The following is a 55,551-nucleotide window of genomic DNA, read 5'->3' on the forward strand; positions in this document are numbered from 1 at the left end:
TACCATGTGCCCCAGGCAACGCTGGCTGCCATCGTGATCACCGCCGTGCTCAACCTGGTCAAGCCCAGCGCGATTCTCAAGCTTTTCAGGATCTCCAAGGTCGAAGCCAGCATCAGCGTCGCCACGCTGGTGCTGACCATCGTCACCGCCCCGCGCATGTACTGGGGTGTGTTCGCAGGCATCATGCTCAGCCAAGCTTACTACCTCTATCACCATCTGCACCCGCGCATCATCGAGGTCGGCGAGCATCCCGACGGCAGCCTGCGCAGCCGTCTGCTTTGGCAATTGCCACCCCTGGCACCTGAAGTCGTGGCTCTGCGCATGGATGCAGACCTGGACTTTGCCACGGCCACGGCACTTGAGCGCTACGCGGCCGATGCACTGCAGCAAACGCCCCAGGCCAAAGACCTGGCACTGCTGATGCAGTCCATCAACAGCATAGACATCACCGGAGTCGAAACCTTTGCCCGACTGGAACGCCTGGTCGCATTGCGCGGCGGTCTGCTGCACGTGGTGGGATTGAAGTTGCCGGCCGAGCAAAGGCTGGAACGCGCCGGACTGCTGCACAAGGAAGGCAGCCCCATCAGGCTATATCGCACGGATGCCGACTTTCTGCGAACACTTGGCAATTTCCCCACAGAACTGAGTCGGATCAACGCTGACGAAAAGCCTACATCCACAAAAAGCTAGGGGTCGCTGCTACACTGACGGTCATCATTGATAGTTTGTCGTGACTTCATCCGCCCCCCACCAATCCGTGTTTTTGCGCGATCTGCGCCTTGCCACCGCACACAATCTGGTGACTCGCGCGGGCGGTAGCGATAACCGTCTGCCCACTGACACTCCCACCCATTACCTGCAAGCACTCATTGATGGCTTGTGCGCACTGTCTTTGCGCGACCCCCTCACGGGGCTGGCCAACCGACGCCATTTCCGCTCCGTGATCGAGCGCGAAATCGACCGCGTGGCCCGCTCCGGAGAAACCGCACTGCTGCTGATGCTGGACATCGACCATTTCAAGCAGATCAACGACGAGCACGGTCATATTGCTGGCGATATGGTGCTGCAATCCGTGGCACAGACCCTGTCCGAAATCATTCGCCCCATGGACACCCTGGCGCGCTTCGGTGGTGAAGAATTCGCCATAGTGCTTCCGGTGTGCCCTGCGCATCAGGGCCGCGCGGTCGCCGAGCGCTTGCGCCAGGCCATCGAAAGCAACTCCATCGCTTTGTCCTCGGGCCAGTCGCTGAAGATCACTGTGAGTATCGGTGGGGTCTACGCCCAGCAATGGATTCGCAGCACGGCGCAACTGTGGACCGAGCGTGCCGATCGCCAGCTCTACCTGGCCAAATCGGCGGGACGCAACTGCGTCTGCGTGGAGGATCCGCCCGACAGTACGGTGAGTGCCGAGGAAAAAAGCCTGCTTTTCAGCCCTTTGCCTGCCGCTTCGTTAGAGGAAAATGTCTCTGACAATACAGCACCAGACGTAAACACCGACGCCGCAAGCCAGGTCATAACGCCTTGAGACGATGGACACCTTGGCCCCTCACCCTACTTTGCCCGCTCATATATCCATGGAAGATGCCCTGCGGGCGCCTGGCCGCAACAAGCAGGCCCACATCATTGCCGTCACCAGCGGCAAAGGCGGTGTCGGCAAGACTTTCGTCTCGGCCAATCTGGCTGCTGCGCTGACGCGTCATGGCTTCAGCGTGCTGGTATTGGACGCGGACCTGGGCCTGGCCAATCTGGATGTGGTGCTCAACCTCTACCCCAAGGTCACGCTGCACGATGTGTTCACCGGTCGCTCCACGCTGGAAGATGCCATTCTGACCACGCCGGGCGGCTATTCCGTGCTGCTGGCCGGCTCGGGCATGATCGAGTACTCGCGCCTGACCCCCGAGATTCGTTCCCAGTTCATGCGCACGGTGGAGTTGCTGCGCCCGCGCTACGACATCATCTTGCTCGACACCGGTGCCGGCATCTCGGATGTGGTGCTGTTCTCCGTCTCTCTGGCAACCGAAGTGCTGGTCGTGGCCACGCCCGAGCCCACTTCGCTGACCGATGCCTACGCTGCCATCAAGGTGCTGGCCCTGCAGCAAAAGCGCCAGCAGATCCGTCTGGTCATCAACCAGGCGCAACGCCCCGGCGATGGCCGCGCCATCACGGGCCAGTTGCAGCAGGTGCTCAACCGCTTCGTGACCACCGAGTCCGGCCAGCCGCTGCAGCTGACCCACTGGGGCGATATTCCGGTCGACTCCGCCGTGCGCGAGGCCGTGATGCGCCGACAGCTGCTGCTGCAGGCCATGCCCGGAGCACCCGCATCCCTCGCAGTGGCACAGCTGTCCAATAAAATCAAGGCAGAGCTGACGGCCCCGGTCTGAGCTGCATCACCGTCGATGCAGCAGCCGCGCGGCCGCCCCCCCGGATATCGACGTGGCCGACATACTCAACATCTCCTGCTACAAATTCACGCCCCTGCCCGACGCCGACCAGCTGCGCCAGACGCTGCTGGAGCGCGCAAATGACCTGAGCCTCAAGGGCACGGTGCTGCTGGCCGAAGAAGGCATCAACTTTTTCCTGGCCGGCCCTGCCGAGGCCGTTCGCGGCTTTGTGGACCAGCTCAAGCAAGACCCGCGTTTTGCCGACCTGGCTCCCAAGGAAAGCTGGTCCGAGACCGTGCCCTTTCGCAAAATGCTGGTCAAGGTCAAGAACGAGATCATCCGCATGGATCATCCCGCCATTCGACCCGCCCATGGCCGTGCGCCATCGGTCAGCCCGGCCACGCTGCGCCGCTGGCTGGAGCAAGGCCATGACGACGAGGGCCGCGAGGTGGTGACGCTGGACACGCGCAACGACTACGAAGTGGACGAAGGCGCGTTTGCCGGCACGATCGACTGGCGCCTGAGCAAGTTCACCGAATTCCCGCCCGCACTGCGCCAGCACAAGGACGAATTCGCCGGCAAGACCGTCGTCAGCTATTGCACTGGCGGCATCCGCTGCGAAAAGGCCGCCATCCTCATGCAGGACGAAGGCATCGAAAACGTCTACCAGCTCGAAGGCGGCATCCTCAAATATTTCGAGGAGACCGATGGCAAGTTCTACGACGGCGGCTGCTTCGTCTTTGACGGTCGCGACTCGCTGGGCACCGATCTGTCGCGCACCGAGCTGGTTCACCCCCGCCCCATCAAAAAGCATCTGATGGAACAGGACGCGGAGTAAGCAGCGCCAAGATGGCGCTCAATGCCACTATCAAAAACTAAGCGGCTAGCGCTTTCTCAGACTAAGTTTCAGAAACATTCATCTCTGAAACCCCTGCAGGACCGGCGCTAGCCGCTTTGAATTGGATAGCACCCAACTTAGCCGAACGCTTATCTGGCCCAGCGTGCTGCAGCCTTGGCCACGCGCTCGCCAAACTGGCGTGCGGTTTCCAGATCACCGCCGGCCATCTCGCCGGCCGATGAATCAGAGGGTGACTGCGCCATGGCACCACAGAAACTGCCCATCCAGTTCACATCGTTGCGCTGGGCGGCCTTGGTATTCGAAGGCAGCAGGCCCAGTCCCACCCACACGCCGCCATGCTGCATGGCCAGGTGGTAGAAATAATCGAGCGTGACCTGCTTGTCGCCCTGCACGCTCGCGCTGTTGGTAAAGCCGGCAAACAGCTTGTCCTTCCAGGCCTGGGCAAACCAGGCCTTGGACGAGGCATCGGCAAATTTCTTGAATTGCCAGCTCGGAGCGGCCATATAGGTCGGCGCGCCGAAGACGATGGCATCGGCCGCGGCCAGCTGCTCCCAGCCGCCCTCGGGCAGATTGCCATCGGCGTCGATGGCCAGCAACTGTGCGCCCGCGCCCTGGGCCACGGATTGCGCCATGCGCTGGGTATGGCCGTAGCCGGAGTGGTAGACCACAACGATATTGCTCATGATTTCTTCTTTCCTGCTTGCATCGGCGCGGCCATCCGCCGCGCCATCCTGTATCTGTACCAAATAAAGGCCCGCCGGATTGACACCCGGCGGGCCTTGTCTTGCGAGAGCGCGCTAGCTTATCAAAGCTATGACCGCTTGCGCACTTTCAGCTTGTGCTCTTCATGCTTCAGCCTTTGCGGCCGTCCACGCTCCAGGCGCCTGCCCCATGGGCGGCGTAGCCAAGCAGGCCCCCGACCACGGCGATGTTCTTCCAGAACAGCAACTGCTGCATCATGGCGGCCTCTGCGGGCACGCCCCAGAAGTTATGGAAGAAGAAGCTGGCGATCAGCGTGAAAAACCCCAGGATCAAGGCCGCGCAGCGCGTGTGCCAACCCAGCAATATGGCCAGACCGCCCACGATCTCGATCACCAGGCCCACCGCCACCGCTACCTGAGGCATGGGCATGCCCGCCGATGCGGCATAACCCACGGTGCCTGCAAAGCCACTGATTTTCTGAATGCCTGCAGGCAGAAACAGCAGGGCAATCAGCACACGGCCCACCAGGTCCAGAGGATTTCGCAATTGATTCAACATTTCAACTCCAGTCATTGCGACCCAGGGCCGCGTTGGTTCATATCAGTACAAGCCTTGAAATCGTCAGACTCAAGGTTCCAGGTCAAACACCAGAACTTCCGCAGCCCGGCCATTGGCAAGGCGCAGGCGCTCCTCATTTTCAATAAGTGCAGCGTCGCCGCTTGTCAGCTTTTGTCCATTCACGTCCAGCTCGCCACGCACCAGGTGCACATAGGTCTTGCGACCGGCTGGCAGGGCCACATCGGCAGCCTCTTCTGCATCGAACAGACCGGCATACAAGCGTGCATCGGCATTCATGGGAACCGAGCCCTCGGCACCGTCAGGTGAAGCCACCAGACACAGACGTCCACGCTTTTGCGCCTCGCTGAATGTCTTCTGGGCATAGCCTGGCTCGATACCCGTCCGTGCGGGCAGCAGCCAGATCTGCAGAAAGTGCGTGGTCTGCTCCTTGGCATAGTTCTGCTCGCTGTGCACCACCCCCGAGCCCGCGCTCATGCGCTGCACCTCTCCAGGCAGGATGGGAGTTTCATTGCCCATGCTGTCCTTGTGCGAGAGCGCACCTTCGAGCACATAGCTGATGATTTCCATATCGCGGTGGCCGTGCGAGCCAAAGCCTGTGCCGGGGGCAATCCGGTCTTCGTTGATCACGCGCAGATTGCCGAACCCCATATGGCGCGGGTCGTAGTAACCGGCAAACGAAAAGCTGTGATAGGACTTGAGCCAGCCGTGGTCGGCGTAGCCGCGTTCCTGGGATTTGCGCAGAGTCATCATGGTGTGCTTCCTTTCGTTCAAGTGACTGTCTCTATGGGCTCTACTGTAGAAGTCACCTGCCAGGCTGTGGCTGAACGGCGTTGATGGCATCATTCAAACTGTTTGAATCATCAATCTCACCATGCCCAGCTCACGCGATGTGCTCACCCCCGACAGCCTTGCCATGCTGCAGGCCATTGCCGAAACCGGCAGCTTTGCCGCCGCTGCGCGCTCCCTGGGCCTGGTGCCCAGTGCGCTGACCTACCGCGTGCGCCAGATCGAAGATGCGCTCGATGTGCTGCTGTTTGACCGCAGCTCGCGCCATGCCCAGGCCACGGAGGCCGGCCAGGCCCTGCTGCGCGAAGGCGCCCGCCTGCTGCAGGAGATCGATGCCGTGGCGCACCGCGTCAAGCGCGTGGCCACGGGCTGGGAGCCGCAGCTGACCATCGTCATCGACGGGGCCGTGGCCCGCACGCCCATCTTCGAGCTGGTCGAAGCCTTTTATGCGCTGACTCCGCCCACCACACTCAAGCTGCGTGACGGCATTCTCAATGGCACGCTGGAAGTGCTGACCAGCGGCCATGCCGATCTGGCCATTGGCGTGGCGGTCAACACCAGCAATGTCTCCGAGCTGCAGACGCGCGAAATCGGGGAGATTGATTTCGTCTTCGCCGTCGCGCCACACCACCCTCTGGCCAGACTCGACGAGCCGCTGTCCGACGAGTTGCTGCTGCGCCATCGCATGGTGGCCGTGGCCGACTCCGGCGTGCGCAGCAACACCAGCTTTGGCCTGGTCAACGGCCAGGACGTGCTCACCGTGGACAGCATGCAGGCCAAGCTGGAGGCCCAGATACGCGGCATTGGCGCCGGCTTTCTGCCACGCGGCATGGTGCAGGCTTATCTCGATGCCGGCCTGCTGGTCACAAGACAGGTGCAGCGCGCCAGTCGCAATCTGCGCCTGCACTATGCATGGCCCGGCCCCGCCCACCGTACGCCTGGACGTGCCCTCCAGTGGTGGCTGACGCAACTGGAAAGCCCCGCCACGCGCAAGGCGCTTATGGAAAACCATCACCGTCAATAAGCTGCTGCGCGTCGCAGCCATCACGCGGGAGGTGTAGAGTGAGTTGCGCTGCAACAATTCAGCACAAGCAGCACTTGCTATCTTTTGGATAGCTGCTACGCTAGAACTCAAACGGTGTCGAAAAGGCTTTTTCATGAATGCTTCCCGCACTCGCGCGTCCGCAACTGCCTCCGCTTCCTCCCCTTCCCCGCATACCGGTGCCAAGCGCATTGCCGTCATCGGCGCGGGCATTGCAGGTCTGGCCTGTGCCCGCACGCTGATGCAGGCCGGGCACGACGTCCATGTCTATGAGCGCCTGACCCAGGCCGGCGGACGCATGCGCTCGGTCAGCGGCCCCTACGGCAGCTTTGACATCGGGGCCCAGTTCTTCACCGTACGCGACCCGCGCTTTCAGCAAGTGCTGGACACCACGCCCGGCAATCTGCGCGCCTGGAGCCTGAACAGCGTGCAGACCCGCAACGCCCAGGGCCGCAGAGTCGACAAGCACACGCCGGTGCGCGAGACCCACTGGGTCGGCATGCCCGATATGCAATCGCTGCCACTGGCCTGGGCAGCGCCGCTATGGGATGCCGGACGCCTGCATCTGGGCCAGTCCCTGCGCGCCATGAGCCACCACATTGCCAGTGGCAGCAACCACAGCCGCCACCAATGGTCCCTGATGCTGGATACCGAAGAGCACGGCCCACAGATTGCTGCCGACTTCGATGCCGTGGTGCTGGCCGTGCCGGCGCCCGTGGCCGCGCAGCTGCTGCAGACCGCACCGCAGGGGGCGGCCCTGGCCAGGACCCTGGCCCCTGTGGAAATGGCCCCCTGCTGGGCCATGACGCTGTCCTACCCCATGGCCGCGCAGGCCGGACTGACCACACTGGGCCCGCAGTGGAATGCCGCACGCAGCACGCATGAGCGCGTTGCCTGGGTAGCCCGCGAGTCCTCCAAACCCGGCCGCGCCCAGACCGAGCGCTGGACGATTCATGCCAACCCGCTGTGGTCCAACGAGCACCGCCACGACGACGCCACGCGCGTGCTTGCCAAGCTGCAAAAGGCCTTCGGCGAGATCACGGGCATCCGCGTTGCGCCGCGCCATGCCAGCGTCTACCTCTGGCAGCATGCCCAGACGCTGGCGCCCCTGGGCAGGCCGTTCAGCCACGACCCCTCGGTCGGCCTGAGCCTGTGCGGGGACTGGTGCATAGGCATGCGGGTGGAAGACGCTTTTGTCTCGGGTCTGGAAATGGGGCTGGCCCTGGCCTGAGCCAACTGCGCGCAGTCAAGGGGCGTAAGATGGCGTCCCTCATGACTGCGGCCCTCTCCCGTTCCTCCTCCAGCGCTCCCTGCACGGGGCCATATATCGGGCGCTTTGCGCCCTCTCCCACCGGGCCGCTGCATGCCGGCTCTCTGGTCGCGGCACTGGCCAGCTGGCTGGATGCACGCGCCCACCACGGACGCTGGCTGATTCGCATCGAAGACATCGATCCGCCACGCTGCCAGGTTGGTGCCGACCAGGAAATCCTGCGCCAACTGGCCGCCTGCGGCCTGCACTCCGATGCCCCCGTGGTCTGGCAGTCGCAGCGCCATGCACTCTATGAAAAAGCGCTGCAACAGCTGCAGGCGCAAAAAATGGCCTACCCCTGCGGCTGCACGCGCAAGGACATCGAAGCCGCCTGGCTGGCACAGGGACTGACTCACGAGCGCCATGTGGAGCGGCCCTACCCCGGCACCTGCCGTCATGGCTTGCAAGGCAAGCCTGCCAGAGCCTGGCGCTTTGCGCTGGAGCAGCAGGTACATGACTTACAAGAGAATCAACCCGAAACACTCTATCAACAAGCGCAAGCAGCTACGCAAAGCATAGCAATCGGGCACTCTTGCCTGGAAAGCAAGCGCCCCGTGCTGCACTGGCAGGACCAGCGTCTGGGCGCGCAGCAGCAAAACCTGCTCGCCAGCGTGGGCGACTTTGTGCTGCGCCGAGCGGACGGGCTCTGGGCCTACCAGTTGGCCGTGGTCGTCGACGACGCCGAGCAAGGCATCACCGATGTGGTGCGCGGCGAAGACCTGGCCGACAACACCCCTCGCCAGATCGCGCTGCAACACGCCCTGGGTCTGACCCAGCCGCGCTATCTGCACACGCCGCTGGTCTGCATGGAAAACGGAGAAAAGCTCTCCAAACAGCATGGCGCACCCGCCGTGGATGTCAGCCAGCCGCTGACCGTGCTTTCTGGCGCGGCGCAGCAGCTCGGCCTGCCACAAGCGCCCGCAGCCGCATCCTCCAGCAGCGAAAGCCCCGCAAGCGCCTTGCCTTTGGCGCTGGACTTCTGGGTCCGGTGCTGGCGCCAAACCTACAATATCGCCCCGTGACTTCTTCAAATCCAACACCTACCACCGATATGGCCGAAAACGTGCCAGCCGCTGACGCATCCGCAGCATCCCAAGGCCAGGCGCCCGAAGGCGTGGCCTATCCCAAGACCATCAAAAGCTATGTACGCCGCGCCGGCCGCACCACCACGGGCCAGGCCAAGGCTTTTGAAGAACTCGGTCCGCGCTTCCTGCTGCAATACCAGAAGGCTCCTCTGGACGCCGCTGCCGCCTATGGCCGCGACGGCAAGCTGATTCTGGAGATCGGCTTCGGCATGGGTGAAGCCACCGCCCATATCGCCCGCGTGCGCCCCGACGATAATTTCCTGTGCTGCGAAGTGCACGAGCCCGGCGTGGGCGCGCTGCTCAAGCGAATTGGCGAGCAGGAGATCGAGAACATCCGCATCCTCCAGCACGATGCCGTGGAAGTCATCGACAACATGCTGCCCGAAGCCTCGATCGATGGCGTGCACATCTTCTTCCCCGACCCCTGGCACAAGAAAAAGCACAACAAGCGCCGCCTGATCCAGAGCCCGCTGATCGCCAAGCTGGCTGCTCGCATCAAGCCCGGCGGCTACATCCACTGCGCCACCGACTGGGAACCCTATGCGGTGCAGATCCTGGAAGTGCTGAACGCAGAACCCATGCTGCAGAACACGGCCGAGAACTACGCCGAAAAGCCCGACTACCGTCCGCTGACCAAATTCGAAAACCGCGGCATTCGCCTCGGTCATGGCGTCTGGGACCTGGTGTTCAGGAAGAAGTAACCCCCTGAGGCGCTTTGCGCCTTCCCCCTTTCTCTACGCGCTTCGCGCTATGGAAGGGGGACGATGCCTTCGCCGCGAGGCGGCTCTTGCTCGGCATCTCGGATCTTGGTCTGCGCCAGTCGCAAGGGTTTCGCTCCAAACCATAAAAAACGCTCCTCAATGAGGAGCGTTTTGTTTTGGGTCAAGGCAGCCTAAGCTGCCTTTTGACGCTCGCCTTACAGGCGCTCGGCTCAGAGGCGCTCGGCCACCCAGGCTTGCACGCTGGCCAGCGCTGCGGGCACGGCTGCGGCATCGGTGCCGCCGGCCATGGCCATATCGGGCTTGCCACCGCCCTTGCCGCCCACTTGCTGGGCCACAAAGTTCACCAGCTCGCCGGCCTTGACCTTGGCAGTTTCAGCCTTGGTCACGCCTGCAGCCAGCTGCACCTTGTCGCCGTCCACGGCAGCCAGCACGATCACGGCCGCGCCCAGCTTGTCCTTGAGCTTGTCCATGGTGTCGCGCAAGGTCTTGGCATCGGCGCCTTCGAGCTTGGCTGCCAGCACCTTGACGCCATTAACGTCGGCTGCCTGCGTGGCCAGCTCGTCGCCCTGGCTGGAAGCCAGCTTGCCCTTGAGCGCAGCGATTTCCTTTTCCAGTGCCTTGATCTGATCCAGCGCACCGCCGATGCGGTTGGTCAGCTCGGCCGCAGGTGCCTTGAAAGCGGCTGCGGCCTGGTCCACGGTGGACTCCAGCGATTGCAGATAAGCCAGCGCGTTCTCGCCGGTAATGCCTTCGATACGGCGCACGCCAGCGGCCACGCCGGATTCGCCCACCACCTTGAACAGGCCGATGTCACCGGTACGGCTGACGTGAGTGCCGCCGCAAAGCTCGCGGCTGGAGCCGATATCCAGCACGCGCACGGTTTCACCGTACTTCTCGCCGAACAGCATCATGGCGCCGGTCTTCTGGGCGCTTTCGATGTCCATCACGCGAGCGTCGGTGGCGGTGTTGGCCAGCACCTCGGCATTCACGCGGGCTTCGATCTCGCGGATCTGCTCGGCCGTCACGGGGGCGTTGTGCGCAAAGTCGAAGCGGGTGCGCTCGGCATTGACCAGCGAGCCCTTTTGCTGCACATGGCCGCCCAGCACTTCGCGCAAGGCCTTGTGCATGATGTGTGTGACCGAGTGGTTGCGCATGGTCGCTGCGCGCACGGCGGTATCCACCTGTGCTTCAACGGCATCGCCCACCTTCAGGCTGCCGGCTTCCAGCACGCCGTGATGACCGAATACATCGGCCTTGATCTTGAGCGTGTCTTCCACGGCAAAGCGGTTGCCGCCTGCGGCAATCACGCCCTGGTCGCCTACCTGGCCGCCGGATTCGGCGTAGAAGGGGGTCGTGTCCAGCACCACGACACCGTTTTGGCCGGCCTGGAGCTCGTTCACGCTCACGCCATCGGCGTACAGCGCGACGATCCTGGCAGCCTCGGCCAGCTTGTCGTAGCCGGTGAACACATTGGCGTCCCCCGTGTATTCCAGCGCGCGATCCATCTTGAACTTGCCGGCTGCGCGGGCAGTTTCCTTCTGGTGCTGCATGGCGGCATTGAAGCCGGCTTCGTCCACCGTCACGCCACGCTCGCGCGCCACGTCGTTGGACAGGTCCAGCGGGAAGCCGTAGGTGTCATGCAGCTTGAAGGCCACATCACCAGGCAGCACCTTGACATCGCCGGCCAGAGCGCTGTCCAGGATTTCCATGCCGTTGGCCAGGGTCTCGAAGAAGCGCTCTTCCTCGGCCTTGAGCACGCTGGTGATATGCGCTTCCTGCTCCTTGAGCTTGGGATAGGCATCGCCCATCTGCACCACCAGGTCGGCCACCAGCTTGTGGAAGAAGGGAGTCTTCTGGCCCAGCTTGTAGCCGTGACGGATGGCGCGGCGGATGATGCGGCGCTGCACATAGCCGCGACCTTCGTTGGAAGGAATCACGCCGTCGGACACCAGGAAGGAAGTGGCGCGGATATGGTCGGCAATCACCTTCAGCGAAGGAGTGCTCAGATCTTCGGTGCGGGTTTCGCGGCCGGCAGCCTTGATCAATGCCTGGAACAGGTCGATCTCGTAGTTGCTGTGCACATGCTGCAGGATGGCAGCCAGGCGCTCCAGGCCCATGCCGGTGTCCACGCAAGGTGCGGGCAGCTTCACCACGGAGCCGTCTTCCTTCATGTCGAACTGCATGAACACATGGTTCCAGATCTCGATGAAGCGGTCGCCGTCTTCTTCCGGGCTGCCGGGAGGGCCACCGGCAATGTGCTCGCCGTGGTCGTAGAAGATTTCCGAGCAGGGGCCGCAGGGGCCGGTGTCGGCCATCATCCAGAAATTGTCGCTCTTGTACTTGCCGCCCTTGTTGTCGCCGATGCGGATGATGCGCTCGGCAGGCAGGCCGATGACGTTCTTCCAGATGTCATAGGCCTCGTCGTCTTCGTGATAGACCGTGGCCAGCAGCTTCTCGGCGGGCAGACCGAAGACCTTGGTCAGCAGCTCCCAGCCCCACTCGATGGACTCCTTCTTGAAGTAGTCGCCGAAGGACCAGTTGCCCAGCATTTCGAAGAACGTGTGGTGGCGCGCGGTGTAGCCCACGTTTTCCAGGTCGTTGTGCTTGCCGCCGGCGCGCAGGCAGGCCTGCACCGAAGTTGCGCGGTTGTAGGGGCGCTTGTCCGTGCCCAGGAACACGTCCTTGAACTGCACCATGCCGGAGTTGGTGAACATCAGCGTCGGATCGTTGCCGGGAACCAGCGAGCTGGACGCGACAACCGTGTGGCCCTTGGAAGCGTAGAAATCCAGGAACGTCTTGCGGATGTCCGCAACGGAAAAAGTGGGTGTACTCATGGTGTTTGGTATGAAGACGCCTGCATGACGCCTGCGATCAGTACGGCCCGGCGCTGCTTTTTCAGGAGCTGCGCAGACAGGCAAATCAGCCGAACATTATAGGTTTGCGGCTACATACCCGCGCGGCCTTGTGCCGATAACAGCGATCATGAATTTTCATGCGTTGCATTAATGTCTTCATCATCGGCTTGCGGATAATCGGCAACCACTATGAGCGATACACCCCAAACCGAGACCTCCAAGCCCGCTGCCCCCGCCAAAAACCGCCTGGTCGTCTGGCTCATCGCCCTGCCCGTGATCATCTTTGGCGCGCTCATGCTCATCGGCCAGTTCATGGACGATCCGCTCAGCAAGCAGCGCTGGACGGAGGCAGAAACCATCAAGATCTGCTGGAAACAGACGGCCAAGCCCGAGGCCGAGCGCAAGACCCAGGAGTTCAAAGCCCCTCAGGACTGCGAACGCCTGGAGTTCGATTTCAAGACCCGCTACGGCGAAAACCCTTGAGGCAGCCGCGACGCGGCAAGCCCGGGGCAGGCGTCTTGGGTGACTGGCGGGCTTACTCTTCGCCCCAGTCTTCGTCCGCGCCCTCTTCCTCTTCTGCTGCAGCCAGCGCGATCATGCGATCGAAGGTCTCGATGATCGCGATGCGACGGTCCTGCTTGTAGCCCTCTTCGGGCTCCAGCTCGTCGATGCTCTGGTCCCAGGCCTGCAGATAAGTGGCTTTCCATTGCTCCAGCGTCTGCAGATCCGGCCACAGCGGATGCATGCCGCCCTCGGCCATGGCGCACAGCAGCTCGATGCGGCAGGGAACCAGATCGGACTCAGACTCGCCCGCCTGCAAGGCCTCGGGCGAGTCCAGGGCCTCGGCAATTTCATCGATGAGCTGGCCCGTGATATCCGCCAGCCAGTCCAATGCGGTGTCGTTATCGAAATTGCCGTGCGACCAAGTGCCCATGACCAAACTCCTTGCTGCGATATGTCAGTAAAGCAAGGCCCAACATAGCGAGCCTTGATGTCAGAACTGTGTCAGTGCGGAAGATCGATCCAGGCGCGGCAGGTCAACGGTTGCGGTTTTTCATGGCGCGCTCCACCTCGCGCTTGCCTTCGCGGTCCTTGATCACGTCACGCTTGTCATGCTCGGCCTTGCCCTTGGCCAGGGCGATCTCGCATTTCACGTAACCGTTCTTCCAATGCAGATTGATGGGCACCAGGGTATAGCCCTTTTGCTCGACCTTACCGACGAGGCGCTTGATCTCGTCCTTTTTCAAGAGCAGCTTCTTGATACGTGCCGAGTCGGGATTGACGTGGGTGGAAGCCGTCTTGAGCGGGTTGATCTGGCAGCCCAGCAGGAACAGCTCGCCGTCCTTGATCAGCACATAGCCATCGGTGAGCTGCACCTTGCCGCTGCGCAGGGCCTTGACCTCCCAGCCGTGCAGCACCATGCCGGCTTCGTGGCGCTCCTCGAAGAAATAGTTGAAAGCTGCTTTTTTATTGTCGGCAATGCGCGACGATGTTTCTGGTTTCTTGGCCATGGAATATTAGTTGCAGGCGGACCGGAGATGAAAGCTCTCCCTACAATACTGGATTGCCGTCTCGCCTCTGAGCGATGATTTTAGTTTCGCATCGCGCCTCTGGGTGCATTGGCCTAGGCCAATTCCCTGCTCTTGCGCCCTGCTGATTGCTCTTTGTTCATGAAAAACGTCAACAAGTCCGTCCTCATCTGGTACAGCCCCGAAGAAATGTTTGCCCTCGTGACGGACGTGGCCCACTATGCCGACTTTCTGCCCTGGTGCGATCATGCCAAGATTCTGGAGCAGGACGACACAGGCATGACAGCCGAGGTGGGTATTGCGTTCAGCGGACTGCGCAAGTCTTTCGTGACGCGCAACACGAACAGTAGCATGGATGACGGCGGCAAGCAGGTCAGCATGCGTCTGGTCAAGGGACCTTTCTCGCGCCTTGAAGGCCACTGGCGCTTTCATCCTGTAGGCGACGGCACGCAGCGCGCCTGCAAGGTCGAGCTGCAGCTGGACTACGGCTTCGAGAACGGTGCCGTAGCCGCCATCATCGGCCCGGTCTTCGACCGCATCGCAGGCTCCATGGTCGACGCCTTCATCAAGCGAGCCGAGCAAATCTATGGCTGATGCACTGCCGGAGGTGATCGACATCACGGTCTGCATATCGCCCTGCTCCGGTACGGTACAGGAAGCCTTGTTGCAGCTTCCCGCAGGCAGCACCGTCCAGCAGGCGCTGGACGCCGTGACCGCTTCAACAGCATTGCCGGACCTTCAAGTACCCGAACCCTTGGCCGGCATGGTCGGAATCTGGGGCAAGGTCGCGAATCCGTGCCAGGTTCTCAAACATGGCGATCGTCTGGAGGTCTATCGCCCGCTGACCGTAGACCCCAAGGTTGCCCGACGCGAACGCTTTGCCCGCCAGGGCGCGCGCAGCGCCGGACTTTTCAAGCGTCAGAGAGACGGGGCCAAGGCGGGTTACTAGCCAACAGGACTCAAAAAAAGCGCCTTCAGAAGGCGCTTTTTTATCGAGATCCCGGCGAAGACTCCGGCGACTACTGCGCCGGCTCGGCCATGGGCCCGCAATCGGAAGCGATCACGGCATCGGCGCGCTTGATCTCGGCATCGCGCGCGGCCTCATCCATGAAGCCACGCTCGCCCTTGGCATTCACATGGGAGAGCAAGCGACCCGACGCCAGGGTTGTCTTGGCCTGCCTGGCACGATTGCAGTTGTCCTGGCGCTGCCTTTCCTTTTGCAGTCTGTCAGCCTGGGTCTTGGCTGCTTCCTGCTCCTGCATCTTGCGCTTTTGCTCTTCCAGCCCCTTGTCCACACCGGCGTCCGCCACGGGCTTGGCCGCGCCGACCTCCGGCACAGCAGAAGGTGCTGCGGGCCTGGCTCCGCCGGGGCTGCGCAAAATATTCTTGGCAGGGATATCGGTCGGCGGAGCCCTGTCGCTGAACACCTTGCGCCCCTGACCATCAATCCATTGCCACTGGGCAATTGCGGGGACCGTGCAGCAGGCAATGGCTGCAAACAAAGCGAACTTGATGGCGTGCATGGAGTCAATAAGTCTTGGACTGGCGTTGGGGATTCTGGGTCACGAGCCCACATTGTGCGGCAAGTCACAGGTACAATCTTTCTTTTGGAGCCATCACATGCGCCTTCTCGGAAAAGCACTGACCTTTGACGACGTCCTGCTCGTTCCCGCCTACTCCGAAGTCCTGCCCAAGGACGTTTCCCTCGCCACCCAATTCACTCGCAATATCCGCCTGAACCTGCCCCTGGTGTCTGCCGCCATGGACACGGTGACAGAAGCGCGTCTGGCCATCGCCATTGCGCAAGAAGGCGGTATCGGCGTGATCCACAAGAACATGACAGCCGAGCAGCAAGCCGCTGAAGTGTCCAAGGTCAAGCGCCACGAATCCGGTGTGGTGCACGACCCTGTGGTCATCACCCCCGAACACACCGTGCTGCAAGTGCTGCAGCTGTCGGAAGAACGCGGCATTTCGGGCTTCCCCGTGTGCGACGGCGGCAAGGTGGTCGGCATCGTGACCAGCCGCGATCTGCGCTTCGAGACCCGCTACGACGTCAAGGTCAGCCAGATCATGACGCCCCGCGAAAAGCTGATCACCGTCAATGAAAAAGACGGCACCAGCCCCGCCGAAGCCAAGGCACTGCTGAACAAGCACAAGCTCGAACGAATCCTGGTGGTGAACGACGCCTTTGAACTCAAGGGCCTGATCACTGTCAAGGACATCAACAAGCAAACCACCTTCCCCAATGCCGCGCGTGACGCATCGGGCCGCCTTCGCGTGGCTGCCGCTGTCGGCGTGGGCGCTGGAACCGAAGAGCGCGTGGAACTGCTGGTCAAGGCCGGTGTGGACGCGATCGTGGTGGACACGGCTCACGGCCACTCCAAGGGCGTGATCGATCGCGTTCGCTGGGTCAAGCAGAACTACCCCCAGGTGGACGTCATCGGCGGCAATATTGCCACCGGCGCTGCCGCCCTGGCTCTGGTGGAAGCCGGTGCCGACGCGGTCAAGGTCGGTATCGGCCCTGGCTCCATCTGCACCACCCGTATCGTGGCCGGTGTGGGCGTGCCCCAGATCATGGCCATCTCCAATGTGGCCGACGCCCTGAAGGGCACCGGCGTGCCCCTGATCGGTGACGGCGGCATCCGCTTCTCCGGCGATATCTCCAAGGCCCTGGCCGCTGGCGCCTCCACCATCATGATGGGCGGCATGTTTGCCGGCACCGAGGAAGCTCCTGGCGAAGTGATTCTGTACCAGGGCCGCTCGTACAAGAGCTACCGCGGCATGGGCTCCATCGGTGCCATGCAGCAAGGCTCCGCCGACCGTTACTTCCAGGAATCCTCCACCGGCAACCCCAATGCCGACAAGCTGGTTCCCGAAGGCATCGAAGGCCGCGTCCCCTACAAGGGCTCCATGGTCTCCATCGTCTATCAGATGGCTGGCGGCGTGCGCGCCTCCATGGGCTACTGCGGTTGCGCCACGATCTCCGAGATGAACGAAAAGGCCGAGTTTGTGGAAATCACCGCAGCCGGCATCCGCGAATCTCACGTGCATGACGTGCAGATCACCAAGGAAGCGCCCAACTACCGCGCTGACTAAGCAAGCCCCTTGAAATCTGACCAGATTGAAAAATCTGGTCAGAATGCTAAAATCTGGCCTGAACTACTGGTTCTAGCCAGATTTTTTGTTTTCCATCATGCAATCTATCGGTATCTACGAAGCCAAAAGCCGCTTTTCCGCCCTGGTCGAAATGGTCGAGCAAGGCGAAGAAGTTCGCATCACGCGCCATGGCAAAGAAGTCGTGCGCATGCTGCCCATGCGCCGCAAGCCCGTGATCACCGATGAACAGATTGCCCGCGAGCTGGAGCAGATCTCGGCCCTGCAGCAGACAGTGAAAGCTCAAGCAGCCACAAACCCAGCGGCGAACAGCATCACCGGTTTGCGCCACACAGGACGGAGCCAGGCATGAGCGCCACCGCTTTTGTGCTCGATGCATCCGTCACCGCCGCCTGGTTGCTGCCTGACGACGCCAGCGAGCACACCAGACGCCTCTACACCCGTATCCGCCGCGATGAAGTGGACCCGCAAGCCCCCAACCTCTGGCAGTGGGAATGCGGCAACCTGATTGCATCGGGCGTCAATAATGGCCGTATCCCGCAGACTTCGGTCGAAGGCCTGTGGGGCGTGCTGGAAGCCATTCGCCACCGCGTGGAGCTGCACGACCTGGCTCCTGCACAGCACAAGGCCGTGCTGGATGTGGCGCTGGACACCGGCCTGCCCACCTACGATGCCGCATACCTGTGGCTGGCGCAGTCGCTGCGCCTGCCACTGGCCACATTCGATGCAGCCCAGATCGCGGCCGCCCGCAAAAGCGGCGTCACCGTCTGGGCTCCCGAAGATTTCTAATCCCTTTTTGCCACCCTCTTGCCCTTGATCACCATGCAACACGACAAGATTCTTATTCTGGACTTCGGCTCCCAGGTCACGCAGCTGATTGCTCGCCGCGTGCGCGAAGCCAATGTCTACTGCGAAGTTCACCCCTGCGATGTGAGCAGCGACTGGGTGCGCGAGTTTGCCGCCGACGGCAAGCTCAAGGGCATCATCCTGTCCGGCAGCCATGCATCCGTCTACGAAGTGGACGACCGCGCTCCCGACGCCGTGTTCGAGCTGAACCTGCCCGTGCTGGGCATTTGCTACGGCATGCAGACCATGGCCACCCAGCTGGGCGGCAAGGTCGAAGGCTCCAACACCCGTGAATTCGGTTACGCCGAAGTGCGCGCCCATGGCCACACCAAGCTGCTGGAAGGCATCGAAGACTTCGCCACGGCCGAAGGCCACGGCATGCTCAAGGTCTGGATGAGCCACGGCGACAAGGTCACCGAACTGCCTCCAGGCTTCAAGGTCATGGCCTCCACGCCGTCCTGCCCCATCGCCGGCATGGCCGACGAAGCACGTCGCTACTACGCCGTGCAGTTCCACCCCGAAGTCACGCATACCGTGCAGGGCCAGGCACTGCTCAACCGCTTTGTGCTCGACATCTGCGGCACGCAAGCTGACTGGATCATGGGCGACTACATCGAAGAGGCCGTGGTCAAGATCCGCGAGCAGGTGGGCGATGAAGAAGTGATCCTGGGCCTGTCCGGCGGCGTGGACTCCTCCGTGGCTGCAGCCCTGATCCACCGCGCCATCGGCGACCAGCTGACCTGCGTGTTCGTTGATCACGGCCTGCTGCGCCTGAACGAAGGCGATATGGTCATGGACATGTTCGAAGGCAAGCTGCACGCCAAGGTCGTGCGCGTCGATGCCTCCGCCCTGTTCCTGGGCGAGCTGGCCGGCGTGTCCGAGCCCGAGCAAAAGCGCAAGATCATCGGTCGCCTGTTCGTGGACGTATTCAAGGCCGAAGCCGAAAAGCTCAAGGCAGCCAACGCCGGCTCCAAGGGTGCAACCTTCCTGGCCCAGGGCACCATCTATCCCGACGTGATCGAGTCCGGCGGCGCCAAGAGCAAGAAGGCCGTCACCATCAAGAGCCACCACAACGTCGGCGGCCTGCCCGAGCAACTGGGCCTGAAGCTGCTGGAGCCCCTGCGCGACCTGTTCAAGGACGAAGTGCGCGAACTGGGCGTGGCCCTGGGCCTGCCCCGCGGCATGGTCTACCGCCACCCCTTCCCCGGCCCCGGCCTGGGCGTGCGCATTCTGGGTGAAGTGAAGAAGGAATATGCCGACCTGCTGCGTCGCGCAGATGCCATCTTCATCGAAGAGCTGAACAACTGGATCGACGAAAAGACCGGCAAGAGCTGGTACGACCTGACCAGCCAGGCCTTCACCGTGTTCCTGCCCGTCAAGAGCGTGGGCGTGATGGGCGACGGCCGCACCTACGACTACGTCGTGGCCCTGCGCGCCGTGGTCACCAGCGACTTCATGACTGCCGACTGGGCCGAGCTGCCCTACGGCCTGCTCAAGAAGGTCTCCGGCCGCATCATCAACGAAGTGCGCGGCATCAACCGCGTCACCTATGACGTGAGCACCAAGCCACCAGCAACCATCGAGTGGGAGTGAATTGACGTCCTTCGGGGACTATCGCTAGCCATCGAAAAACCGCCGTAACGTGTTGATTTAAAAAGAAATACGTCACGACAGCTATCGATGGCTATCGCCGGCCAGCGGAACAGGTTGGCGGTAAATGTGGCGGTAAGAACCTGAGGCCGGATTAAGACCCTCCCGTTCACTATTGAGACCAAACCGGTCTTTGACGGTAAAAGTCTCCTCTGGAAAGCTGATTTCATGCGGCTTTCCGGGCATCAGCAGGTCTCCTGACCCCTGACGGTAAAAGCCGTCACCAACAGGAGGAAAACCTCGATGCTTACCGACACCGCACTGCGTAATTTGAAGCCTAAGTCATTGACTTATAAGGCTTCTGACCGGGATGGGATGTACGTAACGGTATCGCCCGCCGGTACCGTCACCTTCCGCTACGATTACCGTCTCAACGGTCGTCGTGAGACCCTGACCATTGGCCGCTACGGGCCGGCGGGTATTTCGCTGGCGATGGCCCGCGAAAAGCTGATCGACGCCAAGAAGGCCGTCGCTCAAGGTAAGTCCCCTGCGCTGGAGAAGCAGCGCGAGAAGCGTCGGCTGACGGCCGCCAAGACATTTGGCGACGTGACCGAGAGATGGCTAGCCGGCGCTCGAATGGCAGACAGCACTAAGGCGATGCGCAAGAGCATCGTCGATCGGGACATCCTGCCGGCCTTTCAGAACCGGCAACTCAACGAAATCACCGCAGATGACCTGCGCGCGCTCTGCAACAAGGTGAAGGCGCGCGGTGCGCCCGCCACGGCGGTGCACGTCCGCGACATCGTGAAGCAGGTTTATGCCTTTGCCATCCTGCACGGCGAGAAGGTTGACAACCCGGCCGAGGGCGTGGGCGCCGCGTCGATTGCCACCTTTGTGCCGAAGGATCGGGCTTTATCGCCGCTGGAGATCCGGCTGATGGCACGGCAGATGGAGTCGGTGGCCACCTATCCGACCATCAGGCTGGCGCTTCGCATGATCCTGCTGACCCTGGTGCGCAAGAGCGAACTGATCGAGGCGACTTGGGATGAGGTGGACTTCGAGAACGCGACATGGACGATTCCGAAGCAGCGAATGAAGGGTCGGAATCCGCATGTGGTGTATCTCTCGCGCCAGGCGCTGGACATTTTCGTGGCGCTGCACACCTGCGCGGCCGGCTCCAAGTTTGTTCTGCCGTCGCGCTACGACGCCGACCGCTGCATGTCGAAGGCGACCTTGAACCGGGTTACGCAGATCGTGGCCGAACGCGCCAAGGTGGCAGGTCTGCCGCTGGAGCCGTTCACCGTCCACGATCTGCGCCGTACCGGCTCGACACTGTTGAACGAAGTCGGCTTCAATCGTGACTGGATCGAGAAGTGCTTGGCACATGAGGACGGACGGTCTTCTCGTTCGATCTACAACAAGGCCGAGTACGCCGAGCAGCGTCGTCACATGCTGCAAGAGTGGGCCAACATGGCTGATGCCTGGATCGACGGGCAAACCTACGTGCCGACGCTGATGCCGGAGAACGTGGTCGTGCCGACGTTGAGTGTGACGGCCTGAAGCAGTGCTCTGGTTGTCACTTGACAACCACAGCGATTATCCCGATACTGGAGATCACTGATGATCCGTTCCTCTCATTCAAAGAAAGAGGTCGAGGACGCTCTCAGGCACGCCGAAGGGCAAGGCTGGCGCGTCGAAGTCGGCGGCAGCCACGCTTGGGGGCGGATTTACTGCCCATACAACGATGAGGAATGCCGCTGCGGCGAGTTCTGCATCACCAGTGTATGGAGCACGCCAAAGAACCCCGGCAACCACGCGCGCGGCTTGCGGCGCGTCGTGGACAACTGCACTACGCATCGCAAGCAGCAACAAGCTGACGACGGTGCCAAGGAGTAGCGCGATGGAATATACATTTACCTTGAAGTACAAGCTCGGTGATGACGAGGGCGATACCGATGCACTGGTTGAACGGCTGGGCGAAGCCGGCTGCGACGATGCCTTGGTCGGCATCGGCCAACCGGGGCGCTTGGCGCTGGAGTTCACCCGCGAGGCGGCCGATGCGGATGAAGCGGTGCGCAGCGCGTTGGCTGACGTACGCCGTGCCGCGCCGGCTGCCCGGTTGATAGAGGTGACGCCCGATCTGGTCGGGTTGACTGATGTGGCCGAGATTGTCGGCGTGTCGCGGCAGAACATGCGTAAGCTGATGCTTGCCCATCCGGGAAGCTTTCCGGCGCCGGTGCATGAAGGCAGTACGTCGATCTGGCATCTGGCGGACGTGCTGGCCTGGTTGCAGGCCAAGGGAAGCTATGCGCTGGCCAAGGACGTTCTGGACGTGGCGCGAGTGGCCTTGCAGGTCAACGTTGCGAAGGAAGGACAACGGCTGCCACGCTCGGCGTTCAACGAACTGGAAGCCTTGGTAGGTTGAGTGCCGCTACTGGACCTCATGCTTCGCTCGAACCCGCCCGGACAGGGCGGGTTTTTCGTTGGTGAACATCGGGTCTGATGGTGTAGTCGCGAGGAGCCTGCTTTCGTTCTTCGACCCATGCCTCCACTTCGGCCAAATCCCACACGACGCAGCGCGGCGTCAGGTTGAACCTGCGTGGGAACTCACCGCGGCGCTCCATTTCGTAGATTGTCGTTTCGGCCAGGGGGACGATCTGTCGCAGCTCATTGCGACGGATGGTGCGACGGAAGGGAAGAGGACTGCGCTTCGGGAATTGAGGCAGCGCCTCGTAGGCATCAGTGCCGGGCAAGGGAAGCGAGTGGCCAGCGTTGCTACTGGCTGCATTGGATTCTTGCGGTCGCTGTTCCACGTCGTACTCCATGATCTTTTTGCATGGAGACATGGTGCGGTTCAGTACCTATCGGGACAACTTACTGCAGCGTAGAAGAGAGAATTCTGTGCGCTCACTAGCGCATATGCAGCGGTGAGTACTAAGCGTGTGGCGGGGGGGGGGTCGTAGTGTTCTTGTGCAAGGCAATCAACATGGCCGCCTCTTTGCAGAGCCTTGCCATGTTGCCAGAACAGCTTGGAGCACCTCGCGGCCCTAGAGCAAGGGATGCTTGTTTTTAAGGAACCAATTATTCGGGGCCCGGCATCAATTTAAAACGGGTGAGTGCATCGTTCGGTTGCAGGCTTGCTTTAAGCAGGAAAGAAACCAGATCGCCCATTTGTGTTGCCCGCCCCGACAAATTCCGTGAAGTTCAGCTTCCTCAAAGTCTCAGAGCTCGGTTCCTCATTCTCCAAAATGATGATTTGACCGGGTTCAGCGCGATTAGCAAGCCAAGCATAGAAGCGATCCTTTACACTTTCATCAAGAAGCTCTTCGCCGTCGCTATCGGCCCCATGCTTTGGGTCTTTATAAGTAACGACAGGGGAATCTATGACGGTCAAACCAAGGTGCGGATGTCCCTTGTCAACCGCCCGTTCCATCAAGGCAACCATATATGCTGCCAGGAAAATACCTCGCTTTCCCTTACCATAAGATGTGCGCTTGCGATGGTTGATTTCGATATCGGACACGCCATCATCAAAATGAATGGCCTCTACGCCTGGCACACCCCAATCATCTAAAAGCTCCTTGACTCTTGTACATAGCGCTGTCGAGCTCTCCGACATATCCCTATCAACGATCTGCTTTTTCCTCTTACTTTTTTCCTTCATTTCGGCTAGTCGCATCTTGAGACTATCAACCCTCGACAGGCTGCTAACCGCCACAGTAAGCTCCGCTTTTCTCTGGGAAAGAGAGGTCAGTCCATTCTTAGTGTCAATATTTTTTGGTGCTAGAAGGGTATTTTGTTTTTGATCATTCTCATGCGCTTCTTTCTCGTTGCTTCTCATGGCTTCTGTTGCCTCCTTGAGATCGCCGAGAACATCTTGCAAGGCTCCCTTTAAGCCTTCCCGTAAGCCCGAAATTTTCTCGTTTTCAGCAAGGGCTGCCAAACGCAGCATAGGCGCTTTTTCATTCTGCTCTTGATGACGTAACTGATGCTGAATGTCTGTGCGACACAATGGACATGGACGAGTCTCGAAACTCGTAGCGACTGAGGCAGCCGAAGCTACAGCCTGCAAGCGCTGTTGATCACTAACATACTTTTTGTCGAGCAGCCGAAACCGATTCTCTGCCTCCTTGAGTGCGGAGAATTCACGGAACAATCGCCGCCCCTCTTTGTCAATTTCCAAGCGAGCCTGCTTAAGTTCAGCAAGCTCCGATGCATAATTTTTCATGTAAAGGTTGATGGCTTCGATCTCGTCTGTTACCTTGGCTAGCCCTTCTTGTGCATTTTTCAACGTCAGCCCGTCAGGCACGTCCGCGAGCAAGCTGGTGATCTGTTCATTAATGGCTTCAACATGACCCTTCGCAACATTTCGATCATTTGTAGACGGAGGAAGAAGCATTTCGGAATCATCGGAGCCTCGAAGGATTACGGCCAATGCAGATTTATTCCGGGTTTTAAGATTGGTATCTTTACCCTCAAATGGAACGTTATCTAGTGTCCCGATTTCATCAAAAATGCTGACGCGCCGAAGATCTCCAGCAGTCAAGTTTCCAAGCTGTCCGGCCTTAGCCAGTATCTTCATATCAGTGGCATCACACCAGATTGGCAATAATTCACTGACTCCTTGGTCAAGCGCTACAGCTCGATTCTGCGGTGGATGTACATGAAAGCCCTCATAGACCACCTCCGCTCCATCAAACAGATCGCGGAACAACGTAAATTGGCGCCCATCCGCTAGTTCCACTTGAAGTGCCGCACGAGTGTACCCCTCTGAGTAACCTACGTCCTTTGGCTTATCGCCGCCACCAAGACAGTATCTAAAGCACTCGACAATGTACGATTTCCCGGTGTCCGTTGGACCAAAAACAAGGTGGGATTGCCCATCTAATTTTAGACTAGCTGGCTTTTTATCAGGCCCCGTTACCAACAATTCATAAAGACTAATTGTCACGTTGTGGCTCCTGATAGTTCAGGTGAAACGAACTCAGCACCCCACAAGGCACCACGTGCTCCAAATATTCTCTCGATGTCTTTTTCATCTTTATCAGCCAGAGTAGAAGCTACCCACTGGCAGCGCTTGTAAAGCTCCCGTGAATATTCACCGCCAATTAAACCAACCAAAGCAGGACCGTTCTCGCCGAGCTGAAAACTAATACCACAACGCGCAGCTTCTACATCTACGAAAGAATGCTGCGCCATCAAATACAGCCCTTCTTCGATCACCTCTCTTCGGCTGGTGTATTCTCCGCCTCGCAGCGGAACGGGCGTATGCAGGCTTTCTGGACCGTTCAAGTCGGCAGAATAGATGGCAGCATAATCAAAGTAAACCAATCGCTGCAAATCAACCTTTCGAGGATAAAGTGCCATTAGAAGATAGACCATCCTGACGCCAAGCTCAAAAGGAGTGTTGAATACTTCACTCATTTTCATCCACCCATTTGACCCGCCCTTGGTTCGCAAGGTGATGACAGGTGCCTCCAAGATCTCCTGCTTGCAATCGCGCATGCAAAGGGTTCGCTGTCACCTGCAATCCATTTGCCGTAGCCAATACTTTGGTCAATCTGGTCAGCCCATCTGGGTGTGGATAGTTCAGATCACTTCCAACGCCAACCTCAACCTGGTTCACCAACTCATCGAATGCACCTGGAAGTTTGTCTCGACTGAAACGATTCAGTCCCTCAGCACTATAAAAAAGCATTCGTTGAGATTTGAAGTGTTTCTTGTATTTATTCGGTATTTCCGACGGTAGAGAAAAAGCAATCTGACCTGCCTCTTGATATACGTCAAAGAGCTCCTTGACATACTGATGCTCTTCCGCTTCAGGGGTCTCAGGCATCACGGGATTAGGCTGCCGGGCAGGCAGCACCCCAAAAACTTCCCAATGCTTATCTGAGCGCGCATGAATTTCCAGCAGATCTGCAGTGGTCTTAACCTTGATGAGGTTAAATTGAAAATTATTTATAAAATCCTCTAATTCTGGAGTTAGGGCTTGCCTGAATGTTCCAAAATTTCCATTTTTTTCTTTCCATTCCGAAAGAATCCAGGCCTTAAATTTTTCGGGGTTCAATGTGTAATCATGCAACGCAGGGCCGACCCTTAGCGCGCATATGTAATAATTTTTGGGGCAGGTATATGCACCTGAGAAGACGCACCACAGGAATTTTGCGAGTTCGGAGGCAAAACCACTTGGTGACAAAGTTCCCGCATAATATTTCCCTTGATATAAATCCCAAGTGAATTCAATTGGAAGCTGCTGCGAATAGCCACAAACATCCCTGCCTTTATCGCCTGCCCCTCCGAGGCGAACCACTTGAAGGTATATTCCTTCTATTTTAAGTTGCCGAGCGCAGCGCTCAATGAATGTCTCCCACTGTTCATCATTCAGCAGAAGCAGGCGCTGTTCGGGCGTTGGTTGCTCGGGGCCAGGATGATAAATGGAGGAATTCATTTTTCCTATTAAAAGCTAAGCTTGTGCTGTGAAGCGAAGATGCGTGATGAAGTTCATTGCAAAGCAAGCACCAGCTTCCTATGACTTCTCATTCGTAGCAACAAATATTTACAGTAGTTGGATATTAAGCCAAAAAATAGCCCGATGTCCTCATCTGAGGCGCTCGGTTATAGGTAAACCCGCACGCGACCTTCCCGGTGAGCTCGATGAAAGCTTTCCTGTGAATTCGCCGTGCTTTAATGGCGTCCCGCCTGGGAGGCAGTCAAGAAGCGTCTGCAATTTCTAAGCGTCCCAGTCTTTCTCCGTGGGCCTCTTGGGCTAGGGCACCTCATGCCTCGTGCCGAGTTATGGGCGCCCTCTTTGCCCCTGGATAGAAAACGTCATCCTCGGACGGTTGATGTGCAACCGAGCTATTGGCCGATGGCCCTTTGAGTTTGGGACTCCGTGACGTTCAAAGCAGCGTCGCGGAGCGCCCGCACCGGGGGCAGTGCAAACCGTTCCCGTCCGCGGCCAGGGACAAAAGCTCGATGACAAGGCGGAAATACATCTTCACTTTGAAATACCAACCCAGACACGAAGACAGCGATACGAATGCGTTAGTCGAGCGCTTGGGTGATGCCGGTTGCGATGACACTCTGGTCGGTGTCGGCCAGCCTGGGAGGTTGGCCTTGGAGTTCACTCGCGAGGCTGCCGGTGCTGGCTCTACCGTGCGCATTGCGTTTGTTGATGTGCGCCGTGCTGCGCCATCAGCCAGCTTGATCGAGATGACCCAAGATCTCCTTGAGCTAACGGACGTGGCTGAAATCGTTGGCATGTCGCGTCAGAACATGCGCAAGCTGATGTTGGTTAATCCAAAGAGTTTCCCCGTGCCCGTGCATGAGAGTAGCGCTTCGATCTGGCAACGGGCCGGAAGGCAGAGCGCAGAACTGCGGAAACTGAGGAAGTTCCTCATAGGCGACAGAGCCGGGCTTCGAGGCTGCTCTTCGACTCATAAGCGCAGCCCCACCAAGCATGACGAGGTATTCTCCTTGTTGCAATTCATGAGTGTTGATGTCGCAGACGATCGGGCAAACGTGGCTTTTATTGGTTACCAACGAATAGATAACTTGGCAAAAGGCAGGGACATGGCGACGGTAATGGTTTCACCAATCCATTTCGAGGATTTCAGCGGCATACAGTTTGAACGTCTCGTCTTTGCATACCACTTGCGGGCAGGTTGGCATGACCTAGTCTGGCGTGGTCAATCGGGAGCTGACCAAGGCAGGGACATCACGGGGACTGAACCCTTTGATGATAGGCCGCCCCGTATGACCATCATTCAATGCGCGAACCGAGACACCCTGACGTTAGCGAAAGCAAAAGGTGACATGGAAAAGGCGATGAAGGCCGCAGGTGCTGTGCCGGATGCCTTCAAGTTCGTTTCGCGCGGCGCCGTCTCGGACACAATCCGCAGTCGGATTGAGAAAGTCGCAGCCGCCCTTGGTGTGGACAATGTCACTATCTGGTCGGGTGTGGAGTTTGAGGAGAACTTGCGGCTTCGCGCTGAGTATCTGTTGCATCGTTTCATACAGGGGACAGAGTTTCCCGATGCGGAGGCGGACATTCGCAGATTTGTTGATGACTTTCCAGACCTATCTGATACCGACGCACTGCAGTTGATGGCCGCAGTATTCAACCGGTCTGCCTTTCGCACTCCGTTTCGTCTGGAAAGCTCTCTGCCCGCCTTCCAGCAGGCGATCGAAGATACTATCGGCGCACTCAGTACCGGTGTATGGCGGACTCGCAACGGCGATGAAATCAGACGTATCCCGTCGATCCACAACCTCAGGGACAGGGACATCCGAACGACGTTGGAGAAGATCGTCCGCCATGTCGATGATCTCCGTCGTATTTTCGTGACTGGCCTTAAGGAAGGCGAAATAAGGCCTTGTGGCTGTGGAGTTCCCGACTGCCCCACGTTCGAGCTTTCGCAACGCAGTGCAGATCAGCTGGACTCTGTCAGGCGAAAGATTCTGACAATGTTTCGGTCGGTATATGCGCCGTTCAATGTAGAACTTGAATAGGATTTTCGTATGAGCTTTATTTGTGCGAGCTGCGTGGGTGAGCCGTATTTGCGGCGTTTGATTGAAGAGGCGGCAACGTCTGAGAATCCGTGTGAATACTGCGAGGAGAGCCTGCAGTCAGCCGATCTTTGGATGGTGGCCAACCTGTGCGACGAAGTGATTGATACGTTCTTCGAGGAATCCAGCCACACAATGGCAGTAGTGCATTTTGGTCGCACACCCGCCGGTCAAGACTTGCACGAGACAATTTCACAATTGACCCAAGCGCCGCAGGACGCTGTGGAGGTCATCGTCGAATACCTAGGAAACCTCTGGCTTGATGCTGACTCGGGAGAGTATCGATATGGTGATGATGACCCGTGGTTTGTTCGCAGGCCGTCCATGGCAGAGCCGTTAGGAAACGCCTGGAGGGAGATGGAGGAAAGCCTTCATTCTGATGTTCGCTTCTTCAATCCCAAAGCGACTTTACTGCTCGACAAGATTTTCGGCGAGATCGCCGATGATCGCGATAGCGAGGGTCAGCCGGTGATCATACCGGCTGGGCCTGATGCACCGTTAGGAACGCTGTACCGTGGCCGTGTATTCCAGACAGACGAGTCCATGACATCTGCACTTCGCTGGCCAGAGCGATTTTTGGGATCACCCGCTCTAGGGATAGGCGCCGCTGGTCGAATGAACGGGAAAGGTCAGCCTGCCTTCTACGGCGCCACTACTCCTGAGATATGCATCGCCGAAGTGCGCCCTCCGGTCGGCAGCAGGGTTGCGCTTGCAGCCTTTGAAGTGACTCGTCCATTACGGCTTCTGGATCTTCGGCGCTTGGCTAGTGTGGAACTTCGGAACGGAACCAGCTTGTTTGATCCTACGACCCGCGCGGCAGCGCAACGCCGAGACTTTCTCAGGACACTTGGTGACCGCTTGTCAGCACCAGTAGTTCCCGAGCTGCAGGACCGCGACTACCTGATCACTCAGGCGGTCGCAGACTATCTAGCTGCGCATGACACGTTGAACGTTGATGGCATCATTTATCCATCCGCTCAGGGGTGCCGTCCGGGCGAGCGAGTGGTCGGTGAGAATGTGGTTCTATTTCGCAAAGCTTGCGACGTCAATGACGCAGATGGATCTCAAGCGACGGCCGATATCGCGCTGTGGGAGTATGAGGAGGATGGCCCGGGAAAATGGTTTAATCCGTCTATTCTGTTCAAAGAGCGTGAGATTCCATCGCATGCATACCGTTCAGTGCATCCCGCGCTGAGACTGAAGCGTGATTCGTTGGTTATCCATGACGTCACCGCAGTACGCTACAACACCAAGCCGCATTCGGTATCCGGGGTGTCAACGACCGGCATTACGGCTAGCTGCTTAAGCTGCTAACCGTCAGCTAGCGTCAGAAGAAATCTATTGCGTCCCTGTGGACGCTCTCTAATTCGGTTCACCGCTACGCCTAGCCAACACTAGGCGCGCGTGCAGCAAAAAACGCTAGCGTCCGCCTCGCAGATCGAGGCGGTCTAGCTCCTCAAGAGTTTGGACAACGGTCTCCACAAGCTCCCCGTCAAAGTCATCGCGATCTGCCTCCTCATGAGTACCTTTGTTCAGGTAGGTCCAGACAAGATTGTTGTCTGGAATGCCCAAGATGCGGCCATACGCGGTAAGAAGAGGCTCTTTGTTCGCATGGTTGAAGGTTTGAGCAGCTCGCAGCTTTTTGACCAAAGCTTCGCATAGATTTCTCAACCCAGGTTCGGCACCGACCCCGGCCAGCATGAGATTAAGCACACCTTGGTCATGACTTCCAAGCCAGCGCCAAGTCTTTTCGCCCAGCATCTCCAAGGCTTGGCGAGAAGCGGAGAGCGCGTCTCGGTCGTTGAGTGCCTCCCTTGCTGCCCTGGCCTTTGCGATGTAGTTCGCGCTCGGTACGTTACCGGTAACTCTCGGTTGATAGTTGCCATCATGATGTCGGAGCAGGTAGACTTGGCACGCATTTCTGCGCTGGGCAGGCAGGTGTTGTTGAATGTCTTTAATGAACTCGTTGCTGTGACAGGTGACGATCAGTTGGATTTGAGCGAAGTGGTCGCCCTCAAAGATCGCCTCTCGGATTCCGCCTCGATGGTCATGGTCAATAGCATTTATGGCATCGTCGAAAACGATAACCGGGCAGCCAATGCTCTTCGCCTTGGTCATCAAAATGGCAAGGCCGAGACAGCGGATATGTCCTTCGCTCAGAACGTGGAGCGCATCGACGCGAACCCCGGGATTTCCTCGGAAGCTGATCTCGATCTTTTCATCGCCCGTCAAAGGCAGATGCAGCGCTGCTAGCTTGTCCTCCTCGCGATCATTGCGATTGAATGCGTTATAGAGATCTCTGGCGGCGTCATTCAAGCCAGCCATTAGCTGACCAGGGAGTTGATCTCGATAAGATCTAAGTGCTTCGAGAAATCTGTCGTAGGCAGTCTTGTACGGCGTGTCACGGGCGATATCTAGCTTCTCCTGGTCCGCCTGTGCGATCAGCCCGGCATTTGTCTCGTCGAACGCTATGATGCGCTTACGCGCTGCATCGATATCCGCTTGTAATTGTTGCCGCTTTAGATCCTGTGCTTGCACCTTTAGCTGGAATTCGTTGAGTCGCCGACGCTCGTCGATGTGTGGTTGTCGATCCCGCTGAGCCGTCCTTGACGCTTCGTCTTGCGCGGTCATGCGGTCTACCACTGCCAGGATTTCATCCAGCGAAGGCGATCCGCGTGGTTCTGTGGAAGGTAGGGGATAAATATCTGTCCACCAACGACCGCCAGGCTCCGCAGGTAGTTGCAAAGCCCAACGACCGACTACTGACTCCTCTTCTTGATAAGCGGCTATGAATGTGTTGAGTGGCGAGAACATCTGCCGCAACGCGCGAGATGCTTGGCCAAGTTTTACTTCGATAGTCTTCTGTCGTTCTTGGAGGACGCCCAACTCTTCAAGTTGCTGCAAGCCGTCGGTCGCCTTCTTAAAGGGATCTGCAGCAACATGAGTGTTTCCAGCCAGTGGTGTGTCGCAAGCAGGGCAGCGATCTCCGACGGTCTTCTGCAAAGCGAGAACAGAGTTGTACAGCGCCTTGAAGGACACCTGGTCGCTCTTGGTCCGAAGGGAAGCAATAACCTCGTCGAGCTCCTGGGAGCACTGGTGTGCCTCTGCAAAAGCGTCCTGGAGACCTTGTCGTGTGACGCCAAGAACATTAGGAGGGACCGCGCCTAGAATGTCATCAAGCTCTTGAAGACGTCCAGGAGCTTCAGCGGTGCCAATCAAGCCTTTCAGAGCTTGATATGTCAGTTCAACTGCGTACTCCTTGGCTAGAGAGGATTCCTCTTCGTTCAGTGCCTGTAGGGAAGCGGCTTCGCCATCAACGGTTGCTTGGTCTGCCTTCAGCGAGTTCCGGCGCAACGTCAAGGTAGTTTGTCGCTCGGCGACTAGGACAAGCTGCCCGTCGATGCTCTCGTTGAAGTGGCCTACGAATTCATTGAACTGGTCCATGCCAAAGAGTGTGGCGATCAGTTCGGCACGCTGGGCATTGGGTCGGGCAGCGATTCTTGAGAATGCGTCGATTCGGTTCTTTTCTATGAAACAGAAGCGATACGTGTCGAGATTTGCAGAAACGTCTACCTCGCGCCCTTGTTGATCCGTGGCCTTAAGCACTGGAGGATCGAATCGCCGGTCGTGGACATTTGCCAGATACGTCCTGGCCGCAATGCGTTTATTGCCGGCCTCTTCGACATCCCCGAGAAGGGCATACTCCAATCCTTCGCAAAGGCTGGTTTTACCGCTGCCATTGGGGCCGTATAAAAGGATGATCTGCTTAGTTAGGTCGAAAGGCTCAGGTACCCGGAATCCCCGAAATGGGCCAAGCGTCAGGTGACGCAGTCTGACCCATGGCCAGGCGCCGGCGTTTGCTTCAGCGACGTCAGCTGGGGTGGCTTCAACCGTGCCGTCAAGCTCTCTCCGCATCAGGCCCACCAGAAAGGTGGAGCGCTGGCTTCGCTGTCGTGAGGTGCCCGCTAGTTCGTCAAAGTTAGCGAGGGCCAAAGTAGCTAGGCGGCGCACATCGCCGGGAAACTGCCTATCCGGCTGGTAGATCCAGCGCACGAAGCGTTCAAAATCCTGTCTGGCAGATGCCATGTCCCCTCCCTTTGATAAGTGGTATCTGTAGCTAGCGTACCGTAATGGATGCGTACTGTTACGAAAATAGTGACGGTCTCCCTACTTTTTGCCGCCAGGTTGTAGTAGGTCAGCACCGAGCGCGGCGGCTGTGCAAAGCTGGTGAGACAAAACCGTTGGGCTTTGTCTGAAAAGACTGGGCGTCCCCGGCACAGAAACATGGCCGGTCGCGCTGTCGTGCTATGCATCGAGTCGCCTGCGGCGTCTCGCCCCCTTCGGGCATCCATCGTTCCCTCGCTCCGCTCGGCTGACGCCTACGGCCCGGCTTCCAGCTTCGGGCCTGCGCGCTTGCGCTTGCGTGCGGTTTGCACATCGCGGCGGCCGTTGCCATGTCCAGCCGTCTCTCCTGACTCCATCACCTTGTCCGCGAATGTAGCCCGTGGCCGCGTGCCTTCAAGGCGCGCCAGGCCGTGTCCTCGGCTGCGCCTGCGGGCCGCACCTACCTGACGCTTCTCTCCTTGACGGCCCACGTCCGTGGGCTCCTGACCGTCGCGGGCGATGAACTCAGGAAAGACGGTGGCAACAGGGCCAACCGGGTTCCTCGTGCCAACCGCACCGAACAGCCGAAAGGCTAGGCTCCGAATCTAGGAATCCGGTGTGCAGTTTGAACAGCAAACCCTTTTCGTCAGGAGAAAGACCATGCTTGCATCCCGTTTCGCTTCCCACTCCCCGGTGCTGCGCAGCGACTCCCCGCTGTCCGATGATCAGATTCACCGCGTGGCCCCGTCCATCTTTGCGGAAACGCCCCACCAAAGCCGTTCCCAGCGTTACGCCTATATCCCCACAGCCACGGTGCTGACCGAACTGCGCAAGGAAGGGTTTCAGCCCTTCATGGTGACGCAGACCCGCACCCGCCACGAAGACCGGCGCGACTACACCAAGCACATGATCCGGCTGCGCCATGCCAGCCAGATCAACGCCCGAGGCGAAGCCAACGAAATCATCCTGCTGAACTCGCACGATGGCACCAGCAGCTACCAGATGCTGGCCGGAATGTTCCGTTTCGTGTGCAGCAATGGCCTTGTTTGCGGCGACACCGTGGCCGATGTGCGCGTGCCGCATAAGGGTGACGTGGCCGGGCAAGTGATCGAAGGTGCCTATCAGGTGCTGCACGGTTTTGACCGTGCTCTGGAATCCCGCGAATCCATGCAAGCCATCACGCTGGATGAAGGCGAGGCCGAAGTATTCGCCCGCGCTGCGCTGTCGCTCAAGTACGACGACCCGGACAAGCCCGCACCCATCACCGAATCGCAAATCCTGACGCCGCGCCGGTTCGATGACCGCCGCCCGGACTTGTGGAGCGTGTTCAACCGCACCCAAGAGAACATGACCAAAGGCGGTTTGCATGGGCGTAGCGCCAACGGACGCCGCCAGCAGACCCGCCCCGTGCAGGGCATTGACTCCGATATTCGCCTCAATCGTGCCCTGTGGCTGCTGGCCGATGGCATGCGCCAGTTGAAAGCCTGACTCCCCTGCGCGGCAGGGGCAGGCAGCAACCCTTGCCGCGTCATTCGCTGCTGCATTCCATCATCGCAAGGAGTTTTCATCATGAACGCCATCAACCACACCGAAGACCAAGCCATCCACGCCACGGACAGCGTCGCACCTGCCGTGCTGCTGGAAACCGCCGACCCGAGCAAGAATCTGATTCTTGTGCCGCTGTCGCGGCTGGTATCGCGCCCCACGGGTCGCAACGTGCGCAAGACCCCGCGCATGTCGATTCCCGAACTCGCCGCCAGCATCCAGCGTGTCGGCCTGCTGCAAAACCTAATAGTGACCGCGACCGCTGACGGCGAACGTTACGAAGTCGTGGCCGGAGGCCGTCGCCTTGCAGCCCTCAAGCTGCTGGCGAAGAAGCGCCGCATCAGCAAGGAATGGAAGGTGCCTTGCCTGCTGGTGGCCGATGGCACCGCCCGCACGGCCAGCCTGACCGAGAACGTGCAGCGCGAAGCCATGCACCCCGCCGACCAGTTCGAGGCATTTGCCGCGCTGGTGGCCGAAGGCCGCCCCATCGAGGACATTGCCGCAGATTTCAGTGTCACGCCGCTGGTGGTGCAGCGCCGCCTGAAACTCGCCAACGTGTCGCCGCGCCTGCTGGCCGACTACCGGGCCGAGGCCGTGAGCCTTGACCAGTTGATGGCACTTGCCATCACCGACGACCACACCGAGCAGGAAGCCGCGTTCTATGATGCGCCAACATGGCAACGCAGCCCGCACAACCTGCGCGACCGCCTCACGGAGCGCGAGATTGATGCCTACCGGCATCCGCTGGTGCGCTTCGTTGGGCTGGATGCTTACGAGGCCGCAGGCGGTGGCACCCGCCGTGACCTGTTCGCGGAAGCCGATAGCGGCGTGTATCTGACCGATGCCACGCTGCTGGAACGGCTGGCGCAGGATAAGCTGGCCAGTCTTGCCGCCGAGGTGAAAGCCGAAGGCTGGGCATGGGTGGATGCCACCCCCTGCACGACCCATGCCGACCTGCACGCCTTCCAGCGCGCCCCGAGGCAGCGCCGCAGCCCGAACAAGCGTGAAGCCCAACGCATCGAGAAGCTGCAAACCAAGATGCAGGCGCTGGCCGCAGCCGTGGATGCTGCCCTAGACGCCGACGACGAAGAATAGGCCGACACCTTGCAGGAGGAAGGCGAACACCTGGGCGAACAGTTGCAGGCGCTGGAAGATGGCTTGCAGGACTACGGGAAAGCCGTCAAAGCTGCCGCCGGTGCCATCGTCACCATCGATCGCAACGGCGAGGCCGTGATTCATCGCGGCCTGCTGCGCGAGGCCGAGGCCAAGGCGCTGCGCACGTTGGAAAAGCTGCGCCAAGGTTTCAGCGACTCGGACGCAGCGAACGAGGACGGAGACGACGACAGGCAGCCCAAGACCGCCGCCATGTCCGACCGGCTGGCGCAACGCTTGAGCGCCCACCGCACCGCCGCGTTGCAAATCGAAGTCGCACGGCATCCGCAAGCTGCGCTGGCCGCTGTGGTGCATGGCATGGTGCAGACCGTCTTGCAAGAAAGCCGCTACGGCCGCAGTCGTGATTCTCTACCGCTGGGCGTGGGCCTGAAAGTCCAAGATCGGCTGGAAGGCATGGCCCCGGACTGGCCGGAATCGCCTGCCGCCGTGGCGCTGCGCGAACTGCAACAGGTAGCGGGCGAAGCCTTGCCGGAGGACAGCGCCGAACTGTTCGCCGCACTGCTGGCGAAGTCGCAAGACGAGCTGGTGCGACTGCTGGCCGTGTGCGTGGCTTCCACCGTGGACGTGGTGACGCCTCGCGCCACGCCGCGCCAGCCCGGCGCTGAACTGGCGCAGGCCGTGGGCCTCCACATGGCCGCATGGTGGCAGCCGACCGCAGAAGGCTATTTCAAGCACGTTTCCAAGGCCGTGATTCTGGATGCCGTGGGCGCGTTTGCACCGGAATCCATCACCCGGCTGGCGAAGCTCAAGAAGGCCGACATTGCCAGCGAAGCCGAGCGGCTTGCCGATGGCAGGGGCTGGATGCCTGCCATCTTCAAAGCCGAAGGCCCGCAGCAGGCAGTGAAGGAAAGCGCGCAGGAGGCAGGCCCGGAGCAGGACGCCCCAGAGGATGCCGAGGCAATGGCGGATGAACCCGCCGAGGCGCTGGCCGCTTGACTCGTGCAGAAGGCGAGCGCCCCGGCTTCGACCGGGGCGCTTCGCTGGAAGGAGAAACCCCCATGACCCGCATCACCAGCAGCCGCCCGCGCATAGCGGCAAGCTACGCCCCCGGCACGGTACGCGCCCGCCGTTGGCACGGCGATGGCGACGTGCGCGGTTACCGACAGCCCTCGGGCTGGTCGGCCCGCGCTGATCTCACCGACATTCACCCCATCACGGGCCGCGCCTTGCCGCGTGCTGTGTGGTGGCTCATCGAGACGAAGGAATAGCCGCGTTCAGCACCGCGCCCAGGCCGTTCTGTCCTGGGCGCGGTGGACGCAAAATCCGGTCGCGGCAGTGGCCGCGCCCGGTGTTGAAGGCCAACAGCCGAATCAGAACGCCGCCACCCTCGCAGTCGCTCAGGTGGCGGCGTTAGAGGTGTCAGCCCCGGAAGGAGGCTGCCACCAGCCCTGGCAGCGCCTCTAGGTAAGGGTGGCTCGTGAGCTTCGAGCTGGAGACGTCAATCGTGATTACCTCGCCCGTTCCTTCATCGGCAGAGATTCCAACCGCAGGTGTCACCGCAAATACGGTGAAGCACCCAAACAGATCAATGGAAATCACCACACTAACGCTGGGCATAACGGCGCAGGTAATGGCGTGCTCAGCGTGTCTTGCAGAACGAGCAAACCCGGGCGGTAGCGGCTGGAACGCTGCGCCGGCAATCTTGGTGCGAGCCAGAGCCTCATCACTCTCGGCCATCATCGCAGCCCGTAGCTGCTGACCACTTGGCCCTGTGATTGCCTCGTCACCGAAGATTCTCACTGTCGTGAGATAGGCGATTTTGAACAGTTGCCGCCGAATCATGAGCATATCGGCGACTAGCCGCATGTTCAGTTGAGGTTGCCCCTGGCTTGTCTCTGCCCCAAGTTCGACAGCGATGCCCTTCTTTGCGTAGTTCGCCGCGATTTGGTTCGCCATCTGTCTGGCAGCATCACCAAAGCCGCGAACACCGATCACTCGTCCCTGGTTGTCGGTTTCCACTGGCTGATGGAACTTCAGATCCAGACCGTTCTGCGAGAACATAGCTCTCACGTTCTCGCCGCTACCGTGAACAGTTCCATCCACGGCTGCTTTGACGTTGCCAGACCGGGAGACCACTCCCTGAGACATAGCCAGAAAACGCAACATCGGATCGTTGACTGTCGGCTCGTCGATGAGGTCATTCATCCGACTATTTTCAGCGGCTAGCGCGCGAACCGTGAAGCTGGCCGGAGCGCCCAAGGCGACGGGAAGTATGTGCTCATCGTTACTTTCTCCCGATGCGAGCGGCGTCAGAGCATATGGGCAAAGTGTCTGAGTCATCGTTAAAGGTGTTGGAATTGTTGTCCGCTATACGCTAGCACTGATTCAGAAAGCTCTATGGTGCCTGATGCTGGTTGTTTTGGGCGTGTCGACGCAAGCGCCGCCGGGCTTTACGGGCTGCGCCCCGTGCCGACTTCGTTGTCACGGCCATTCGGCTTCAATCCACTCACGCCTTTGCGCCTGCGGCGCTGCGCGCTGGCGCTTGCCTCCAGGGGAAAGCCTTGCGGCTATCCCCGCCGCGCGAGCTTGGCGCCCCTCGATGCCGCCGAACCGGCTGTGCCGGATCGGCCCGCTGGCCAGCGCCACGCACGGTGGACACGACATGGCTGGTGCGCTGAGGCTTGCTGCGGCAGGTTGTGCAAATGCATGCCGTCCTCAACGCTGGTGGTTCTCGCCCATCACGTCAAACAAGACGGTTCACGGACATCCCGCCCAGCATCGCTATGGAGCTTTCACGCCACGCCTCAAGACCGGTGCCGGAAGGTGCGGCAGGAGCTTTCTCGCCTGTCGTCGGGTGGTTAACCTTGCCAACGTCAGTGGGCGAGCCGGGGCAGCCTTCGTGTGGGGATGCCGAGTCGGCCGGATCTCCTTTCGGAGCGGTTCGGCCCAATGCGTCCTTGTCTCGTTGTGAATCCTGGCGGGCACGCGGCTGCGCCTCGGGCTTCATGGCTGCAACCGTCCGGCTAAAACAATTTCCCCTGCTTTGTCACTGCGTTCGGCGCATTCCTCGCGCACCAAATTCTTTTCGTCTCCCGGCTCTCCACTGCGTTGCGACCGCAAGCGATGCAGCCAGCCCGTCCCCCGCCGGCCGGATCACAACAAGGACGCGATGGGCGCGAACCTTGTTTCACCAAAAGGAGTTTCATCATGGCCAACATCGGCACCTTCACCGCAGACAAAGACGGCTTCACCGGCACACTTCGCACCCTGACGCTCAATGTCAAGGTCAAGCTGATTCCCAACGACAAGGGCGACAACGAGAAAGCCCCGGACTTCCGCTTGCAGGCAGCCAGTCACGACATCGGCGCGGCGTGGAAGAAGACCAGCGAAGCCGGGCGGGAGTACATCTCCGTGACCCTCGACGATCCTTCGTTCCCGGCCACGGTCTACGCCCGCCTGATCGAAGGCGAGAACGGCACGCACGACCTGATCTGGTCGCGCAGCAAGCCCCAGGCGGCATAACCGCCTTCCAGTGCCCCGCTCCACAGCGGGGCACTGGGCTGTGAGATATTTCAAGCAGTGCCGCCATGCGAACTCTGGTTCTCTTCGCCGGCATAAGGCATTGAGCCCCAGCGCGCCTTCATCCCACATTCCCAAACGCGCGCCGCCATTCGCTGGGGCTGACTTGGTTTTTGCGCTTGAAATGCTGACGCAGGGACACTGAGTTTTGAAAACTTACCAAGTCAGCAATAGATTCCACAGGCAGCGTCGTGCTCTCCAGCAACTCCCGGGTGCGCTGCAGGCGCTCGTTGATCAGCCAGTCACCCAGCGACATGCTGGTGGCTTTGCTGAAGTGGCAAGTGAAGGTGCGCCTGCTAGGGCAGCACGGCGCTGAATATCATGAAGGGCACGCCAAGTGAAACCAGCTGAAGTGCGGGTATCACCGGTGCAGTCTGATGGAGACCAAGATGTACTGCATCAAGCGATTGGGCAAGCGAGTGATGTCCAGAACGGTCCAGGGACAAGTCAATGAACTGCATGTCCGAGTTGCCATCCTGAGTCGATTCACTGAACTGGGCTGCCCACAGACGGTGCCTGTGGAGTAGCTGCGTCTTGGGTCAGAGGTAATCTGGCCTCGAGCTGATTTACGCAATCAGCGTCACTTTGCAACGGCACTGATTTATGCAACAGCGCCCCTTCCCCCCAGGCGGTTCGACAAAGTACGCTGCTTTGGATTCAAGACCTCGGGTAACACCCAATTAGTAAACCTATTGACCAATTGGGTGTTTATCTACATACTCTTTTCCTATGTTGAATTGCTCTCTTGAAGTGAGCAACGATCGAGAAACAACGCATAGGTGAGACCGATGTTTTTAAAAGTTTTGGTTGCCAACCGTGGAGCTGTCGCAGCCCGGGTGTTGCGGGCACTACGTGCTATGGGGATTCCATCCGTAGCTGTGTATTCAGAGGCTGATCGTGAACTGCCTTACGTGGCGCAGGCCGATGAGAGTTATTGCATAGGCCCCGCCCCAGCACAGCACAGCTATCTAAACCAGGAGCGTCTGCTGCAAGTGCTGGAGGAGTGTGGGGCCGATGCCGTCCACCCAGGCTATGGCTTTTTGTCCGAGAGCGCCGAATTTGCCCAGAAAGTCATTGCCGCCGGTGCCTGCTTCATAGGCCCTGATCCCAAGTGGATAGAGGCCATGGGTCACAAGACCAATGCCCGTGACCTCATGGCCAGCAATGGCTTGAAGATGGGGAACTCCTCGGCCTTGCTGTCTGATGATCCAGTTGCCATCGTTCAAGCCGCAGAGCAACTCGGGTATCCAGTGCTGATTAAACCGGCCTCTGGTGGTGGTGGTATTGGCATGACGCCAGTACATGCCGAGCAGGATTTGCTCGCTGCCGTCGAAAAAGCCCGCAACCTCGCCGGTAAATCCTTCGGCAGCAGTGATGTATATCTAGAGCGCCTGTACGAAAAACCACGTCATATTGAATTTCAGATCTTGGCCGACCGCCATGGCCGAGCTCGGCATTTGTTCGAGCGTGATTGCTCCGTGCAAAGACGTCATCAAAAAGTTCTAGAAGAAGCACCAGCCCCCGGCATGGCACGCGAGGACGTGAACGCTTATGCTGACTCGCTGGCTAACCTGTTCTCTCGTACCGGTTACGACGTCATTGGCACCGTGGAGACCTTGAACGACGGTGATTCCGACTTCAATTTTCTCGAAGTCAACACTAGGCTACAGGTCGAGCATGCTGTCACCGAGGAAGTGACAGGTATCGATATTGTGCAAGCCCAGATCCGTCTCGCCGCTGGTGCCGGCATTGATGAAGTGCTGCCCCCAACCATTGAGTTGCAAGGGCATGCGATAGAAGCACGCATTTATGCCGAAGACCCCGTGCGCTTTCTACCTTCACCAGGACTGCTCAAAAAGCTGGTGTTCCCGGCAGAGGAAATTCGAGTGGAAACTGGCTATGCCGAAGGCTGCACGGTCACCCCTTATTACGATCCCATGCTCGCCAAGCTGATTGCCTGGGCTCCCACTCGCGCACAAGCCATTGCCAAGCTGCAGACCGCATTGCAAAACACCGTGGTGGAAGGCATCAAGACCAATATTCCTTTCATCCAAAAAGTGCTCGGAGACCCGGCTTTTGCCAACGCACAGATCAGCACCCAATTGACGCAACAAATTCTTTCTCAGTAAGAACATCATGAACAGCAAACGTATTGAAGTGAAGTCCGACGTTACCGGTTCGGTCTGGAAAATAGAAACCACCGTAGGTGCACTGGTTGAAGAAGGTGACTCCATCCTGGTGGTCGAATCCATGAAAATGGAAATCCATTTGGCAGCACCTCAGAGCGGACGCGTGGTGGAGTTGCTGATTGCGGAAGGTGCGCCCGTGGCTGACGAACAGGTCATCGCCATACTAGAGGTGCCCGCATGAGCCAGACTCTTGACAACCCCACTGACCAATTGCCCATTGGCGACAAGCACCAGGCCTTGCTGAACGATCTAGCGCAACAACGCAGTACAGCCCGTGCCATGGGCTCCAAAAACAAACTGGCTGCTCTGCACGAACGTGGCGATCTCAATGCTAGACAGCGCATCACCCAGCTATTCGATGAAAATAGCTTTCTGGAGGTAGGTTTACATGCCTACTCAGGCCCGGATGCAGGCAAGGCAGCAGCCGACGGAAAAATCGCCGGCTATGGCCTTATAGAGCAGCGTCCGGTGGCAGCAGTAGTGAATGACTTCACAGTCAAAGGAGCCTCCAGCACCAATATCAACGGCAAGAAAATAGCGCACATGAAGCGCATGGCTGCCGAACGTGGCATGCCTCTGGTGTTTCTGGGCGAATCTTCAGGTGCTCGCATCCCTGACACAATGGGGGCAGAAGGCATGGGCTCCAGCGGTCAGGACCCGACGCAATATCTACGTAAGCGTGAGACTCCATGGGCCTCGGCTGTCCTCGGCCCCTGCTTTGGATCATCCAACTGGTATACCTGCCTCAGCGATTTCAAAGTGATGAAACGCGGTGCACTGCTTTCTGTGACCAGCACGCAGTTGATGGACCAGGCCACGGGTCAGGTCATAGATCCCCAGGAGGCCGGTGGATGGCAATTGCATGCTCAAACCACAGGCTTGATTGATCAGTTCGTCGATACCGATGAGCAAGCCATCACCGCCATTCAGCGTTTTCTGTCCTATCTCCCCAGCCATTGCGACAGCCCTCCTCCCAGGGTTCCAGTGCCACCGGGGTCAGGCGCAGATCTGCACAAGATTTACAGCATCCTGCCCGAATCGCGCACACAGGTCTATGACATACGGCGCATCATCAAATTGATCGTCGATCAAGACAGCTGGTTTGAGCTCAAACCGGACTTTGGTAAAGCCGCCGTGACAGCGCTTGCCAGGATTGACGGGCGTACCGTGGCCATCATCGCCTCCAACCCTATCGCCAAGGGCGGGGCACTGGATGTTGCAGCCTGCCAAAAGATCACGAATTTCATCGTGATGAGTGACTCGTTCAATATCCCCATAGTCAACTTTGTTGATGTACCAGGCTTCGGCATCGGACTAGAAGCCGAGCGACGCGCCATCTCTGCGCGGATCATGAACTACATGTCCGCAATACAAGCTGCTACGGTGCCTAAGTTCAGTGTTTTTCTGCGCAAGGTCTATGGGCAGGCATATCTGAACATGGGCGGTGGACGCAACTCTGACGAAGTCGCGCTGTGGCCCAGTGCTGAGGTCGGTTTCATGGCTCCTGCGGCGGCTGTCACGGTGGTGCATGGCAAGGACTTGAGCCCCAAAGAGTTTGCGGTGAAAGAGCAAGAACTGGCCCGCGCAACCAACCCTTGGCGCATGGCTGGAATCATGGCCGCACAGCATGTGATCGCGCCCACCGAAACCCGTGATTTTCTGCGCCGCTGTCTCGACTTTTACTGCTCGGATTCCCAACGCAGTCTTAGCAAACGGCATTTGGCCAACTGGCCTTGCTATCTGTAACACAGCAGTATTGGGCTGCAAGTCGCCATCTCAAGGTGCCTGACTCAAGGCACCCCCTTTCACCAGACATCTACAACACGGCCGCCTTTCATCAGGAGACAACGGTGATCACACGCAGAATGGCCTTGCAGGCCACACTCGCAGCTGCTGCATACTCTCAACAAAGCATAGCAGCCTCAGGACCCTACCCTTACAAACCCATTACGCTGATCGTTCCCTTTGCAGCGGGCAATGTAACCGATGGCGTAGCGCGTCTGGTGGGCGACAGTCTGGCCAAGACTTTAGGACAGGCGGTCGTTATTGACAACCGCGTGGGGGCCAGCGGCATGATTGGCATGTCTGCCATCAAGCGCGGAGCCACTGACGGATATACGCTGGGTTTAAGTGCCATAGGCCCGATGGCGCTCAATCCGGCGCTGTATAAAAACCTCAGCTATGACCCGCTGCGGGACTACCGCGCCATCAGCATCATTTACCAAGGACCCATGTTCTTGCTGGTGGATGCACGATCCGAGCTGAAATCTGTACAGGATGTCTTGCAACTGGCACGCAAAAGCCCTGCCCCATTGCAATACACGACGCCTGGTGTGGGCTCCTCCCAGCATCTGACAGCTGAATTGTTTGCCAGCAGCGCGGGGGTCAAACTGCAACACATCCCTAGCAAAGGCAGCCCCCAAGCCGCCACCATGCTCCTCGGTGGTCTGGTGCCCTTGCTTATGGAGTCAGCTACACCCGCGCAATCGCTGATCAGTTCAGGCCAGATGCGGCCTCTGGCCATCAGCACCCCGGAGCGTGCCCACAACTACCCTTCTGTTCCCACTTTCGCCGAGGCAGGACTCAAAGATGTCAGCTCATTCGGCTGGCTGGTAGTGGTAGCACCGGCCAATACCCCACAAGAGCCCGTGGAGCGTATTTCACAGGCTCTCAAAAAAGTGATGACTCAAGCAGATATCAGCAAAGCCCTGGAGTCACAGGGCGCACAAGCCACCTGGATGGACCCACAGGCAAGCACTGAATTCGTGCGTGCAGAGCAGCAGAAATGGGGTCAGCTGATTCGCAAGCTTCAGCTATCCCTCGAATGAACGGTAGTCATTTTTTTCTATATTCAGATAAGCAATGAAGCAAGACAAACAAAAACACGAGGACATGAATGTCGGCGCACTTGCAGGCGTTCGTGTGATCGAACTAGGCAATACTTTTGCCGGCCCTGCCTGCGGCCGCCTGCTCGCAGATTTTGGTGCCGACGTCATCAAAGTAGAACCTCCTGGCGGGGATCCGGTACGCCAGATGGGCAAGTTCCATGAGGGGCAGTCGCTGCTGGCGACATCCATTCAGCGCGGCAAGCGCAGCATTTCGCTGGATTTAAAAAAAGCCAAGGCCAGAGACATTTTGAACGAGCTTATCAAGGGCGCGGATGTAGTGCTGGAAAACAACCGCCCCGGTGTGATGGAGCGTCTGGGTTTCAGCTACGACACCATGAAGGCCTTGAACCCCAGACTGGTATTTCTTCGCATCAGCGGATATGGCCAAACCGGCCCCAAGGCCAACGAGCCGGGATATGGTGCAATTTGCGATGCATTTGCCGGCGTGCGTCATCTAACGGGTGACCCTGACCGGGCTCCGTCGCGCGTGGCCTTGCCAACCACTGACTACCTCACCGCTGTTTATGGCGCTTTCGGTATTGCCATGGCCTTGTTCCGGCGTAATTTCACAGGCGAAGGCCAGCAAGTTGATGCCTCCTTGTTCGAGTCGGCCTTTTCCATGATGGAAGGCGACGTTCCCGCTTATCACAAGCTGGGATATGTGCCCATCCGCCAAGGTCCGAACTTGCCCAATGTGGCCCCCAACAGCCTCTATCCCACACGCGATGGCTATGTGCTGATCGCCGCCAATAACGATGCCACCTTCAGCCGGCTGGCCTCGCTGGTGTTTGCGGGGCAGGCCATCGACGCCAAGTTCCAGAGCGTCAAGGACCGAGGCGACAACGCGGCCGAGCTCGACGCCTTGATCAGTTCCTGGACCTCTAAACTCAGCAGTCTGGAGGTCGAGCAAGCCCTGGTCGACAAAGCGGTGCCAGTATCGCGTGTCAATACTTTGAAGGAAATTTTCGGCGAGCCACACTTCGCGGCGCGCCAGGCTTTGCTCGAAGTCACACATCCAAAACTGGGTCAGGTCAAGCAAGTAGGCATTGCCCCCAAGCTGTCCGCCACTCCTGGTCATGTGCGTTGGGCTGGTCACGAATGTGGTCAGGACACAATACAAATACTGAGAGATGAGCTGGGATATGACGATAGTTTCATTACGGATCTGTTGACTCAGCAGGTTGCTTTTACGCACACGCAAGCCACTCAAGGCACGATGGAGGCCATGGCATGACAGTGCCTGACTCGTCCGTCACCTGGCAAAAAGAGCGCAACGAGTTGCAGGCCCGATGTAGTGCAGCACAAGCCATGGGCGGCCCGACCAATCTGGCGCGGGCGCGCGAATTGGGCAAACTCAACGCACGCGAACGCATAGCAGCTTTTTACGCCAACGATAGCTATCGTGAGCTGGGAATGCTTGCCGGCAAAGGCAAGTATTCGCCCAATGGAGAACTGGAAAGCTTCACCCCGTCCAATCATGTTCTGACCATTGGACAGTCACAGGGTAAGCGACTCGTACTTATCTCGGATGACGCCAGCATTCGTGGTGGCTCATCCGAGGCAGCTGTCGCCGAAAAATGGATCTACGCCGATCGCTATGCCCACGAATACAAGCTGCCACTTGTGCGTCTAGTTGAAACAGCGGGCGGCAGCGTCAAATTGCTGGAGCAACTGGGTCACACCAAAATCCCCGGATATTCGCTTCTCCCCTCCGCCAAGCTGCTCGGAGAAGTTCCGGTAGTCGGTGTCGCTCTCGGAGCTTGTGCAGGACTTGGAGCCATCCGGGTTGGAACATCTCATTTCTCAGTCATGGTGCAAGGGCAAAGTCAGGTCTTTGCAGCCGGCCCTCCGGTAGTCAAGCGTGCGCTGGGTATGGATGTCGGCAAGGAAGAACTGGGTGGCTATGGCGTGCACAAGCTCAGCGGCGCCGTCAACAATGTGGCAGCCACCGAGCTAGAAGCCTTCGAGCAGGTGCATCGTTTTTTGAGCTATCTACCCGAAAACGTCTGGCAATTGCCTCCTCGTACCGACAACAATGACCCCCCCGGGCGTGCCGATGCTTGGCTCAATGAAGCCATCCCGGAAGACAGGCGCAAGATTTTCAAAGTCAAAGAGTTGCTCCGATGCATTTTTGATCAAGACTCCCTGTTCGAGCTTTCGCCAGGCTACGGCGCTTCGCTGGTCACTTTCTTTGCTCGGCTCAACGGTTACCCGGTTGGCGTCATTTCCAACAACCCGGCTGTGATGGGCGGCGCCTTGACCGTTGCCGCCGCACGCAAGCTCGAGCGCTTTGTCGATCTATGCGACACCTTTCACCTGCCCATCGTCAACCTGATGGATCAGCCCGGCACCATGACCGGTGTAGAGGCCGAGCGCCAAGGCACCATCGTGGCTGCGCTGAAAGCCTCTGCAGCCATTGAGCAGTCCTGCGTACCCTGGATCGGTATTGTCATCAGACGCTGCTTCGGCCTCGCCGGCGGCATGCTCACTCCTTGGGTCGGTGCCTCGGGCACCAGCTTGCTGCATCGCTTTGGCTGGCCTTCTGCTCGCTGGGGCTCTTTACCCATAGAAGGCGGTGTTGCGGCGGCCTACAAGACGGAACTGGCACAGGCAGATGACCCGCAAGAAGCCTTGCAGCAACTGGAAGCCAAGTTCCATGCCATTGGCTCGCCTTTGCGTACCGCTGAAAAATTCGGTGTGGTCGACATCATCGAACCGGCGCAAACCCGCTCTTTGCTATGCGACTGGATAGAAGATGCGCGACAACTCACCCAGCTACAACTAGGCCCAAAGTCACGCTATATGCGCTGAACTCAAGCAGGAGAATAACCATGAACCGGAGACATTGGATTTTGGCTGCAGCCTCAGCAGCAAGCTGCTTATCCTACGCGTCTGACAAAGCGGCAGACGCCACGCCCATCAAACTCGTCGTGCCCTATACCGCTGGAGGAGCTGCTGATTATGTAGCCCGTGTCTATGCCGAAGAAATGGGCAAGTCACTGAAGCGCAGCATCGTGGTAGAAAACCGCCCCGGCGCCGGTGGCGCAGTCGCAGGTGCCTACGTAGCCCGGGAAAAGCCGGATGGCAATACCTTGATGCTGACATCGGTCAGCATTCACGCAATCAACCCCACAATGGCTCCTGCAAGCTATGACCCGAACAAGGATCTGGCTCCGATTGCCATCATTGGCAATGGCTACACCGCTCTAGTAGTCAGCAAAAACTCACGCTTTAACACGCTGTCTGATCTGATCAACTATGGCAAGGCCAACCCCGACAAGCTCTCCTATGGCTCATCGGGCAATGGCTCCATTACGCATCTAAGCGCTATCTATTTTTTGCAGGCAGCCGGCATCAAGGCGCTTCATGCCCCCTATCGCGGCAACCCTCAGGTCATGACCGACCTCGTGGGAGGACTGCTTGATTTCACGATGGATGGCGTCTGGATCACCTCGGTCAAAGGGGGCAATGTCAAAGCGCTGGCCTACGCCGCACCCAAACGCAACCCGGCAATGCCTCACATACCGATTATTGCCGAGTCTGGTGTCAGCAACTACGAAGCGTTCGCCCCCTGGATTGGCTTTGTCGCCCCCTCCGGTACTCCACAGTCCACGCTGGAACTTTATGAAAAAACCATTCTGGAGGCGAGCCACAACCCAGCGGTCAGCAAAAAGCTGGCAGATGCAGGCATCGAGCCCGAAAGCATGGGCAGAGCCAGCATGCAAAAGCTAATACAACGCGATGTTCAGCGCATCGGCGACACGGTGCGCAAGCTGCAACTGAACGCACCCAAACCCTGAAATCGAGCCCCATCTGCAGATGGGTTCGAAACAGAAAGCCCCCCGAGCCTCCCAAGAACGAGGCCGATACAAACCACTTGACCACAGTGAGGAGACCATGAAGCACCACCCCAATCCAGACAACCCAGACCATTCAAGACAGGTACCCACTGGCTTGAGCATCGCCTTGGCCGCCCTGGCCAGTCTGGGCATATACACCCCGGCTCAGGCCGACTCCCTGTCCATAAGCGGCATTGTCGACGCAGGCTTGCGCCACGACTGGGGGGCAAGCACAGGCTCCAGCACTCGGCTGGATTCCGGGCAGATGATTGCCAGTCGCTTTACACTCGCTGGTGAAGAAGCGCTTGGAAACGGCCTCAAGGCAGGCTTTGTGCTCGAAGCGGGCTTCAGCCCCGACACCGGATCGGGGCATGCCAACCCGCCGGGAGCACCCGCAAGCTCTCTGACTTTTGGACGCACATCGGCTGTATCGCTGGGCAGCGACACAGCAGGTTACATCTCCATGGGCCGTCAATACACGCCACTGTGGTCGGTCACCGGCAGCCCCAGCAGTGACCCCTTTGGAGCGGCTTGGCTTGGCGGGGTCAATACCTTGTTTAGCACCACGGTGCGTGCCAGCAACTCCATCGCCTACACTTATGGTTATGGCCCAAGAGCCCTGCTGCGCGCAGCACCTGCGCAAGGCCTGGGTCTGGCAGCCATGTACAGCGCCGCCGAGGCCGATGGAGCGGCAGCCAGCCAATCAGGCCAGCAACTGGGCTTCAATGCCTCCTATGGCTCAGGCCCTTTCTGGCTAGGTTATGGCTTTCATCAGATACGTGGCAGCAATCTCAACATCAGTGCCACTGCGGCGGTGACAGATATACCCGTCATTCGACAGCAAACGCTCGTTGCCTCGTATCAATGGGGCAACACACGGCTGCATGCGGGCGTCAATACTGGCAAATCCAATGCTCCTGGCAACACCGCCCTGCATCGCAAAAACTGGCATATCGGCCTGACTAGCAGCTTGAGCCCTCAGCATACCGTTCGTGCTCTATTTGGCCGCTCCAATGATGCCAGCTCCGCCAGCAGCAGCTTCAGCACCTTCCAGATCGGCTACCAATACAACTTGAGCAAGCGCTCCATGCTGTACACGGCCTACGGCCATATCGATAACAATAGCAGGTCAAGCAAGGCTTTTGCGGCTTCCAGTGGGACGTATCTGGCAGGCGCCACACCCAAGTCCTGGATTGCCGGCATGCGACACAATTTTTAAAGTCGCTTCCCAGCCTTAATGCACTAAACCTTCGAGCAGCTTTTTCAACTGCTCGAAGCCGTCTACACCAAGCTTCTTTGCATAAGATTTTTCAACCTGCGTGATGGCTTCGCTGACAGCTTTGACATGCTCGACGGACTCATCGGTCAACTGCACCAGAAACGCTCGGCCATCGGTAGGATCGGGCAGACGCACGAGCAGGCCCAGCTTTTCCAGTTCGACAATCTTTTTACCTATCGCCTGTTTGGACATTCCCGCCCGCTCGGCCAGCGCCGTGTTGCGTGTTCCCTCTGGATCTATATAAGGCGTCAAAGCCAGCAACTGCTGCGGTACGCTGCCGTAACCCGTGGCTTCCAGTTGCTCATCCACCCTTTTCAGAAAATCCCGTCTTGCCTGCAACAGCAGCCGGCCAATCGCTCGTTGACGGATGGAAAACAGATCATTTTGGTACTTTGCCACTAGACGGTTCTTTACTCTCTGGAATAAGACATGGGCCTGGCCTCTGCACAGCACGGACTGAATCGCGGCCAGAGCTGCCGCAGTGCCCGCATGATACTCTGTCAGCCTTGAACAATGTGCAAGCCCTGCGCAGGCTCAGCCAATGCTCACTCATGAGCGTTCGAACAATGGACTGTCGACGCTCCGGGGTCAGAGCTTTCGCTCTACGACATCCTTCAAGGCATGGTGCACAAGCGCCAAATCGGCGTACATGCGCTTGAGCTTGGCATTCTCTTCTTGCAACTGCCGCATCTGATCCAGATGAGACACGGACATCCCCGAATACTGGCTCTTCCACTTGTAGTAAGTGGCATCGCTGATGCCATGTTTGCGGCAGGTATCGCCGACCTTGGCGCCGAGTTCGACCTCTTTGAGGATGGCGACGATTTGCGCTTCACTGAATCTGGATTTCTTCATGCAGAGACCTCCGTGGGGAGGATTCTCTACTTTTGAATGGAGCGAAGATTCGAGGAGGCTTCACCTTAATAGAGCTCTGCTGAATACGATACAGCAATCACGCGAGAAACGAAGAGCCCAATGACAGGTAAAGGTGGCTGCGGGCAATCGCTTGCCAAAGCTCTGCTGCCGCAACCAGCTTGAAGTAGGTGTTCAAGTTGGTGGTGTGGCTGGTAGCCTAATGCTGGGCTGCCGCTGCGAGCTGACTTTCAGCCTCGCTCATCAGCACCGCCGTGCTGCATTCGAGCGCGCCAGCGATCTTGAAGATGATTGCCAGCGTGGGCATGTGCGTGCCACGCTCGATTTTTCCCATGTGTGAGCGTTCGATGCCAGCCAGGCGCCAGCGATTCCTGTGCAATACCGCGCTCTATCCGCAGCGCACGCACCGCTGCGCCGAAGGCGTGGGCCAACTCGGCGTCATGGGTGGTGGAGCCGGCCGGTCGGCCGGGTTGGACGGATCGCTTCTGCATAGCCAGAAGCGTCGATTCGCAGCACAATTAAAACCACGTTATCTTTAACTCATTAATTAAAATCCAGCTGTTTGTGCTTCTACAGAAATCCGTTTCTACGGATTCCTACAAAGGCGCAGAGCCACAGAATCACAAGTGTGCACATACACAAATCCGCCGATACGCTTTCACGCTTTAGTGGATTTGTGCAGCGACGGGAATCACTATGAATCCGCTCATCACCGAGGATGACCGTGTACGCCTGCTGGCCGCGCTTGATCCTGCCGATGGCGACACAGCTTGGGCCCTCATCGACTTGGGAATCGGGATGCCCGCGCAGGGCAAGGTCAAGTTGTCCGAACTGGCTGGCATCGTCGGGCCGCGCCAGCAGTCGGTGATGCGCGATCTCTATTTCCGCCCCTCTCGCACGCTGTCGGAATACACCCGGCTGGCCGAGCAGGATGGAGCGATCCCGGACTGAACACGGCTGATTGTGACTTTTTCAGTCTGGTGTCATGCGCGGTAAGTCTCAATCGGGATTCTTGCAGCATAGCCGCACCAGTCTGATCCAAACAGACATGATTCCCGGCGCGGGTTACGTCAGGCTGGTCAATGCAGTGCTCCCAGTTCTTGGAGCTGCCGCCGCCGCATTGAGACAAACATCGCAACACGTCGCAACACATCGGAGCCATTCGGTTCTGACCCCTTCCACCCACTTAGCAACTTCCTACGTTCCGACGATGGCGATGTAGCGCGTAGTCCTTCCGTGGCGGCGAATCCTGTTCGCAGGGAGGAGGCGTCATGGTCAATCCCCATCACCTCGCACACTGGTATCCCACAGCTGCATACCTGTTTGTCCTGTGGCTCGATACGCTCGCACTGGCCTGGGAATACCTACGCAGGAATCCCGACTACCGGCTCGACTGGCTGCGCCACCATCACCGTCCACAAGCCGCACAGCAGGCGGCGCTTCGCTGGGGGTTGCGCCTGCTGGAAGACCCGGCGCTGGATGCGCGCGATGCGCATCCAGCCTGGCTTCCAGGTTCCGATACTGTGGCGCAGCTCTACCCCGATGCCGATCCGCCGCCGGATGCGCCCGTGTTTGCGTTCTGGCGCATCGCTGGCCACAAACACCTGCTGCATGACGGAAAGACATTGGCGCTGATTGCGCGCAGTCCTAGCCGCTGCCTGCGCTTCGCGCTGGCACCCGGCCTGGAGGACGGCATGGCCGTAGCCTATGCCCATCGAGGACGTGGTGGCGGCGGCGCTGCCGCGCCTGCTCGCAGCGATGCGCAGGGCTCGGTCATTGCCGATGTCAGGCACAGACCGACACCGGCCGCGCTGCTGGAACTGCACACTTTGCAGGCGCTCGACGCCACCCTGGCGGGTGCGTCCTTGCGCGAGGTGGCCGAAGGCTTGTTCGGCGCGGATGCTGCGGCTGGCTGGCACAGCGACGATGGCTTGCGCTCCAAGGTTCGCCGCCTGGTACGGCGTGGCGATGCGCTGATGCGCGGCGGCTATCTCCACCTAGCACAGCTTGTGCCGCTTGAGAAGGGTCGTTTTGAAGGGAACGCAAAACGACCCTGAGCAGGACAGCATGATTTTCTGAGACTGCCTCCATCCGGTTGCGCTGTGTGGCTGGTACTTCGAAAGCTATGGAGGTTCTCACCATGCGTCCTGCTCCGCTACGACCCGCCGTTATCCCCGCCGTTGCACCTGCAATTGCCTCGACTGCTGCGGCCCAGCCACAGCGCTATCTCACCAATGACGAAGCCGCCGAGTACCTGCGCCTGTCACCACGCACGCTGGAGAAGCAGCGCGTGATCGGCGGTGGGCCTAAATTTCGCAAGTTCGGCCGCCGCGTCATGTACGCCGTGGCCGATCTCGATGCCTGGGCTGCTGACCGCAGTTTCGAGACGACTTCCGATCCTGAGTACGCCGAGCACCACTCGGCGGACAGCCGTGCGCGCTGACCGCGGGCGCGCAGCAGGCCCTCGCCATGTCCAGCACATCGCTGCCCCAGCGGCAGCGGCCATTGCAAGAGCGCGAACAGCTCGCCCTGCTCCGCGCCTTGCCGGGCGACATGGCGCCGCGCGACAGCCAGGACCTGATGGCCTTTCCGTTTTTCTCGTTGGCGAAGTCCCGGCGCACGGCGCCGATCGACTTTCGCAGCGGGAACGTCACGATCCGCGTGGAGGGTACGCAAGAGCACGGGATTGCCACGATTTGGGATGCCGACATCCTGATCTGGGCAGCCAGCCAGATTGTGGAAGCACGCGACGCGGGCCTGCGCCCGTCGCGGCTGATGCAGGCCACGCCCTACGAGATCCTGCGCTTCATCGGGCGCGGTACCTCGCTGCGCGACTACCAGCGCCTCAAGGCGGCCTTGGATCGCCTGCAATCCACCACGGTGGCCACGTCCATCCGCGAGACGACTGGGCGGCGCCTGCATCGCTTCTCGTGGATCAACGAGTGGAAGGAGCTGGCCGATGCCAAGGGCACGCCCTTGGGGCTGGAGCTGATCCTGCCGGACTGGTTCTATGCCGGCGTCATGGATGCAGCCCTGGTGCTGACCATCGACCCGGCGTATTTCCGGCTCACGGGCGGCATCGAGCGCTGGCTGTACCGGCTGGTGCGCAAGCACGGTGGGCGGCAGCCGGGTGGGTGGCAATTCGACTTCCAGCACCTGTACCGCAAATCGGGCAGCGTGGCACGTTACTACGACTTCGCCGCCGACCTGCGGGCGCTGGTGGCGCGGCAAGCCGTACCGGGCTACCAGTTGGGCATCGAGTGCGTCTCGGGCATTTCCTCTCCGCTGCTGACGTTCCGGCCCGTGCCGCAAACGGCACGGGGATAACTGCGCCCAAGCCTGTGGACGGGCTCGTGCTATCAGGCAACAGATGTATCGTGCTATCAGGCAACGAATCCTCGTGCTATCAGGCAACAAAATCGGCCGCAAAGCCAATGCTGGCGCGGGTTTCGGCCTCTCCTAACTTCCCTAACTTAAATTCTCTAACTTTTAGTAGCAGCGCCGCGCTTCGGTGGACAATCTCCACACCTGCGAACGCAAGGCACGAAAACCAGCAGCAACAGCCAGGTTCTCCTGCAGGGAGGGCCAGGTCATGATCATTGCTCTGCTCAACCAGAAAGGCGGGGTGGGCAAGACCACACTCGCCACCCACATCGCAGGCGAGTTGGCGATGCGCGGCCAGCAGGTCGTGCTGCTGGACGCCGATCCGCAGGGTTCATCGCTGGACTGGACACAGCGCAGAAGCCAGCAAGGTTTGCCAAGGCTATTCAGCGCCGTAGGCCTCGCCCGCGAAACGCTGCACCAGGAAGCCCCAGAACTCGCCAGGCGGGCCGATCACGTCGTCATCGACGGCCCGCCGCGCATCGCTGCCTTGGCGCGCTCCGCGTTGCTGGCGGCCGAGCGCGTGCTGATCCCGGTGCAGCCCAGCCCCTACGACCTGTGGGCCAGCGCCGAGATGGTGGCGCTGATCCGCGAGGCGCAAGTCTTTCGGCCGCAGCTTCGCGCGGCCTTCGTCATCAACCGGCGTGTAAGTACCACTGTGATCGGGCGCGAAGCACGCCAGGCGTTGGCCGACCAGCCGCTTCCTGTGCTGCGCGCGGAAGTGCATCAGCGCATCGTGTTCGCCGACAGTGTGGCCGCTGGCCGGCTGGCACGCGAGACGGCGCCGGACAGCGTAGCCGCCCGCGAAATCACAGCGCTGGTCGATGAACTGCTGCGGGGGCCGTCATGACAGCGAAGCCGCCACCGAACAGCAAACGCCCGGCCAAGAGGGTCGGTATTGGCGCGCGTCCGCCCGCGAATCCGCATGCCGAGGCGTGGATTCGTCAGGGCGATGCCGATGCGCTGGGCAAGGGCGACCTCTACACGGCTCGCCTGACCCTCGACATCACGCCCGCGATGCGTGCTCGCCTCAAGGTTTCGGCCTTCACGCAAGGCGTGACCGTGGCCGACCTGTTGCGCGGCCTGCTGGAGCGGGAGTTTCCTGAGCAATGCAGAGAGAACACCCCATGAACGCATCCGCTTTGTCTACCCCAGCGCCTGTCGCCTTCGCGGCCACGGCTGCGCTCGCAGCACCTTCCGGCCAGCCTGCCAGCGCGCCGCTGACGCGCGTGGCACTGGCCTACATCGAGGCACGCTTCAAACTCTACCTGCGCTTTGGCGAACCCGTGCGCACGCACCAGCTCGACCGCTGGCGTCGCAGCGCGGTGTTTCTGCCGGGCGCAATGTTCTGCCGCATCCGTTGGCAATCCAATGACTATGGCACTGTGCGCTGGCAGCTCATGGTGATGCAGGCTTGCACGCCCCTGGACGCGGCGCAGCGCATTCCCGGCGTGCAGCCAGGCGCGCGCTTGCTGCTGCATGTCGAAGGCGACAACGCCGTGCGCGCTGTGCTGGAACGCATCGACGCCATCGAAACGCTGGGCATCGCACCAGTCGCTGTCTCGACAGCGTACTGGCGCACGCTCGCCAACCGGCTCGCTGCGCGCCTGCAGCTACCCGAATACAGCGCCGAGCGGCATGCCGCCTGGCTCATCGTGAGGGAGCTGCCATGACCGCCGTTTCCACTTACTGCACCATGCCTCATCATCGCTCGCCTCGCGCACGTTTGCGCGCTCGCATCGTGCTGGCGTGCTTATCCGCCTGCGGCCTCGCTGCGCTGGCCTGGGCGTCCTTCGTGCAGCCGCTGCCGCGGCTGATCTACAACCCGTCCGACAGCGTGGCGGTTGGCTGGTATCGTGTCGATCCGCTGGTCCACGGCACTGGCTCGCTGCCACCCGCATTGCGCGTGGGCAGCATCGTTCTGACCACGCTGCCGCCAGACGCCGCCGCGCTGGCTGCGCAGCGCGGCTACCTGCCGGTGCGCGTGCCACTGCTAAAGCGCGTGGGTGCCGTCGCGTCGCAGCATGTGTGCGTGTTCGATGCGCTGGTGTGGATCGACGGGGTGCCGATGGCTGCCGTTCGGCCCACCGACCGGCTGGGCCGTCCGCTGCCGTCCTGGCCGCAGTGCCGGCAGCTCCGGTCTGGCGAACTGTTCCTGTTGAGCACTACCAATCCGGCGTCGTTTGACAGCCGGTATTTTGGGCCGGTCAGCGCATCCGCCGTGATCGGCGTTGCGCGTCCGGTCTGGCTGGACTCCCGCCCATGACGGCCGTCGATTCGCTGTACGTCGCCGTGCATCTCATCGTGCAATCGAGCATGTCGTTCTGCGGTTTGTCGCCGTGTCGTCGCTCGTGCAGTGTAGGTGCGGATCCTGCGTATCCGGCACCGTACTTCGCGCTGCCTTCGGCGCAGCCGTCCAACGTGCAGGCGTCTTGCCTCGAACGCGCCCGGCCTTCGGCCCTCACCGCGCTGGTTCGCGCGTTCGCCGGCACGCTGACTGCTCGCGCAGCAGCGCCGCCGGGCCGCCGCTGCCCGGAGCGCCAGCGAAGGGCAAAGGCGGAAGGCAAGACAAAAGGGGGCGGCACCTGTCGGCCCGCAAAGCCAGTCTGCACGTGGGGGTGGCGCGGCACGGCGCGGCTGCGCCGCCGTGCCGCTGGGGGCGCGAGGTCCGCGCCAAGACAAGGCTGCCCGGGTGCTTTGCACGACGGGGCACGCCGCAGCTTTCAGGGAGAGAACTCATGACCAATCGCCCCGATGATGATTTCCACATCCGCCCCAGCGCGCCGAAGAACCG

General features: G+C 59.6%; 54 protein-coding genes and 6 pseudogenes (2 of these 60 cut by a window edge). 42 read left to right on the forward strand and 18 right to left on the reverse strand.

Features of this window, described 5'->3' with window-relative positions:
• The 4 genes in view from MPZ60_RS13365 to MPZ60_RS13380 are tightly spaced (at most 52 nt apart) and all read left to right on the forward strand, a layout consistent with a single transcriptional unit that may run on beyond the window.
• Positions 1-690, forward strand: partial view of a SulP family inorganic anion transporter gene (locus tag MPZ60_RS13365; protein ID WP_034355603.1) — the end only. The gene continues 1,026 nt to the left of window position 1, outside the view; only the last 690 of its 1,716 coding nucleotides appear in the window; its start codon lies off the left edge, out of view; the stop codon is at positions 688-690.
• Positions 691-730: 40 nt separating this feature from the next.
• Entirely contained in the window at positions 731-1,525 is a 795-nt protein-coding gene (locus MPZ60_RS13370) for a GGDEF domain-containing protein (RefSeq protein WP_052057607.1), read from the forward strand.
• A gap of 4 nt (positions 1,526-1,529) precedes the next feature.
• Positions 1,530-2,381, forward strand: a complete 852-nt coding sequence (locus MPZ60_RS13375; RefSeq protein WP_012838439.1) for a MinD/ParA family protein — start codon at positions 1,530-1,532, stop codon at positions 2,379-2,381.
• Positions 2,382-2,433: 52 nt separating this feature from the next.
• Complete coding sequence (locus tag MPZ60_RS13380; RefSeq protein WP_034355544.1) at positions 2,434-3,219, forward strand: sulfurtransferase; 786 nt, start codon at positions 2,434-2,436, stop codon at positions 3,217-3,219.
• Between the two features lie 149 nt (positions 3,220-3,368).
• Here the strand turns inward: MPZ60_RS13380 and MPZ60_RS13385 are convergent, their stop codons facing one another.
• The 3 genes from MPZ60_RS13385 to MPZ60_RS13395 all read right to left on the reverse strand — a co-directional run bounded on the left by MPZ60_RS13385 (position 3,369) and on the right by MPZ60_RS13395 (position 5,271).
• Positions 3,369-3,923: a flavodoxin family protein gene (locus tag MPZ60_RS13385; RefSeq protein WP_034355547.1), complete on the reverse strand. Its 555-nt coding sequence runs from the start codon at positions 3,921-3,923 to the stop codon at positions 3,369-3,371.
• Between the two features lie 169 nt (positions 3,924-4,092).
• The gene (locus MPZ60_RS13390) at positions 4,093-4,500 is read right to left on the reverse strand and encodes a DoxX family protein (RefSeq protein WP_012838442.1); all 408 of its coding nucleotides are present in this window, start codon (positions 4,498-4,500) and stop codon (positions 4,093-4,095) included.
• Between the two features lie 69 nt (positions 4,501-4,569).
• Positions 4,570-5,271, reverse strand: a complete 702-nt coding sequence (locus tag MPZ60_RS13395; RefSeq protein WP_003064881.1) for a pirin family protein — start codon at positions 5,269-5,271, stop codon at positions 4,570-4,572.
• A gap of 121 nt (positions 5,272-5,392) precedes the next feature.
• On the opposite strand from MPZ60_RS13395, the gene MPZ60_RS13400 reads away from it, so the two are divergent.
• The 4 genes from MPZ60_RS13400 to trmB all read left to right on the forward strand — a co-directional run bounded on the left by MPZ60_RS13400 (position 5,393) and on the right by trmB (position 9,444).
• Positions 5,393-6,331: a LysR family transcriptional regulator gene (locus MPZ60_RS13400; RefSeq protein ID WP_034355550.1), complete on the forward strand. Its 939-nt coding sequence runs from the start codon at positions 5,393-5,395 to the stop codon at positions 6,329-6,331.
• Between the two features lie 133 nt (positions 6,332-6,464).
• Positions 6,465-7,580, forward strand: coding sequence for an NAD(P)/FAD-dependent oxidoreductase (locus MPZ60_RS13405; RefSeq protein WP_034355552.1), 1,116 nt, complete (start codon positions 6,465-6,467; stop codon positions 7,578-7,580).
• 41 nt (positions 7,581-7,621) lie between these two features.
• Positions 7,622-8,680 (forward strand): tRNA glutamyl-Q(34) synthetase GluQRS, encoded by a 1,059-nt coding sequence (gene gluQRS / locus MPZ60_RS13410; protein WP_034355554.1) that lies wholly within the window; start codon positions 7,622-7,624, stop codon positions 8,678-8,680.
• Between the two features lie 29 nt (positions 8,681-8,709).
• Entirely contained in the window at positions 8,710-9,444 is a 735-nt protein-coding gene (gene trmB, locus MPZ60_RS13415) for a tRNA (guanosine(46)-N7)-methyltransferase TrmB (RefSeq protein WP_003074922.1), read from the forward strand.
• Positions 9,445-9,674: 230 nt separating this feature from the next.
• Here the strand turns inward: trmB and alaS are convergent, their stop codons facing one another.
• The gene (alaS, locus tag MPZ60_RS13420) at positions 9,675-12,299 is read right to left on the reverse strand and encodes an alanine--tRNA ligase (protein WP_034355557.1); all 2,625 of its coding nucleotides are present in this window, start codon (positions 12,297-12,299) and stop codon (positions 9,675-9,677) included.
• A gap of 210 nt (positions 12,300-12,509) precedes the next feature.
• On the opposite strand from alaS, the gene MPZ60_RS13425 reads away from it, so the two are divergent.
• Positions 12,510-12,803, forward strand: coding sequence for a hypothetical protein (locus MPZ60_RS13425; protein ID WP_034355560.1), 294 nt, complete (start codon positions 12,510-12,512; stop codon positions 12,801-12,803).
• Between the two features lie 52 nt (positions 12,804-12,855).
• Here the strand turns inward: MPZ60_RS13425 and MPZ60_RS13430 are convergent, their stop codons facing one another.
• Both MPZ60_RS13430 and smpB read right to left on the reverse strand, forming a co-directional pair.
• Positions 12,856-13,254 (reverse strand): DUF4259 domain-containing protein, encoded by a 399-nt coding sequence (locus MPZ60_RS13430; protein ID WP_003064869.1) that lies wholly within the window; start codon positions 13,252-13,254, stop codon positions 12,856-12,858.
• A gap of 103 nt (positions 13,255-13,357) precedes the next feature.
• Complete coding sequence (gene smpB / locus MPZ60_RS13435; RefSeq protein WP_003054725.1) at positions 13,358-13,831, reverse strand: SsrA-binding protein SmpB; 474 nt, start codon at positions 13,829-13,831, stop codon at positions 13,358-13,360.
• Positions 13,832-13,990: 159 nt separating this feature from the next.
• Here smpB and MPZ60_RS13440 point away from each other — a divergent pair, with 159 nt between their 5' ends.
• Both MPZ60_RS13440 and MPZ60_RS13445 read left to right on the forward strand, forming a co-directional pair.
• A complete protein-coding gene (locus tag MPZ60_RS13440) occupies positions 13,991-14,443 on the forward strand; it encodes a type II toxin-antitoxin system RatA family toxin (RefSeq protein WP_003064868.1) in 453 nt (150 codons plus the stop codon).
• Entirely contained in the window at positions 14,436-14,798 is a 363-nt protein-coding gene (locus MPZ60_RS13445) for an RnfH family protein (RefSeq protein WP_034355563.1), read from the forward strand. The genes MPZ60_RS13440 and MPZ60_RS13445 overlap by 8 nt, the downstream gene beginning before the upstream one ends.
• Positions 14,799-14,868: 70 nt before the next feature.
• Here the strand turns inward: MPZ60_RS13445 and MPZ60_RS13450 are convergent, their stop codons facing one another.
• Complete coding sequence (locus MPZ60_RS13450; RefSeq protein ID WP_034355566.1) at positions 14,869-15,372, reverse strand: DUF4124 domain-containing protein; 504 nt, start codon at positions 15,370-15,372, stop codon at positions 14,869-14,871.
• Between the two features lie 97 nt (positions 15,373-15,469).
• Between MPZ60_RS13450 and guaB the strand changes: the two genes are divergently transcribed.
• From guaB to MPZ60_RS13485, 7 genes are all read left to right on the forward strand, one after another.
• Complete coding sequence (guaB, locus tag MPZ60_RS13455) at positions 15,470-16,945, forward strand: IMP dehydrogenase (RefSeq protein WP_003064862.1); 1,476 nt, start codon at positions 15,470-15,472, stop codon at positions 16,943-16,945.
• Between the two features lie 97 nt (positions 16,946-17,042).
• A complete protein-coding gene (locus MPZ60_RS13460) occupies positions 17,043-17,315 on the forward strand; it encodes a type II toxin-antitoxin system Phd/YefM family antitoxin (RefSeq protein ID WP_034355606.1) in 273 nt (90 codons plus the stop codon).
• On the forward strand, positions 17,312-17,752 hold the full coding sequence (locus MPZ60_RS13465) for a type II toxin-antitoxin system VapC family toxin (protein ID WP_003064858.1): 441 nt from the start codon (positions 17,312-17,314) through the stop codon (positions 17,750-17,752). The genes MPZ60_RS13460 and MPZ60_RS13465 overlap by 4 nt, the downstream gene beginning before the upstream one ends.
• Before the next feature lie 33 nt (positions 17,753-17,785).
• On the forward strand, positions 17,786-19,402 hold the full coding sequence (guaA, locus tag MPZ60_RS13470; RefSeq protein WP_242881672.1) for a glutamine-hydrolyzing GMP synthase: 1,617 nt from the start codon (positions 17,786-17,788) through the stop codon (positions 19,400-19,402).
• A 300-nt stretch (positions 19,403-19,702) separates the two neighbouring features.
• On the forward strand, positions 19,703-20,959 hold the full coding sequence (locus MPZ60_RS13475) for a tyrosine-type recombinase/integrase (RefSeq protein ID WP_242881670.1): 1,257 nt from the start codon (positions 19,703-19,705) through the stop codon (positions 20,957-20,959).
• A 60-nt stretch (positions 20,960-21,019) separates the two neighbouring features.
• Complete coding sequence (locus tag MPZ60_RS13480; RefSeq protein ID WP_242881668.1) at positions 21,020-21,295, forward strand: hypothetical protein; 276 nt, start codon at positions 21,020-21,022, stop codon at positions 21,293-21,295.
• Positions 21,296-21,299: 4 nt separating this feature from the next.
• Positions 21,300-21,824 carry an AlpA family transcriptional regulator gene (locus tag MPZ60_RS13485; RefSeq protein ID WP_242881666.1) on the forward strand — a complete coding sequence of 175 codons (525 nt, stop codon included), beginning with the start codon at positions 21,300-21,302 and terminating at the stop codon, positions 21,822-21,824.
• Between the two features lie 16 nt (positions 21,825-21,840).
• On the opposite strand, the gene MPZ60_RS13490 is transcribed toward MPZ60_RS13485, so the two are convergent.
• From MPZ60_RS13490 to MPZ60_RS13505, 4 genes are all read right to left on the reverse strand, one after another.
• A complete protein-coding gene (locus MPZ60_RS13490; protein WP_242881664.1) occupies positions 21,841-22,224 on the reverse strand; it encodes an AlpA family transcriptional regulator in 384 nt (127 codons plus the stop codon).
• A 317-nt stretch (positions 22,225-22,541) separates the two neighbouring features.
• The gene (locus MPZ60_RS13495; protein WP_242881662.1) at positions 22,542-24,350 is read right to left on the reverse strand and encodes a hypothetical protein; all 1,809 of its coding nucleotides are present in this window, start codon (positions 24,348-24,350) and stop codon (positions 22,542-22,544) included.
• Positions 24,347-24,823, reverse strand: a complete 477-nt coding sequence (locus MPZ60_RS13500) for an ABC-three component system middle component 2 (RefSeq protein ID WP_242881660.1) — start codon at positions 24,821-24,823, stop codon at positions 24,347-24,349. The genes MPZ60_RS13495 and MPZ60_RS13500 overlap by 4 nt, the downstream gene beginning before the upstream one ends.
• Complete coding sequence (locus MPZ60_RS13505) at positions 24,816-25,847, reverse strand: ABC-three component system protein (protein WP_242881658.1); 1,032 nt, start codon at positions 25,845-25,847, stop codon at positions 24,816-24,818. Before MPZ60_RS13505 ends, MPZ60_RS13500 begins: the two co-directional genes overlap by 8 nt.
• A gap of 527 nt (positions 25,848-26,374) precedes the next feature.
• Between MPZ60_RS13505 and MPZ60_RS13510 the strand changes: the two are divergent.
• Positions 26,375-26,755 (forward strand): annotated as a pseudogene (locus tag MPZ60_RS13510) (hypothetical protein); the annotation flags it as partial.
• A gap of 1,164 nt (positions 26,756-27,919) precedes the next feature.
• Positions 27,920-29,281: an RES family NAD+ phosphorylase gene (locus MPZ60_RS13515; protein WP_242881656.1), complete on the forward strand. Its 1,362-nt coding sequence runs from the start codon at positions 27,920-27,922 to the stop codon at positions 29,279-29,281.
• A 105-nt stretch (positions 29,282-29,386) separates the two neighbouring features.
• Here MPZ60_RS13515 and MPZ60_RS13520 read toward each other — a convergent pair whose 3' ends face one another.
• Together MPZ60_RS13520 and MPZ60_RS13525 are read right to left on the reverse strand one after the other, a co-directional pair.
• Positions 29,387-32,053, reverse strand: coding sequence for an AAA family ATPase (locus MPZ60_RS13520; RefSeq protein ID WP_242881654.1), 2,667 nt, complete (start codon positions 32,051-32,053; stop codon positions 29,387-29,389).
• Positions 32,054-32,346: 293 nt separating this feature from the next.
• Positions 32,347-32,562, reverse strand: coding sequence for a hypothetical protein (locus tag MPZ60_RS13525; RefSeq protein WP_242881652.1), 216 nt, complete (start codon positions 32,560-32,562; stop codon positions 32,347-32,349).
• A 169-nt stretch (positions 32,563-32,731) separates the two neighbouring features.
• Between MPZ60_RS13525 and MPZ60_RS13530 the strand changes: the two genes are divergently transcribed.
• The 3 genes and pseudogenes from MPZ60_RS13530 to MPZ60_RS13540 all read left to right on the forward strand — a co-directional run bounded on the left by MPZ60_RS13530 (position 32,732) and on the right by MPZ60_RS13540 (position 35,997).
• Positions 32,732-33,559, forward strand: a complete 828-nt coding sequence (locus MPZ60_RS13530) for a DUF932 domain-containing protein (RefSeq protein ID WP_242881650.1) — start codon at positions 32,732-32,734, stop codon at positions 33,557-33,559.
• A gap of 81 nt (positions 33,560-33,640) precedes the next feature.
• Positions 33,641-35,725, forward strand: a pseudogene (locus MPZ60_RS13535) (ParB/RepB/Spo0J family partition protein).
• 62 nt (positions 35,726-35,787) lie between these two features.
• Positions 35,788-35,997: a hypothetical protein gene (locus tag MPZ60_RS13540; RefSeq protein ID WP_242882084.1), complete on the forward strand. Its 210-nt coding sequence runs from the start codon at positions 35,788-35,790 to the stop codon at positions 35,995-35,997.
• 151 nt (positions 35,998-36,148) lie between these two features.
• Here the strand turns inward: MPZ60_RS13540 and MPZ60_RS13545 are convergent, their stop codons facing one another.
• Positions 36,149-36,934 carry a hypothetical protein gene (locus MPZ60_RS13545; RefSeq protein ID WP_242881648.1) on the reverse strand — a complete coding sequence of 262 codons (786 nt, stop codon included), beginning with the start codon at positions 36,932-36,934 and terminating at the stop codon, positions 36,149-36,151.
• Positions 36,935-37,936: 1,002 nt separating this feature from the next.
• On the opposite strand from MPZ60_RS13545, the gene MPZ60_RS13550 reads away from it, so the two are divergent.
• Positions 37,937-38,251, forward strand: coding sequence for a DUF736 domain-containing protein (locus tag MPZ60_RS13550; protein WP_242881646.1), 315 nt, complete (start codon positions 37,937-37,939; stop codon positions 38,249-38,251).
• A 118-nt stretch (positions 38,252-38,369) separates the two neighbouring features.
• Here MPZ60_RS13550 and MPZ60_RS13555 read toward each other — a convergent pair.
• A pseudogene (locus MPZ60_RS13555) lies at positions 38,370-38,594 on the reverse strand (helix-turn-helix domain-containing protein); the annotation flags it as partial.
• Positions 38,595-38,664: 70 nt separating this feature from the next.
• Here MPZ60_RS13555 and MPZ60_RS13560 point away from each other — a divergent pair.
• From MPZ60_RS13560 to MPZ60_RS13600, 9 genes and pseudogenes are all read left to right on the forward strand, one after another.
• Positions 38,665-38,835 (forward strand): annotated as a pseudogene (locus MPZ60_RS13560) (IS5/IS1182 family transposase); the annotation flags it as partial.
• 261 nt (positions 38,836-39,096) lie between these two features.
• Positions 39,097-40,437: an acetyl/propionyl/methylcrotonyl-CoA carboxylase subunit alpha gene (locus MPZ60_RS13565; protein WP_242881644.1), complete on the forward strand. Its 1,341-nt coding sequence runs from the start codon at positions 39,097-39,099 to the stop codon at positions 40,435-40,437.
• 7 nt (positions 40,438-40,444) lie between these two features.
• A complete protein-coding gene (locus MPZ60_RS13570; RefSeq protein ID WP_242881643.1) occupies positions 40,445-40,678 on the forward strand; it encodes an acetyl-CoA carboxylase biotin carboxyl carrier protein subunit in 234 nt (77 codons plus the stop codon).
• Positions 40,675-42,243 (forward strand): acyl-CoA carboxylase subunit beta, encoded by a 1,569-nt coding sequence (locus MPZ60_RS13575; RefSeq protein WP_242881642.1) that lies wholly within the window; start codon positions 40,675-40,677, stop codon positions 42,241-42,243. Before MPZ60_RS13570 ends, MPZ60_RS13575 begins: the two co-directional genes overlap by 4 nt.
• 104 nt (positions 42,244-42,347) lie before the next feature.
• Entirely contained in the window at positions 42,348-43,325 is a 978-nt protein-coding gene (locus tag MPZ60_RS13580; RefSeq protein WP_242881640.1) for a tripartite tricarboxylate transporter substrate binding protein, read from the forward strand.
• A 34-nt stretch (positions 43,326-43,359) separates the two neighbouring features.
• Entirely contained in the window at positions 43,360-44,619 is a 1,260-nt protein-coding gene (locus MPZ60_RS13585) for a CaiB/BaiF CoA-transferase family protein (protein WP_242881638.1), read from the forward strand.
• Entirely contained in the window at positions 44,616-46,196 is a 1,581-nt protein-coding gene (locus tag MPZ60_RS13590) for an acyl-CoA carboxylase subunit beta (protein WP_242881636.1), read from the forward strand. The genes MPZ60_RS13585 and MPZ60_RS13590 overlap by 4 nt, the downstream gene beginning before the upstream one ends.
• Before the next feature lie 20 nt (positions 46,197-46,216).
• Entirely contained in the window at positions 46,217-47,185 is a 969-nt protein-coding gene (locus MPZ60_RS13595; RefSeq protein ID WP_242881633.1) for a tripartite tricarboxylate transporter substrate binding protein, read from the forward strand.
• Between the two features lie 154 nt (positions 47,186-47,339).
• Positions 47,340-48,443 (forward strand): porin, encoded by a 1,104-nt coding sequence (locus MPZ60_RS13600; protein ID WP_242881630.1) that lies wholly within the window; start codon positions 47,340-47,342, stop codon positions 48,441-48,443.
• 15 nt (positions 48,444-48,458) lie between these two features.
• Here the strand turns inward: MPZ60_RS13600 and MPZ60_RS13605 are convergent, their stop codons facing one another.
• The 3 genes and pseudogenes from MPZ60_RS13605 to MPZ60_RS13615 all read right to left on the reverse strand — a co-directional run bounded on the left by MPZ60_RS13605 (position 48,459) and on the right by MPZ60_RS13615 (position 49,867).
• Entirely contained in the window at positions 48,459-48,902 is a 444-nt protein-coding gene (locus tag MPZ60_RS13605) for a MarR family winged helix-turn-helix transcriptional regulator (RefSeq protein ID WP_242881628.1), read from the reverse strand.
• A gap of 189 nt (positions 48,903-49,091) precedes the next feature.
• Complete coding sequence (locus MPZ60_RS13610; protein ID WP_242881626.1) at positions 49,092-49,358, reverse strand: transposase; 267 nt, start codon at positions 49,356-49,358, stop codon at positions 49,092-49,094.
• Positions 49,359-49,575: 217 nt separating this feature from the next.
• Positions 49,576-49,867: pseudogene (locus MPZ60_RS13615) on the reverse strand (helix-turn-helix domain-containing protein).
• Positions 49,868-50,102: 235 nt separating this feature from the next.
• On the opposite strand from MPZ60_RS13615, the pseudogene MPZ60_RS13620 reads away from it, so the two are divergent.
• From MPZ60_RS13620 to MPZ60_RS13660, 9 genes and pseudogenes are all read left to right on the forward strand, one after another.
• Positions 50,103-50,327 (forward strand): annotated as a pseudogene (locus MPZ60_RS13620) (DUF2958 domain-containing protein); the annotation flags it as partial.
• Positions 50,328-50,647: 320 nt separating this feature from the next.
• Complete coding sequence (locus MPZ60_RS13625) at positions 50,648-51,433, forward strand: DUF2285 domain-containing protein (protein WP_242881623.1); 786 nt, start codon at positions 50,648-50,650, stop codon at positions 51,431-51,433.
• 83 nt (positions 51,434-51,516) lie between these two features.
• A complete protein-coding gene (locus MPZ60_RS13630; protein WP_242881620.1) occupies positions 51,517-51,819 on the forward strand; it encodes an AlpA family transcriptional regulator in 303 nt (100 codons plus the stop codon).
• 26 nt (positions 51,820-51,845) lie between these two features.
• Positions 51,846-52,703, forward strand: coding sequence for a replication initiator protein A (locus tag MPZ60_RS13635; protein ID WP_242882080.1), 858 nt, complete (start codon positions 51,846-51,848; stop codon positions 52,701-52,703).
• A 265-nt stretch (positions 52,704-52,968) separates the two neighbouring features.
• Positions 52,969-53,607, forward strand: a complete 639-nt coding sequence (parA, locus tag MPZ60_RS13640; protein WP_242882079.1) for a ParA family partition ATPase — start codon at positions 52,969-52,971, stop codon at positions 53,605-53,607.
• Positions 53,604-53,888, forward strand: a complete 285-nt coding sequence (locus MPZ60_RS13645; RefSeq protein WP_242882078.1) for a chromosome partitioning protein ParB — start codon at positions 53,604-53,606, stop codon at positions 53,886-53,888. The genes parA and MPZ60_RS13645 overlap by 4 nt, the downstream gene beginning before the upstream one ends.
• Positions 53,885-54,430: a DUF2840 domain-containing protein gene (locus tag MPZ60_RS13650; protein WP_242882077.1), complete on the forward strand. Its 546-nt coding sequence runs from the start codon at positions 53,885-53,887 to the stop codon at positions 54,428-54,430. The genes MPZ60_RS13645 and MPZ60_RS13650 overlap by 4 nt, the downstream gene beginning before the upstream one ends.
• Positions 54,427-55,023, forward strand: a complete 597-nt coding sequence (locus MPZ60_RS13655; RefSeq protein ID WP_242882076.1) for a S26 family signal peptidase — start codon at positions 54,427-54,429, stop codon at positions 55,021-55,023. The genes MPZ60_RS13650 and MPZ60_RS13655 overlap by 4 nt, the downstream gene beginning before the upstream one ends.
• 472 nt (positions 55,024-55,495) lie before the next feature.
• A protein-coding gene (locus MPZ60_RS13660; RefSeq protein ID WP_242882075.1) for a relaxase/mobilization nuclease and DUF3363 domain-containing protein crosses the window boundary here: on the forward strand, positions 55,496-55,551 show its beginning. The gene runs 1,939 nt beyond the window's last position; only the first 56 of its 1,995 coding nucleotides appear in the window; the start codon lies at positions 55,496-55,498; its stop codon lies beyond the right edge, outside the window.

This window comes from Comamonas sp. 7D-2 (assembly GCF_022749555.1).
Taxonomy (GTDB): domain Bacteria; phylum Pseudomonadota; class Gammaproteobacteria; order Burkholderiales; family Burkholderiaceae_C; genus Comamonas; species Comamonas thiooxydans.

What these genes read in the sequence shown, in the direction of transcription:
- MPZ60_RS13520 (WP_242881654.1), bottom strand. Translation starts at nt 32,053, where the DNA reads ATGGCATCTGCCAGACAGGATTTTGAACGCTTCGTGCGCTGGATCTAC.
- parA (WP_242882079.1), top strand. Translation starts at nt 52,969, where the DNA reads ATGATCATTGCTCTGCTCAACCAGAAAGGCGGGGTGGGCAAGACCACA.
- guaA (WP_242881672.1), top strand. Translation starts at nt 17,786, where the DNA reads ATGCAACACGACAAGATTCTTATTCTGGACTTCGGCTCCCAGGTCACG.
- MPZ60_RS13485 (WP_242881666.1), top strand. Translation starts at nt 21,300, where the DNA reads ATGGAATATACATTTACCTTGAAGTACAAGCTCGGTGATGACGAGGGC.
- MPZ60_RS13450 (WP_034355566.1), bottom strand. Translation starts at nt 15,372, where the DNA reads ATGCACGCCATCAAGTTCGCTTTGTTTGCAGCCATTGCCTGCTGCACG.
- MPZ60_RS13460 (WP_034355606.1), top strand. Translation starts at nt 17,043, where the DNA reads ATGCAATCTATCGGTATCTACGAAGCCAAAAGCCGCTTTTCCGCCCTG.
- MPZ60_RS13465 (WP_003064858.1), top strand. Translation starts at nt 17,312, where the DNA reads ATGAGCGCCACCGCTTTTGTGCTCGATGCATCCGTCACCGCCGCCTGG.
- MPZ60_RS13425 (WP_034355560.1), top strand. Translation starts at nt 12,510, where the DNA reads ATGAGCGATACACCCCAAACCGAGACCTCCAAGCCCGCTGCCCCCGCC.
- MPZ60_RS13475 (WP_242881670.1), top strand. Translation starts at nt 19,703, where the DNA reads ATGCTTACCGACACCGCACTGCGTAATTTGAAGCCTAAGTCATTGACT.
- MPZ60_RS13480 (WP_242881668.1), top strand. Translation starts at nt 21,020, where the DNA reads ATGATCCGTTCCTCTCATTCAAAGAAAGAGGTCGAGGACGCTCTCAGG.
- MPZ60_RS13385 (WP_034355547.1), bottom strand. Translation starts at nt 3,923, where the DNA reads ATGAGCAATATCGTTGTGGTCTACCACTCCGGCTACGGCCATACCCAG.
- guaB (WP_003064862.1), top strand. Translation starts at nt 15,470, where the DNA reads ATGCGCCTTCTCGGAAAAGCACTGACCTTTGACGACGTCCTGCTCGTT.
- MPZ60_RS13650 (WP_242882077.1), top strand. Translation starts at nt 53,885, where the DNA reads ATGAACGCATCCGCTTTGTCTACCCCAGCGCCTGTCGCCTTCGCGGCC.
- MPZ60_RS13375 (WP_012838439.1), top strand. Translation starts at nt 1,530, where the DNA reads ATGGACACCTTGGCCCCTCACCCTACTTTGCCCGCTCATATATCCATG.
- MPZ60_RS13395 (WP_003064881.1), bottom strand. Translation starts at nt 5,271, where the DNA reads ATGATGACTCTGCGCAAATCCCAGGAACGCGGCTACGCCGACCACGGC.
- MPZ60_RS13565 (WP_242881644.1), top strand. Translation starts at nt 39,097, where the DNA reads ATGTTTTTAAAAGTTTTGGTTGCCAACCGTGGAGCTGTCGCAGCCCGG.
- MPZ60_RS13490 (WP_242881664.1), bottom strand. Translation starts at nt 22,224, where the DNA reads ATGGAGTACGACGTGGAACAGCGACCGCAAGAATCCAATGCAGCCAGT.
- MPZ60_RS13445 (WP_034355563.1), top strand. Translation starts at nt 14,436, where the DNA reads ATGGCTGATGCACTGCCGGAGGTGATCGACATCACGGTCTGCATATCG.
- MPZ60_RS13590 (WP_242881636.1), top strand. Translation starts at nt 44,616, where the DNA reads ATGACAGTGCCTGACTCGTCCGTCACCTGGCAAAAAGAGCGCAACGAG.
- MPZ60_RS13570 (WP_242881643.1), top strand. Translation starts at nt 40,445, where the DNA reads ATGAACAGCAAACGTATTGAAGTGAAGTCCGACGTTACCGGTTCGGTC.
- MPZ60_RS13655 (WP_242882076.1), top strand. Translation starts at nt 54,427, where the DNA reads ATGACCGCCGTTTCCACTTACTGCACCATGCCTCATCATCGCTCGCCT.
- MPZ60_RS13540 (WP_242882084.1), top strand. Translation starts at nt 35,788, where the DNA reads ATGACCCGCATCACCAGCAGCCGCCCGCGCATAGCGGCAAGCTACGCC.
- MPZ60_RS13545 (WP_242881648.1), bottom strand. Translation starts at nt 36,934, where the DNA reads ATGAATGACCTCATCGACGAGCCGACAGTCAACGATCCGATGTTGCGT.
- MPZ60_RS13585 (WP_242881638.1), top strand. Translation starts at nt 43,360, where the DNA reads ATGAAGCAAGACAAACAAAAACACGAGGACATGAATGTCGGCGCACTT.
- trmB (WP_003074922.1), top strand. Translation starts at nt 8,710, where the DNA reads ATGGCCGAAAACGTGCCAGCCGCTGACGCATCCGCAGCATCCCAAGGC.
- smpB (WP_003054725.1), bottom strand. Translation starts at nt 13,831, where the DNA reads ATGGCCAAGAAACCAGAAACATCGTCGCGCATTGCCGACAATAAAAAA.
- MPZ60_RS13645 (WP_242882078.1), top strand. Translation starts at nt 53,604, where the DNA reads ATGACAGCGAAGCCGCCACCGAACAGCAAACGCCCGGCCAAGAGGGTC.
- MPZ60_RS13530 (WP_242881650.1), top strand. Translation starts at nt 32,732, where the DNA reads ATGCTTGCATCCCGTTTCGCTTCCCACTCCCCGGTGCTGCGCAGCGAC.
- gluQRS (WP_034355554.1), top strand. Translation starts at nt 7,622, where the DNA reads ATGACTGCGGCCCTCTCCCGTTCCTCCTCCAGCGCTCCCTGCACGGGG.
- MPZ60_RS13635 (WP_242882080.1), top strand. Translation starts at nt 51,846, where the DNA reads ATGTCCAGCACATCGCTGCCCCAGCGGCAGCGGCCATTGCAAGAGCGC.
- MPZ60_RS13595 (WP_242881633.1), top strand. Translation starts at nt 46,217, where the DNA reads ATGAACCGGAGACATTGGATTTTGGCTGCAGCCTCAGCAGCAAGCTGC.
- MPZ60_RS13550 (WP_242881646.1), top strand. Translation starts at nt 37,937, where the DNA reads ATGGCCAACATCGGCACCTTCACCGCAGACAAAGACGGCTTCACCGGC.
- MPZ60_RS13505 (WP_242881658.1), bottom strand. Translation starts at nt 25,847, where the DNA reads ATGAATTCCTCCATTTATCATCCTGGCCCCGAGCAACCAACGCCCGAA.
- MPZ60_RS13400 (WP_034355550.1), top strand. Translation starts at nt 5,393, where the DNA reads ATGCCCAGCTCACGCGATGTGCTCACCCCCGACAGCCTTGCCATGCTG.
- MPZ60_RS13630 (WP_242881620.1), top strand. Translation starts at nt 51,517, where the DNA reads ATGCGTCCTGCTCCGCTACGACCCGCCGTTATCCCCGCCGTTGCACCT.
- MPZ60_RS13625 (WP_242881623.1), top strand. Translation starts at nt 50,648, where the DNA reads ATGGTCAATCCCCATCACCTCGCACACTGGTATCCCACAGCTGCATAC.
- MPZ60_RS13405 (WP_034355552.1), top strand. Translation starts at nt 6,465, where the DNA reads ATGAATGCTTCCCGCACTCGCGCGTCCGCAACTGCCTCCGCTTCCTCC.
- MPZ60_RS13575 (WP_242881642.1), top strand. Translation starts at nt 40,675, where the DNA reads ATGAGCCAGACTCTTGACAACCCCACTGACCAATTGCCCATTGGCGAC.
- MPZ60_RS13500 (WP_242881660.1), bottom strand. Translation starts at nt 24,823, where the DNA reads ATGAGTGAAGTATTCAACACTCCTTTTGAGCTTGGCGTCAGGATGGTC.
- MPZ60_RS13430 (WP_003064869.1), bottom strand. Translation starts at nt 13,254, where the DNA reads ATGGGCACTTGGTCGCACGGCAATTTCGATAACGACACCGCATTGGAC.
- alaS (WP_034355557.1), bottom strand. Translation starts at nt 12,299, where the DNA reads ATGAGTACACCCACTTTTTCCGTTGCGGACATCCGCAAGACGTTCCTG.
- MPZ60_RS13515 (WP_242881656.1), top strand. Translation starts at nt 27,920, where the DNA reads ATGAGCTTTATTTGTGCGAGCTGCGTGGGTGAGCCGTATTTGCGGCGT.
- MPZ60_RS13390 (WP_012838442.1), bottom strand. Translation starts at nt 4,500, where the DNA reads ATGTTGAATCAATTGCGAAATCCTCTGGACCTGGTGGGCCGTGTGCTG.
- MPZ60_RS13440 (WP_003064868.1), top strand. Translation starts at nt 13,991, where the DNA reads ATGAAAAACGTCAACAAGTCCGTCCTCATCTGGTACAGCCCCGAAGAA.
- MPZ60_RS13610 (WP_242881626.1), bottom strand. Translation starts at nt 49,358, where the DNA reads ATGAAGAAATCCAGATTCAGTGAAGCGCAAATCGTCGCCATCCTCAAA.